Here is a 57,671-nt window from a genome sequence, read left to right on the forward strand (position 1 = left end):
AGGAATAAATCCTATTAATTTACTAGCTTTGGCTTCCAAAGCCACCTATGCGGATCAATTACACTAACAGAATCTTCGGTTTGGATATCGTGAGGGCCATTGCAATACTCCTCATATTGATCTCGCATACGTCACTGCTCATAGCTCCAGCGAATACAGGCCTCTTCACCACAGCAATCAAACTCGGTGGTGCTATCGGGGTAGATATATTTTTTGTGCTTAGCGGATATCTGATCGGAGGAATTTTACTGAGAAATATAATACAAGGAAAAGGTGGGTTTGGTCACTTTCTTTACTTCTGGATTCGTCGATGGTTTAGAACCTTACCAAACTACTATCTCATACTATTGGTCAATATCCTATTGGGTATTTTTGTTTTTAGCGATCTTGCAGAGGATTATCTCAGCTACTTTTTTTTCCTTCAAAATTTCAATGGTCCACAGAGCAACTTTTTTACAGAATCTTGGAGTTTATCAATCGAAGAATTCTCTTATGTTCTTGGCCCATTGTTATTATTTTTTCTCTTGAATGCTTTCGGACTGAGAAGGGGTAAATCGTGTTTCTTATTTACTACAGCTGTGGTGATCGTTCTTTTTATAGGCAGCAAGTTTTGGTATCACTTCAATATTCAAAATGTCGATTACTCTTTTTGGTCGGCCAATGTGCGTAAAACAGTTATTTACAGATTGGATAGCATCTATTATGGTTTTTTAGGAGCGTATGCCATTTCTTTCATTCCTTTTGTAAAAAAATATGCATCGTTATTATTCGCAGCAGGGATTGGATTGCTTATAGGAATACATGGCTTCATGTTTTTCAAATCCTTTACGGTGACTTCACATCCAATGTTCTACAATGTATTTTACCTGCCATCAATCTCCGTGGCTGTTCTATTGATGATGTTTAAGATGAATGCCGTTACCAAGGCACCCATGCCTATTGTAAGAACGGTAACATTCGTCAGTCTCACCTCCTATTCTATATATCTTTTGAATTATTCCATCGTCTTGTTACTCTTGCAAAAGTATCTGGCGACTCCTGAAACGCTTCTGGGAAAAATGATGCTCATCATCGTATTTTGGTCATTAACTATATCGTTTTCGTACATTTTATATGCTTTTTATGAAAAACCGATGATGAAACTCCGCGACCATCATTTTTTTGTAGGACTTTTTAAGTGATTAGATTTACCAATTTGATAATTTATGGGGGACGGAATTTGTCATTTATCAAAAAACATAGGATTTTTTCCTTAATAGATCAAAGAATATTCAATAGAAAGCTTCATACGCTGAAATCTTTAAAATCTGTCTAGATTTTCGTAATTTCGTCGGACTTTCGAACACATAAAACTTACTTTATAATGGCTTTCGATATTGAAATGATAAAAAAGGTGTACAGTCAAGTGGCCGAGCGCGTCGATGCAGCTCGCGAAGTGACTGGCAAACCTTTAACTTTAGCTGAAAAAATATTATACTCACATCTTTGGGATGGGAAACCTTCTACGGCCTACAGAAGGGGTAAAGACTATGTAGATTTCGCTCCAGATCGTATTGCTTGTCAAGATGCTACGGCGCAGATGGCCTTATTGCAGTTCATGCAGGCGGGCAAGAGCAAGGTGGCCGTCCCTACTACGGTTCATTGTGATCACTTGATCCAAGCTAAAGTAGGAGCAACGATCGATCTTCAAAGTGCCTTGAATACGAGTAACGAAGTCTTTAATTTTTTAGAGTCGGTCTCCAATAAATATGGTATCGGTTTTTGGAAACCAGGCGCCGGTATTATTCACCAAGTAGTTCTAGAAAACTATGCGTTTCCAGGAGGAATGATGATAGGGACGGATTCACATACAGTGAATGCAGGTGGTCTAGGAATGATCGCCATCGGTGTCGGTGGTGCGGATGCGGTAGATGTGATGGCAGGGATGCCTTGGGAATTGAAATTCCCTAAATTGATAGGAGTGCGATTGACAGGTAAACTTTCTGGTTGGACAGCTCCTAAAGACGTAATTTTAAAGGTAGCCGAGATCTTAACTGTAAAGGGAGGAACCGGAGCGATAGTAGAATACTTTGGCCCAGGCGCAACGGCAATGTCATGTACGGGTAAAGGGACCATTTGTAACATGGGCGCCGAAATCGGAGCAACAACTTCGACCTTCGGATACGATGAGTCTATGGAAAGATACCTGCGTGCCACAGATAGAGAAGACGTAGCCGATGCGGCCAATGAAGTGAAAGAATATTTGACTGCCGATCCTGAAGTATATGCCAATCCAGAACAGTACTTCGATCAGGTCATCGATATCAATTTGTCCGAATTAGGGCCATTGCTGAATGGACCATTCACCCCAGACCTTTCTACTACGGTGGGTAAAGAAATGACCGCAAAGGCCAAAAAGAATGATTGGCCGATCAAAGTGGAATGGGGATTGATCGGTTCTTGTACCAATTCTTCATACGAAGACCTTTCTAGGGCATCTTCTATCGCACAACAAGCCTTGGATAAAGGCCTTAAGACAAAAGCAGAGTTTGGTATCAATCCAGGATCTGAACAGGTTCGTTATACTGCAGAGCGTGACGGTATCCTTCAAGTGTTTGAAAAACTAGACGCAAAGATATTTACAAACGCATGCGGACCTTGTATTGGTCAGTGGGCGAGATATGAGGATCCAAAGAACGCACCAAAAAACAGTATAGTGCATTCCTTCAATAGAAATTTTGCCAAGCGTGCCGATGGAAACCCCAACACGCATGCCTTTGTTGCTTCACCTGAATTAACTGCAGCAATTGCAATCGCTGGGCGATTGGATTTTAATCCGCTTACCGATAAGCTGATCAACGAAAATGGTGAGGAAGTAATGTTGGATGAGCCTACAGGATGGGAACTACCTCCAAAAGGTTTTGAAGTAAAAGACAATGGCTATTTAGCTCCTGTTGAGGATGGAAGTGGTGTAAAGATCAATGTAAGTCCAACTTCAGAGAGACTACAGTTGCTCACACCTTTCGAGCCCATCGGAGACGAGATCAAAGGTGCTAAATTGTTGATCAAGGCCCATGGGAAATGTACTACCGACCATATTTCTATGGCCGGACCATGGTTGCGTTATCGAGGACATTTAGACAATATCTCCAATAACTGCCTGATCGGAGCTGTCAATGCCTATAATATGAAAACCAACTTCGTAAAGAACCAATTGACTGGAGAATATGGAGGAGTGCCAGACACGCAACGTGAATACAAGGCAAAAGGAATTCCGACCATTGTAGTAGGAGATCATAATTATGGCGAGGGCTCATCTAGAGAACATGCCGCCATGGAGCCGCGTCACCTTGGTGTCGTTGCCGTGTTGGTGAAGTCCTTTGCACGTATTCATGAGACCAATTTGAAAAAGCAAGGAATGTTAGGATTGACCTTTGCCAATGAAGCAGACTATGATAAGATCCAAGAAGATGATACTTTCAATTTCCTTGATCTTAACGAGTTTGCGCCAGACAAGCCATTGACGATCGAAGTGGTACATGCTGATGGAAGTAAAGATATCATTATGGCAAACCATACCTATAATGCAGCGCAGATCGAATGGTTTAAAGCTGGCTCTGCATTGAATTTGATCAAAGCGCAGAATGCTTGATCCTTAAAAAATAAATTTTTAAAGGCCACTGATTTCCAGTGGCCTTTTTTTGTCTATATCTTCAAAGAAGCCAAGAATGCCGATTGCAAAAGAATAAACGATATGAACACCGTTAGAAACCATTTAAACGTAAAATAAATAGTTGCTTTTCCGTAAGGAAACCCAATCGTTTTCGACCATCCAACCATCTAACAATCAAATCGTACTACAAGTCATGAACTCGCTATGGTATTTTGACGACGTCAACCTATTCAATGTGCTGTGTCCGCACAAATTCAAAAAATATAAAGCCGTGAACGATCACGAATTCGATTGCTATAAGAAGCAAGACTATATCTATTTTGAACAAGACAATGCCACTAAGGTATATTTAATAGATAAGGGAAAGGTGAAGATCGGCTATTATACCGAAGAAGGGGATGAAGTGGTGAAAGCCATCCTCTCCAGAGGAGAGATCTTCGGGGAAAAGGCCATTTTGGGAGTAGAAAAGCGAAATGAATTTGCGCAATCATTGGATAACAATACATCTATCTGTCCGGTCCCTGTAAATACCATGCACGAATTGATGCGAGACAATCAGACCTTTAGCTTAAAGATCTACAAATTCTTAGGTTTTAGAATAAAGAAGCTGGAAAGAAGATTGCAATTGTTGCTATTTAAAGACACAAAAACCAGATTGGTAGAATTTCTCAACGAGCTTTGCGAGGAATTCGGCTATGATTGCGAAAAAACAGGAGATAAAGTGATCCACCATCCATACACTCAAAAAGATATTGCTTCCCTCATTGGAACATCTCGTCCAACCCTTAACATTCTAATGAACGAACTTAAGGAGCAAAACATCATCGAATTTAACAGGAAGGAAATTCGATTGCTGGAAAAAATTGCCTAAAAAAAGTGGAGTGTTAGCTAGCTAACATTTTATAAGCCTAGTCATTCCTAGCTTTGGATCAAAATTAACTTCTAAACCAAAGTTAGCAATGATAAGAAAAATGTTTTTAGGAGCGATCGCAATCGGAATGTTTGCAGCTTCTTGTAGTAACGATGATGATGGACCAGCTCCAATTGTGGCCGAAGCAGGTACACTCACAGGTGGTCCTTTTACATTTGTGGTGGATGGGACACCAGATAACGTAAGTGGTATCACGACCGATCCCGCTGCCGTAGGTGCAAATAGTACGTTTGTAATTACGGATGACCAGAACAATATTCTAGGATTACCACCTAATATCGAGGCGCTCGAAGCCGTAGATTTCGATGACGCCGGCGCTGGTGTTTGTCTTATTTGGTATCTACGCTATGAAGGTACCATTAGCGGAGCTGAGATGGGTATGAATGCCGGTGACCTAGAAGGCAACTTCGATCTGTCCAATTCCATAACGGTCACTCGACAAGGGCAGGCCAATGCAGGAACAATTGCTGGAGGCCCTTTTACCTTCACAGTTGATGGTACCGCCGATAATGTAAGCGGGATCACACAGGACCTCACCAATGCCAGTGGTTCTAGTAGCACTTGGGTGATCACGGATGATACTGGTAATATTTTAGGTCTTCCACCTACGCTAGCAGATGTAGAAGGTGTAAACTTCGATGACGCCGGAGCAGGCGTGTGCCTTATATGGTACTTACGATATGAAGGAGAAATTACAGGAGCCGCAATGGGCATGAATGCAAACAATATCCAAGGTAACTTTGACCTTTCCAACTCGATCACAGTGACAAGGAATTTACCCGCCGAGGCAGGAACTATCTCGGGAGGTCCTTTCACCTTCGTGGTAGATGGAACGGTAGATAATGTTAGTGGAATCACACAGGATTTGAGTAATGCCAGCGGCTCCAATAGTACATGGGTCATCACTGATGATGCGGGTAACATCTTAGGATTACCACCAACATTGGCCGATGTTGAAGGCGTCAACTTCGATGATGCAGGTGCAGGCGTATGTCTAATCTGGTACCTGCGTTATGAGGGAGAGATCACCGGGGCGGAGATGGGCATGAACGCCAGCGGTATTCAAGGTAACTTTGATCTTTCCAATGCTATCACCGTCACAAGAAATGTAGCTGCCAACGCCGGAACTATCGCTGGTGGACCCTTCACTTTCACAGTCGATGGTACCGTAGATAACGTAAGCGGGATCACACAGGACCTTACCAACGCTAGCGGTTCTAGCAGTACTTGGGTGATCACGGATGATGCGGGGAATATATTAGGATTGCCTCCAACCTTGGCAGCGGTAGAAGGTGTTGACTTTGACGGAGCTGGGGTAGGTGTATGTCTTATCTGGTACCTACGATATGAGGGAGAGATCACGGGCGCCGAGATGGGCATGAACGCCAGTGGTATTCAAGGCAATTTTGACCTATCGAATTCAATTACAGTGACAAGAAATGCCATGGCCGAGGCAGGTACGATTTCGGGAGGTCCTTTTACCTTTACCGTAGACGGCACTCCTGATAACGTAAGCGGGATCACACAAGACCTTACCAACGCTAGCGGTTCTAGCAGTACTTGGGTGATCACGGATGATGCGGGGAATATATTAGGATTGCCTCCAACCTTGGCAGCGGTAGAAGGCGTGGATTTCGACGCTGCAGGAGCAGGTGTATGTCTAATCTGGCACCTTCGATACGAGGGAGAGATCATGGGCGCCGAGATGGGCATGAACGCCAGTGGTATTCAAGGCAATTTTGACCTATCGAATTCAATTACAGTGACCCGAAATTAATCGACAGAACTGGAATATGACTTTCATATTTCAGTTCTTCAGCATTTATGTTTAGTTATTTGTTGTTAGATTAGGAGCGCAATTCCGACTTATGGGTTGCGCTTCTTTTATTTATCGCTCTTATGAAACTAAAAAGACCCTCTCTAATAAATCTCGTTTTTGTAGCATTCATAGTCCTCATGATCATCCCGCAAACACGAATGCCAATACAGGTGTTCTTCAACAAAGCTATTGGACTGTTCGCCCCTAGTATCAATGATGCGGGGAGTAGAGAAAAGCTTGCTAACTACGATTTCATGATGGCCAGCCGAGAGGGGAGACAAGTAAATCTCAAAGATTTCTCAGGCAAGGTGGTGTTGGTCAACTTTTGGGCGACATGGTGCCCTCCTTGTATTGCAGAGATGCCTAGCCTTCAGAAGTTATATGATGACTATAAGGGGAAGGTGGCCTTTGTCCTTGTCACATCGGATGATGAAGCGACGGTAGTAAATTTCATGGAAAAAAACGGGTATACTATGCCATTTTACTTTCAACGGTCTTTGGCGCCAAAAGAGATTCGCTCTTCAGGAATCCCTGCAACATACCTTATCGATCTCAACGGAGAGATCGTTATCGACAAGGTGGGTGCTGCCAACTGGAATAGCGATACGGTAAGGGCAACCATCGATATGCTACTTACTCAGTAAAAAATCCTTTACATCCATCGCACTTTTTCTAGGAATTTCTTCCATAGGTACATGTCCTACCTCGTCGTAGATCTTCAAATTCGAATTAGGAAGGTCCTCGTGAAATCTTTTGGCATTCTCAACGGGAATCCAAATATCCTCCTTCCCCCAGAGGATCAAGGTCGGATTTTGAATTTCTCCGATGCGAACATATGAACCACCGCCCTTGGTACGAGCTCGATCGATGAACGCTTGTCTATTCCCTTGTCGTAATTGAAGATCATAATACCTTTCTAAAAGTGGCGTCGTGACCAGGTCATCGTTGTGATACACTTCTCTCAAACTTTTTCTAACGAGTGATTTTGGAGTAAAATGTCTTACGATGGTCGAGCCTATATCATTTTTCGCCAGTTTGAATGCTAATGAGATTTCTTTGTTTGTAGGATATCCCGAAGCGTTGAGTAAGATCAGTTTGTTTACTTTCATCGGAAACTTCAGCGCATAGTTCCATGCGATGTTTCCGCCTAGGGAGTTTCCGCCCAAATGAAAATTTTGAAGATTCAAACGCTTCAAGAAACGATCTAAAAATGATACATAATAATCGATGGAGTAATCGCCAGTGTCATTTGGGCCAGTAAGCCCAAAAGCGGGCAGGTCCAAACTGATGATCGTAAAACTATTTGATAGTTCCTTGGTCCATGCCTCCCAAGCATGTAAAGAGGCCGCTGTGCCATGTAACAGGACCAGCGCAGGACCACGGCCATTGATCCGATAATGAACCGGCATTTCGTCTATCGTCATAAATTGAGAATCTTCATAGGCGTAGCGATGCCTTAATTCGTTTACATCAACATCAGGAGCGTAGCTCACAAAGCATATAGCCGCGATTAGTATAACAACACTGATAAGAAAATATTTATGGAGTGATCTAAATTTCATAGGAAAAAGTTACAAATAATCTAATTCATATATCGACGATAGAATGACCTTTGCGATAGGGACTCTCACCCACGTTATAGGTGCCAAAAGAAAAAGTAAACAAAGAATGCCAATTGTGAAGCATAGAGGTGCTGAGCAAAAATAGGGTGAATGGATATTTTGGCCCGAAGCAATACCAGATGAAGAAAAACCGCCACAAAGAACCAGCCAACGTAATTTTGCAATGGGGCAACTTGTCCGTCAAAGGCCCAAAAATCAAATATTGGGGCACTTACTTCCATAAATAGATCTAGAAAAACCATCAGGGCTGCGCCGATAACCGCTCTGACCCAATAATTGAGACTGATCTTTTTGGAGATCTCGGAGGTGATAAATACTAGAATTGCCCAGTTCACACCGATCAGATAGGGAACACCATCTAGTTTTGGTCCGAAATTCTGCCCATAGCTATAATCACCAAAAATTAATCCGTAATGAACGCCCAACCATTCAACAAAAATACCAAAGGCACCTATGAAAAGGAATAGCCCCCATTTTTTTGAAGTGTTCAGAGGAAATACAAGGACGGATGTGATAAGGATCAAGATCATGTTCAGCGGAGTCTTATCTGTGAACCATTCGCTTTGTCCCATGCTAATTCCGATAACTGCAGTTATATTGAACAGCCAAATCAAAAAAATGGATAGATGTCGTATGCGGGTCTTGTCTTTTGTCATCATTTTTTTGCATTTGATACTAAGTCACTGGTGATCTTGGCGGATAGCAAACATAGCGGAATTCCACCCCCAGGATGCACAGAACCCCCACAAAAATACAAATGCTTTATGCTTCGACTAAAATTTGGATGCCTCAAAAATGCAGCGAATCGATCATTGCTCGCCGCTCCGTATAGCGCGCCGCGATAGCTACTGGTGTCTGACTCTATGCCGATCGGGTCCCACACCTGTTCGGTAACTATATACTGCTCGATATCTGTTCCAAGGACACGATCGATCTTTTCGATGATCGATCTTCTTGCTTTCAATTTCAATGCTTCCCAGTCCTGACCGTAATTCCCTGGGGTATTGATCATCACAAACCAATTCTCGCAACCTTTAGGGGCGTCTGTGGCTTCCTCCTTAGCGCTGATATTTATATATACCGTCGGGTCTTCGGATAGGTCTTTTTCTGAGAATAAGGAATTAAATTCGGCCTCATAATCATCACTGAACAAGATATTGTGAAGGTCTAACTTCGGAAAGGTTTTTTTGATACCCCAATAAAAGATCAATGCCGAGCTGGACCGCTCCTGATGCAAGGTCCTTTCTGGCGCATCGACTTCATGGAGTAGTTTTCGATAGGTGGGATGAACGTCCATATTGGATACGATGATATCACCAAATGATCGTTGATCGGTAGTTTCGACCCCTACTGCTTTTTGGCCCTTAAGAATGATCTTTGTCACGGCTTTTTCAAAGTGAAACACCACACCCTGTTCCTTGGCAAGCTCAAATAAACTTTGACTTATGCGATGCATGCCTCCTTTTGGGAAGAACGTGCCATAATACATTTCCAGATGTGGGATCATGGACATGATGCCAGGGGTTTTATAAGGTGAGGAGCCATTGTACGTAGCGTATCGATCAAAGAGTTGAATGAGCTTTTTGTTGCCAAATGCTTTCTCGTTCGTTCGATGCAAGGTGTTCATTAGATCGAGGCGATATATCTGTAGAATGGCTTCAAATGTTTCTTTAGTTAGATAAGAACGCATCTTATGAAGCGAATTTTCCAAGAACAACTTGGCCGTCAGGTCATATTTGAGTTGGTTCTTTTTGAGGTATTTTGATATGGTCGATGCTTGCTCGTCGAATTTTGAAGCAGCCTCATTTACAAACGTATCTAATGAAGCTTTTGCAGAAAAACGGGTGCCATCTTCCCAAAAGTAGTTACAAATGACATCTTTTTTTTTGTAGACAAAGTATTTTTTGGGGTCGTTCTCGAATAGTTCAAAAAGCTCATCGATGAGATGAGGCATCGTTAAGAGTGATGGGCCCGTATCAAAACGAAAGCCATCTTTTTCTATGACATGAAGTTTACCTCCAGGATATGAATTTGCCTCAAAGACCTCTACATCATAGCCTTTTTTTTTGAGTCGTAGGGCAGTGGCCAAACCAGCAATGCCGGCTCCAATGATAATTGCTTTGGCCATAACTCAGAAAGAGGCTATTTCTTAAAATATTTGAAGGGGACAAACAACATTCCAAAGCATTCACCTTTGTCTTTACCCAAATGTTTATGGTGGATTTTGTGAGCACGACGTATACCGCGTGCATACCAGTTATTGGCATTTCTAAACAGTTTGAAGCGCTGATGAATAAAAATGTCATGAACTAGAAAATAAGTGGCTCCATAGGCCATAATTCCTATACCGATAGGCCAGCCGTACCAGAAAGAGGTGTTGACGGCGATCATAATAAAGCTCATGCTCACCACCGCATAGAATATGAAAAATGCATCATTACGCTCAAACCACGAATCGTGATCTTTGCGGTGATGGTCTTTGTGCAAAGACCAAAGGAAGCCATGCATAATGTATTTGTGGGTAAACCATGCCATGAATTCCATGATACCAAAGGTGCCAAGAAAGATAATGATCCAAATAGCTATTTTCATTCTGATTAAATGTGCGTTTCGTTATAACAAATTTAGTCGATAATTTACATACGAGGAAGCCAAAAGTCCTACCTTTTGGTAGTTTGGAACTCGTATTCTGGTGGTTTTGATCTTTAAAGAGGGAGTCCGTTTCAATTTGAACAACAATTTGCGATAATATTTGTAGGCCGTATATACGCCAAACTTCGCTTCGACCGGCAATTGCGTAATTCCTGCATAGCCGATAGCGAAATCTTGTTCGATCTCTGAGATGATCTTCCTTTTATCCTCTTCATTCAAATGCTGAAGATCGGTATCTGGGAAGTAAGTACGACCTAGATCGTCATGGTCGGCTTTAAGATCCCGTAAAAAGTTCACCTTTTGAAATGCCGAACCTAGAGCCATCGCGGAGGTTCTTAGCTCGCTGTATTTATCCATGTCGCCTTTGACGAATACGGTGAGACACATTAGGCCGACCACATCAGCGGAGCCATAGATATATTCTTGATATTCTTCATGCGTTGTATATACCTTCTTTTCTAGGTCCTGTCGCATGCTTTTCATAAATGCATCGATCAACTCTTTTCCTATACCATACGTATTCACCGTATGTTGAAATGAATTGAGAATGGGATTCATGCTTATGCCATTTTTCAAGGCAAGCTCCAGATCCTTCTCGAATTTCTCAAAAAGTTCTTCTTTATTGTAATCATGAAAAGTATCTACGATCTCGTCTGCAAATCGGACAAAGCCATAGATATTGTAGATATCTTGTCTTATAGAGGGAGCCAACATTTTTGTGGCCAATGAGAATGAGGTGCTATAGGACTCGGTTACTAATTTGCTGCAACCAGCAGATACATTGTCAAAAATTACTTTCATTGAATTGGGTGATGTTGGTTAATAAGTTCTGCCGCCAATTTCCCTGAGATCAAAGATGGTGGTACACCTGGGCCAGGAACAGTAAGCTGCCCAGTAAAAAACAAGTTCTTCACTTTTTTACTTTTCAGCTTGGGTCTTAAAAATGCCGTTTGCATCAGTGTATTGGCCATACCGTATGCATTTCCTTTGTACGAATTGTAATCTTTTACAAAGTCGTTTACACAAAAGGACTCTTTAAATATAATGTTTTTTGTGATGTCTTGGTCGGTAAGGCGTTGAAACCGCTCCATAATAATGTCAAAATACTGTTCTCTTACCTCTGGAGTGTCCTCGATTCCTGGGGCTAGCGGTATGAGAAAAATTCCCGCTTCTTTTCCCTCAGGGGCGGCGCTGGCATCGGTCTTAGAAGGAAAACTGGCATAAAATAGAGGTTCTTTTGGCCATTTGGGATCATCGTAGATGGCCTCGGCATGTACGTCAAAATCGACATCGAAGAATAGCGTATGATGTACCACATTCTCTAATTTCTTTGAAAAGCCTACATAAAAAAGAAGGGAAGAGGGCGCAAATGTTTTCTTTTTCCAGTAGGATTCCGAATATTGCCGGTCCTTTTTGTCCAACAGGGTTTCTGAATGATGATAGTCCGCACCGCTAAGAACGATATCCGATTCAATGGTCTTACCATTGACCACGATACCAGTGGCCTTTCCATTTTTCGTGATTATTTTTTCTACCGGACTCTCCGTGTGGATCTTCACATTGAGCTCTTGCGCAAGTTTGGCCATACCTTCGATGACGCTGTACATGCCATTTTTGGGATGCCAGGTACCGAGTCCGAAATCAGCAAAATTCATGAAGTTGTAAAATGCAGGGGTATCGCTAGGCTTCGCACCAAGAAAAAGTACTGGAAACTCCAGGATCTGTGCCAGTCGTTTGTTCTTGAACTCGCTGCGCACCATCTTTTTGATGTTGCTCATGAATAAGCCTAATTTTTTGATGGTCTTGGGTGTCACGAGTTCTAATGGTGAAACACCAGGTCTGTACACGAGATCCTTGATGGCAATATCATAGTTCTCCTGTGCACTGGCGATAAAGGAGCGCAATTTTGCGCCACTTCCTGCTTCTTCCTTTTCAAAGGTCGCACAGATCTTTTCTAGCGAGTCCTCGATGGAAATATAGTCGAGCTCGCCGAAGTAAACGTTGTAAGCAGGATTTAGTTTTTCAATGGAATAATAGTCGGAAGGTTTCTTATCGAAGTCGCCGAAGAAGCGCTCGAAGATATCAGGCATCCAATACCATGTGGGTCCAATGTCAAAAGTGAACCCTTCTTTCTTTAATTGCCTGGCCCTACCGCCGATCGTAGCATTCTTTTCATAGATGGTAACATCGTAGTGGGCCTTGGCCAAATAGCAGGATGCCGCGAGGGCTGAAAATCCCGAACCGATAATCGAAACTGATTTCTTCATGTTTAACAAATATAGATAAAAGTTAAACAAATCATCAGTAGGGATTGTAATTTTACAATTCTTTAACGACTTCGGTTATCGAGCCGAAAATTTTGATGTTCGGTTGAAGTGACGCTTGATCGATGTATTGCGTCTGATGTCCTAAGATCCACAGATGATTGTCCTTGTTGCTCCCGATAAGGTCGATAAACTCTTTCAAGTAGCCATCTAATCTATCTTTGGTAGGAGTAACAGTGAAGTAAGATACAAAATTTAGGCTATCATAATATTTAAGCAGATCGGACAAGGACTCCAAAGGAACCGTTTGTCCGAGGTAAATGGATTGGTAGCCATGTAGGATCACCTCATAATTTAAATATAACAGACCGATCTCGTGAATTTCGTTATCCGGCAAATACAACACAAATACCTTCGATCGATTACTCGGCTCTGCCATCTGCAACTTCTCGGTATTGATCAGAATCTTCTGTTTGATGAGGCCTGTGATGAAATGTTCGTGCGCCGGGCTTATCGTATCGGTCTGCCATAGCAATCCAAGCTCGTTGAGCAATGGAATAAATATTTCATAGAAGATCTCTCTAAATGATTTTTCAGCCAAAAGACTGTTGTAGGTAGAGTAGAAGAGCGACTGATCAAAATTGATCATAGAAAGCTTGAACGCATTGATCGACTGATTTTTTACACTATTCTCGGAAACGATCTCTCGTACGATAATAGGTATTCGCTCTTCTGGAATCTTGGCAATCTTGGAGATCTTATACCCGTTATTATACAAAAGCGTGATATTAAGCAACTTTTGGAGGTTCTTAAGATCGTAGTTCCGAATGTTGGTGTCGGTGCGCTCTGGGGTCAGCAAATTGTAACGCTTTTCCCAAATACGAATGGTGTGAGCCTTGATTCCTGAAAGATTTTCCAAGTCTTTGATACTGAAGGACTTCTTTACCGAATTCATATTTGTTTAATATTTTTTTTAAAAGACTAAACTAAATTAATGATAATTACCGAATATAAAGGGTTTTTGTGATAAATTAACATTATTCTGTTGAGGATGGAGCCCGATATTGCTTACTTTTTTTTATTGGTTTGACCCTATTTTTAGAGATGATTCTTGTAGTACGACATTGAGCGACCAGCGATCGGTTGAAGTGAGGTACGGTATATATACGATCCTGAGGGTTTGGGAATTATAGATGGGATGCGGAGCAAGTCATATCAAAATAAAGAAGGTGGTTTAAGTACAAAAGAAAATATTGATTAACTTTAGAGGACTGGACTAGGGTTTTTCATAGGAGCCGTTGTTGTACGCTGGTTACTTTAATTTTACTATTCGCAATCTTATCGTAAATACTACTTTCTCCTTTTGAAATAACTATACTGACGAGATAGATCACTATAATTATTTGAGGCAGTATCAGTAAAATCCAAACCCAAATGGGCACATCATTTTCATATTTCGAGTAGAAGACTATCCAATGGACTCCAGTATGTGCAATTTCCCAAGGCAAAAATTTTAAAATATTCCTTTGAAGAATTCTCGGTTTTGCGCTATCTGACTCAGAAAAAACGGAAATATTCATTATTCTTTTTCCTATAGTTGCTCTACGACTGCCTTTTTCGGATAAGAAAAAGTAAAGAAAAACAGGTAAGGTTAATGTAATGAAACCTAAGAATTGCCCACTAATTGGAGTCAATGCCAACTCTTTTAAATTCAGAATTACTGTTAGTCCAAATAATAGTAGAGCGTATATTACAATAATGATGTAGTCAAGACTATAGGCTATCAACCTTCTGAAAATCAGTTTTTCCATTTTTTATACTTGTATACAACGGTCTTGTATATGAAAAGTAGCGGATTTTTAAGCACTTACTTTTCCGTTTGTTACTGTCTTTTGATTTGTAAAATTCATTTTCGTTTTAGCGATTAAACCGCTATTTTTTATACACGTCTTAATTAAGCGGTAGGCTTTTATTTCTCGGGTATAAATCCATTCTTTCTACTATACTTAATATGATTTATTTTGTCTTTTATATCAATTGGTGGTTCCTCGTTCTCAATTATTATTATCTGGTCTAATTCGTTATTAGAGGTCACATATCTATAAAAATCCATTGCTAAATCATCACTTATTGTAACCTCTCCTTCATTTTCAGGTTTACGATATGTGACTAACGGCGAGTCCAAAATAGGCACACCTATTGAATAATCTTTTTGAGATATTAACTCTTGTAAAGCCACAATAAATGCGGAATAAATAATTGCTCTATAGCCCTTACCAGATAGATTTCTATTCTCTCCAGATATTACAAAATCATTCTGTTCCTCACTATAGCTAACATCTGTTAAGTTGGGATAATTATAACCTTCAAGTACTGATTTCAAGGCTTTTGAAAGTGGTGTTAATGATGCAGTTGTGATATATTCAAAAGATTCTTTAGAATTGGAACTAGGTATTGAATTTTCTAATTTTTCTTTTTCTTTTTTAAATTTCTCTAATTGTTCAAATTTATACAATGCACCAAGAACAATACTTTTCTTTTCATTTTCTCGATTAATTTGTTCAATGATAAAACCCATTTCTAACCCAACACCTTTATCAAGTTCTAAAGTATATTCGTCTATATTTTTTTCTAAACTAAAAACAGCCTTGGAGATATCATTAAACTCTTCCTTAAGAACTTTTTCTGATTCAATTAGTTCTTGAAGTAATGTTTCAATTTTCTCTATTTCTGTGCTACAAGAATCGATTATTTTCTTAATGTCAGCAATTGAACATTCTTGCTTAATTTCTCCATTACAAAGTGGACAATTGCCGTTTGCAGAGTGATTCTCTTCGTTTAATAATACACTTGTTTCTATGGTTGATTTCAAACGGGCAATATCTGAGTGATAATGTGCCTTTAAGAGGTCTGTTCTTTTATACAATTCTTCAATTACTCTCCTTCTTGATTGCCTTATGTAAAGTACTTCTAAGGCTTCCATTCTTTTGCTCTCTATTTCGTTATATTTATTTTGTAGGCTAGAGTGTTTTTTACTTAATTTTTCTATTACAGAATTAGTTTCTGCGAGAATTAAAGAAGGGTCAACTTTATAGGTTTTAAGTTCTTTTTCATTTTCAATTATAAATTCTTTAAGTATTTCTAATTTCCCTTTTCTATTTGCTAGTTGGTTTTGAGATAGAGATTCAATAACGGTGCTATCATCTCTGCCTGTTGCAATTAATTTCAAAACATTAGACTCTTCCGTTGCTTTGGTATAATGACTAATTATTAAAGAATCCTCCGTTGTTATTTGAGTTTCATTAACCATAGAGAATTTGACTATATCTCTATATGAAATTTGTCTGGTTTTGCCTTTTTGATTTGTTCTGATTCTTTTACCAGCTAGGTTATTTAATTTTAACAAAAAAGCAGAAACAGTTTTCTCGCTAGACGGATTGTGTTTTCTATCAAGTATTTCAAATTCTTCAGATTCTTTAATGTTATCAATACTTGAATTATAGAGTTGGAAATTTCCACCTTTTAAATCACTTAATAAAGTATAGTGGTCATTTTGGGAATCTATAATTTCTAAATATATAAAATCATAGGATCTTGCTTGCTTAATAGACTTTGGAGGTTTTGAACCGCCAAACATATAGTTTAAGCATTGAAATATAAAAGTCTTGCCTACATTAGAAGGTCCAGTAATGATGTTAACACCTTTTTCAAAAACTACACTTGCTTTTTCAACAGAATTCCCTGTTAGTCTTAACTCTTTTAGAATGAACCCTGTTTTCATTATTGTAAAATTTCAATATTAAACTCATTGTCTATCTCTGATAGCTTTGGAGTCATAATGTTTTTTAGTTCTTGTTTAGTGTGCTTTGAGAATTTATCAATTGCCCATTTTGCTCTATTTTGAAGTTCAATTGAATATTTTTCTTCAAGTGACTCGAGAAATGGCATGGCATTCTCTGTGGCCTTATATTCTATTCCATTTATATTATATTGTTTTTCGATTAAATTCTTTGCGACAAAAAGGTTCAGCCCTTTCTCGATAATTGAACCTCTAACCATTATTTCACCTGCCCGATAGGGTACCGCAGGATGAAGGCTTTTTGTCGTTTTGTCAATATCTGCTGAATGAATAGTTAGATAATCTAGATATACAAGATTTTGTAAATCACAAGATTTAGGAAAAGCTTCATTCAAAATAGTTAAGATTCTAAGACCAGCTTCAACACTATTATTGAATGGATTTATATTTTTAGTGTTTTCCATTATATCCATTTAATTTTTTTATCATTAACTAATTGATGGCAAACTCCGCTTCGGTCATTAATAATACTAACATCCTTTAAGGGATTCGAAGAGATTACAATTTTGCGAGCCTCCTTTTCTGCTTCTTTTACTTTTATAAAACTATTAGAGTATTCGTCCTCGACAATATCAATAATACCACCTAATATTTCGTTTTGAAAGTCTTCAAAAGTGTCAATAGGTAAACTATCTCTAGAGAAGTTTCTTAATTGTTCAGCGTGATGAAAGCTGATTCTTGCCCTATTAAAATGATTTTTATAATGCATTTTTGAATCTAGTTCTTCTACCTTTTTATAATTTTCATTGCTTTCAGAAGCATAAGCAGATAGTAATTGATTTACATATGTCGTTTCAGAATTTTGAATCGAGCTAGGAATTGTGCTCGTATCTAATTTTTCACGTTCTGGTAATCCTCCACCAAACCTTATCAGATGATTTGGATGATTAATGTGTTCTTTTAAAATGTTTTTGGTGTGAATTTTTTCAAAAATTGAAAAATCAAAATTATTTACCCATTTCAGTAATTCACCTTCTAATATAATTTGTTTGTTAGATATATGATTTTCACAATACTTCACCCAATTTTTTTTGATAGCTTTCTTTAATTCACTGGGGTTCTGTAATAATTTGGAGAGAGAAGTTCCGCAACCTTTAGGCGAAACGAAATAGAATTTTCTAGGTTTGGGATATTCTTTATGAAACGTGTGAAATAAAATCTTTCCAAATTCTTTATATACTTGAGTAGGAGTTAATGCACTATCGTAATGTTTGCATTGATAACAATCCCATATATAGTTGGCTTTGTTCTTGTCAGAAACATATCCAACTACGTCTCTTCCTTTGTCACCAGCACCTCCAAACCTTTCCGTTTCTACATATTCACTTTTTTTTATTACAATCCATTCTTCAATAAATTCTTCCCAGTCATCAAATGACATATGTTCAATCATCTTAAGAGGTATTATTCTCTTACCGTAATTGACTTGATGTGATGTTTTGTAGTATGTCATTTTTTTTCAGCTTACCGCTAACTTGTATATAAACGCAATGGCGTTTATTATCTATTTATTTTATTCGATCATGCAGTTTATTCCTCCATATTGGTCGGCCAAACGCCACTGCGACTAGATGTTCAAGTAAAAATAAGAAGTTTCCAGTAGCTAACATTACGGTTTTCCCGTAAAACCATAAGTACTGCCTAATAGGGAATAACGTCCAAGTCCTCGGGGATTACACATAAGATGCGGAGCAAATTAGATCAAAATAAAAAAAAGGTGGTCTAAAGCAAGAGGAAAATAGCAACTAACTTCAGAGAACTGGACTAGGGCTTTTCAAAGGGGGCTTGGTGATGCTTTATTATTTTCCCGTTCCTTTCAACATTCACTGTACATCAGAACTTACATTAAGCATCAAATTTTAAATCAAATTAGAAATGATGCGTCAGCTTTTTATCTCATTAGTGTTTGATTATCTGATGATTAACATCCCTTGATGCTTGCTCACTACATGTCGGAATTGTTCTAGTATTTCTCGGAATTATTACAGGCGATACGTGTAAAAGCCTCTAGTTTTATCAAAAACTTTTAGAAACGATACACACCTCATTATGAATGATTCACAAACGGAATTAAAGGGCGCGCTTCAATTTGCGAAAGCAATTGAACAAGCACGGGAAATCATGTTAACAGCACCTTGGTATGTTTTTAGTCCAACTCCCGAACAAGAACTTGCTGCGGCAGAAAAGCAACTTAAACACCAAATAGCCGCCGCGCTGGACGAAGGTTTTGTTGTTCACGATCCGCTTCATCCTGAATTTAGGGTGATGAGCCAGCATAATCAGTACGGTCTATACAATCCCGATAATAAGTATTTTGCTGCTACGATCTCGTCAGATGGCGTATATGTGATCCGCGGTAAACGAGGTACAAGTGCATCTCTTGAAATACAGGTCGGTGCGGGTGATCCTGGTTATAATGAAAATTTAACGAGCCCTATCACCGTAGATCAAATTACGGGAGAAGATTTAAATCTTAGGAGCGACGATACATTTGAAATTATTATAAGCGATACCAAACCGGAAGGAGCCGAAAATTGGTTGCAAAATTATAAAGGTGATTATCAAGCAAACAGCATTCTTATTCGAGAAGGTTTTATGGATTGGGAAAAAGAAAAAGGTGGCACCTGGTATATTGAGCGCATGGATACAAGCGGTCAACCCAATTCCAACCCCAGCCCTAAAGTGGTAAACGATCAATACGCACGAGCCTCTGAATATTTAATTAACGCTACCAAAGGTTGGGTGAAGTTTGTGGATCGCCTAAGAGCAAACTTGGCCAGTGGTCACCTAAGTCAACCGCGCCCCACCCAAGACGGCAGTGGTTTGCCTGGACAATGGAATGCAGCCGGATTTTTTCCAATGGCACCTGATGATGCGCTCATTATTACAGTGTCAAGATCGAACGCTAAATATCAATCCATTCAGGTAGGGGATTTTTGGTTCAATGCTCTTGATTTTTACCAACGTCAAACAAGTTTAACTACAGCGCAAGCACAGATAAATGACGAAGAATACCGATTCGTAATTAGCGCCAAGGATCCCGGTGTGGCAAATTGGCTTGATACAGCAGGTACACAGAAAATCTTTGTTTTTATGCGATGGCAAGGAATGCCGGAATGCGAGGAGCCATCTGCCGTTCGTGCAAAAATGGTCAAGTTCAAAGAGCTTCGTAAGTGCCTTTCGGATGAGCCGTTTTTTGGACCAAAGAAAAGGCAAGCGCAGCTTGCTGCACGTAAAGCCGCAGCATTGACCAAACCCAGAGGGTTTTAGGAAATAACAACAAGTGAATCACTTAACGCAACATGTCTCTTATTTTAGATTTAAGTTCTTGAGTTTAGTGTGGTTTCGGCTATGAGTAGTTGCGCCTGCCGGCAGGCAGGCAGGCAACCCCCCAGAACGATGCCGTTGGGCTGGTCACACAAAGCCATTGTCGGCGGTTCGGTTTTTTATTTAATATTTTCTTTCAAATGATGTTCCATTGAAGATATATACACCACTTGCGCTTGCTCCTCCGAACCATAACTCTCCATTATTCGCTCGGTAAATAGTCCAAATTTGATTGCTTTCAAGACCGTTCTCTTTTGAGAAATTGACGAAAGTACTTCCGTCATATTTCCAGACACCTGATTCGGCAGTTCCGAACCAAATGTTTCCTGAATCGTCTTCACTGATTGCAAATACCCGCTCAAGGGAATTCCCATTGGTATTTTTTTGTTTTAGTTCGTTTAGTTCCGTAAAGTTTATCAATTCCGTTCCGTCATATTTGAAAACACCAATTCCATTATTCCCAATCCAAATGTTTCCTTTGCTGTCTTCCATTAAACTACGAATATGCAAAAAGCCTGTTTCCTCATTAAGTCCGAGAAGCTCATTGTCGATAATTTTGAAATCAGAACCTTTGTATGCTATTGCTGCACCATAAGTCCCGAACCAAATATTTCCATTTTTGCTTTTGACGAATGGTGTAGTGATTGAATAGTAGTTTTCTTCTCCTTCTTTAGGCCTTATAGGAAAAGCTCTATACGATATTTCTTTTCCATCATATTGATAAACACCAGGTTTTTCCTCGAATTCATTATAACCAGTAGCTTTGTCTCCTTTAAACCAAAGGCTTTTTTTAATTAGGTTCCAATTACCCTTTGAATTAAAATTTCTTTTTGCTCGCTCGGTAATTTTGGTTCCATCATAGCTACTGAGTCCTTCGCCACCTTCAAACCAAATCTCACCATTCTCATATTCGTAAATTGACCTAATTTGCATATCAGACAATCCTTCATTTTTGGTGTAGTAAGTGAAGTGATTACCATCAAATTTAGCTACTCCTTCCTGATGACTTCCGAACCAGATATTGCCTTTGCTGTCTTCTAATATTGAACGAATGCCAGAAGTAAATTTCAGTTTAATGATGTCATTTTCAGCTTTTTTTTTCGATTGGTTTTCAGTAGCGATTTGCTCTTGCTCTTTGGACTGCTTTCTATTGGTGCAAGAGTTGAAAAAGATAATCAGAACTGATAGCAATATTATTTTATTAAATCTTCCGTTTTTCATTGATTTTGTTGACTTGTGCGAGTTTATTCTACATGACGCACAACTTATATAAAAACGCAATGGCGTATATTTTTCTATACACCCAATTCTTATGGAGGATATACCAACATATAGGTCGGCTAAACGCCATTGTACTGTATACTCTAGTAAAAATAAGAAGTTTCCGGTAGCTGGCGTTGCTGTTTTCCTGTAAAACAATAAGTTCCACAGGTTGTGATTTCTTTGGAGATGTTTTTGGAAAGTGCGCACGACCCCGAGTCCTCGAGGGAACTTCCACGGGACATGTTTTCTTTGGAGATGTTTTCTTGGGAATGTTTTCTTTGGGAAAGTGCGCACGACCCCGAGTCCTCGGGGGAACTTCCACGGGATGTGTTTTCTTTGGGAATGTTTTCTTTGGAATGTGTTCTTTGGGAAAGTGCGCACGACCCCGAGTCCTCGGGGGAACCTCCACGGGATATGTTTTTGTTGGAGATGTTTTCTTGGGAATGTTTTCTTTGGAAAGTGCGCACGAGAAGACTCGAACTTCCACGGGATTTAACTCCCACTAGGCCCTCAACCTAGCGCGTCTACCAATTCCGCCACGTGCGCTTCAATAAATGAGCTGCAAATATAAATATTTTGTGAAGTTAATATAACTTCCATGGTAATATTTATTCAGCAGAAGATATCAAACCCGTAGAATAGTCTCCATAGTAGGCAAAGGATCCATCGGACAAGCGACGAAACTATATATCGTTAATGCAGCTATCAGTAGTAAAGGCTGCTCGATCTCCAGCGCGTAAAATAAAAAGACCAAGATCTAAGAAGAACTTGGTCTTTTGGCTATAAAAATAATTTAAACTAATCCTCTGAATATTGTTGCCTAGCAATATCCTTTACTTACACTGTAAAGTTATGATTGTCCTATTCAATTATGTACTACGGATGTAGCAAATGATGATACAGATGTTGTATGGAAGTAATGATCGTTTCATTTGTGATCTGTCTCGTCCGTTGCTGTGGGCTATAATCAGCAAATTTAAGGCAGGTCCTTGTTCTTTTCAGATGGAAGGAATGATGTGTCCCAGCTTTATGTTTGGCAACATCTTTAAGTCGCCTTTGGTAAAGAGTCAAGTTTATTTCATAAAAAAAACCCTGACAATTTTGTCAGGGTTTCCATAGTTTTTAGTGACCTGGCTGGGGCTCGAACCCAGGACCCTCTCCTTAAAAGGGAGATGCTCTACCAACTGAGCTACCAGGTCGCTTATATTTAAAAATGGTGACTCGGCTGGGGGTTCCCTTAACTGCCCTTGGGACATGCTTTTCGCCAAATCTGGATATTGATCATTTGTGGATGTTCCATTGATACAAATATCCTTTTATGTGACTCGGCTGGGGCTCGAACCCAGGACCCTCTCCTTAAAAGGGAGATGCTCTACCAACTGAGCTACCGAGTCGGTTGCATTTCTGCAATGCGGGTGCAAATATACTATCTATAATTTATTTTTCAAGTCATTTGTGGCATAATTTTGGTTTTTTTTTGAGGGGTATTTCAATGCTAAAGAATGAAGAGTTTTACTATATTTCGAATATGATAATTTTGATTGGATACATGGGTAGCGGAAAGTCTTCCGTAGGAAAAGTTCTTGCTCAAAAGATACAAAGGGACTTTGTGGATTTAGACGCATATATCGAAGAAAAGGAGCAGAGGACCATTTCAGAGATCTTTGAAACGGATGGGGAGATCAAATTTCGTATGTTGGAGCATCGCTATCTCAAAGAACTGCTAGAGGCCATTCCAAATTGCGTATTATCGCTGGGAGGCGGCACGCCATGTTATGCTGGCAACATGGAGTTGATAGCACACTACGGTGTACCAACGTTTTATTTGAAGGCTAGCATCCCTAATTTGACCGATCGTCTTTGGGGTGAGCGCAAATCACGTCCTCTGATCAAGTATCAAGAAAGCAAGGAGCAGCTTATGGAATTTATAGGAAAGCATCTTTTTGAGCGTCATCCCTACTATTCAAAAGCCGGTGTAACGATCCTTGTGGACGGAAGATCGATAGAGGAGATCGCTACAGAGATCGCCGAGATAACTCTTGCCTAGCTCAAATAGGCGAGATCGTTTTTTTCGGAAAATTCAACTTCGACATGCTCGTGCAATGAAGTGGAAAGTGATATTCCTTTAAAATCAGCTTTGATAGGATATTTTTTGTGATTTCTATTCACCAGAACAGCAGTTTTAAATCGCTTAAGCGGAACCTCTAAGAAATGTTTTACCCCATACACTAAGGTCGTGCCAGAATTGAGCACATCATCTACCAAGACGACCGCTTTGTTTTTGTAGTCGACAGCATCCATGGAAGTGGTGATGGCATTCAATGGATCCTTCTTGTCGATATGGACCTCGCACAGCGATATCTTCGCGTCGCAGATGCCCATCAGCACTGCTTGTATTTTTTTGGCAAAAGTAAAACCTCCTCCAGCAATTCCGGCGATGACAATTTCGGACTCATCAGAATTGGTCTCATAAATCTGGTAGGCGATCCTTCTTATTTTATGTTGGATCTCCTCGTTGGTAAGGATGATGTTCTTGGTGGCGCTCATTCAAATACTTTTCTTCAAAGATAGAAAACAGTTGCTTGTCCTTTCCAGGTTTTGTCCATTTATTAATACCGACCAGCGGCTTTAGGGTCAATCATCTTCTTCGAGAGGATGGTCTTTAAAACCATCGATATCTCTCCGGTCTTTTTTGGTCGGCCGGCCGGTGCCTTTCTTTCGATAGTGATCTTTCGCCAATTTTAAGAGCTCGGTATGTTCAAAAGCCTCTTTTGGGGTGGTATCTGTCCGATAGATATCAACGAGTTTGGCACCTACACGACTCGGGGGAATGTCCAGTACCGTAAGTTGGTAATCGATTTGATTCTTTCGTAGAACGATCTTATCCATTGGATATACCTCTCTCGAAGGTTTCACCACCTGGTCATTTACCCTTATATGACCCTTCTTGGCAGCAGTCGTGGCCATGTTTCGGGTCTTATAATAGCGCACACACCAAAGATATTTGTCAATTCGCATCATTATCGGTCAAAAAACTACGTTAAAGCAGTAAGCAAAAATAGGAGAAAATTGTATCTTGCGCACTTGATTTTTCAACCTAATGAATACAATGTGTATAGGTGCGAAGCAACGTTGTTTAGAAAAATGCATCTATATATTGTATCAAACTTAATGAATATCTATGTTAAAGATTTTTAAGGTCCTTTCTTTAGGCCTGTTGCTTTCCTTGTTTTTCAGCTCGTGCGGAAATGACGACGGACCAACCTCCATTCCAGTGAGAGATGTGAGTGAAGTGGCGGAGGAAGACGAACAAAGCTTGCAAAACTTTTTGTCTACGCATTTCTATAACTATGAAGAATTTCAGACACCTCCTGCCGATTTTGACTTTAAAGTGATCATAGACACCATCGAAGGAGTCAATGCCAATAAAACCCCATTGATCGATCAGGTGCTCTCTAAAGATATAGAATTTGGTGATGTAGACCATAAACTATATTATCTCGTTGCTCGTGAAGGTGCTGGCATGCAGCCCAAGTTTGCGGATTCCGTTTTTGTAAGTTATACAGGAAGTAGAGTAGAAGATAAGGTGCAGTTCGATATTAATACACAGCCAATCTGGTTCGATCTTGTTGGGAATCCCCTTATCAATTTACCGGGTGCGATTTCAGGTTTTAGAGAGGCATTGACAGAGTTCAGGGCAGCTGAGAGCTTTGAGGACTCAGATAATGACGGCGTTTTCGAATTTCAAAATTTCGGTTCGGGAGCGATCTTTATGCCCTCGGGCTTGGCCTACTTCTCTGGTGGGCAGCCAGGACAGGTGTATGCGCCTATCATGTTTACTTTTAATTTGATGCTGGCCAACGAGTCGGATCACGATAACGATGGTGTCCCTTCCTATCTTGAGGACCTTGATGGAGATGGCAATTTGTTCAGTGACGATACGGACGGAGACCGCTTCCCGGATTACATCGATACAGATGATGATGGAGACGGCGTAGCGACAGTTAATGAAGATCTAGAGCCGGATACCGATCTAAATGTGGATAGCAATGGAGATGGTATCCTTACGAATGATATAGGCGATGGTGACCCTACGAATGACGATACTGATGGTGATGGTATTCCAAATTACTTGGACAGAGATGATAATGGGTCTAAGTTGAACGATGCAGACCAAGACGGGATTCCCGACTATATTGATAACGACTAAAATTAAAACGGCGTCCTATTGGACGCCGTTTTTTTGTACAGGCTCGACCTTTATAAATTCAAGGATAGACTAAAGATGATCTGTGACGGTCTAGAATCTATGGTCCCCAAGGTGTCTCCGATCAAGGAGGCCTCATTATTGGAAAATCCACGTTCGTAGCGCGCATCCAGTCCAATGTTCCCAATTTGTACTGCAGCACCGACATTAAGACCGACCGACACATCATTTTTAACATCACCTAAGGTAACATCATCGAGGTCATTATCTAGAATGTATTGAAAAGATGGACCAGCAAAGACACTTAATGGACCGATCAATTTGTATCCCAATAGAATGGGGACATCAATTTTGCTTAGGTCGTAATCGGTTTTACCGAGCTGGCTTTCATAGCTACTTTTGGTTTTGGTATAGACCAATTCTGGACGCAGATAGAAGCTAGCGAGACCTATTCTTGCAAATCCACCGAGATGGAAACCTACTTTGCCGTCAGAACCTTCGACAATGTTTTGGGCTGCATCACCGATCTGACTGATCCTTAGCTTACCATTTTGACTATAATTAAGCCCTGCTTTTACGCCAAAATCAATTTGGGCAAAAAGCATCGTGGATGCAAACATACTTGCTAATAGAATGTAATTTTTCATGGTTATTGCTTTTAATGAGTTATATATCCAAACGATCTTGTTTGATGATTATTTTGAATGGTTTGCTGGTTGTTATAGCTGAAGAGTACATTGAAAACAAAAAAATCCCGCTCAAATGGCGGGATTCGTATTGATTCTATGCTTGAGGTGTCTATTTTCTCGCAATCACCTTTTTTGCAGCTGCTTCTATGGCATCGGCATTCAATCCATACTTTTCCATAAGCTGGGCTGGGGTCCCAGACTCTCCAAAGGTATCGTTCGTAGCGATAAATTCTTGAGGAGTCGGGTACTGTTGCGCCAGTACTCTGGCAACACTTTCTCCCAAACCGCCGAGATGGTTATGCTCTTCTGCGGTAACGATGCAGCCGGTTTTCTTCACAGAATCCAGAATCGCTTTCGCATCTAGTGGCTTTATAGTATGAATATTGATCACCTCTGCCGAGATTCCTTGTTCTTCAAGTGCTTCAGCAGCCAAAAGCGCCTCCCATACCAAATGGCCCGTGGCCACGATGGTAACATTGGTTCCCTCGTTAAGCATTACAGCTTTCCCAATTTCAAATTTCTGATCTTCCGCAGTGAAATTCGCTACTTTCGGACGTCCAAATCGAAGATAGACGGGCCCGTGGTGATCGGCGATCGCCATGGTTGCCGCTTTGGTCTGATTATAATCGCAGGTGTTGATGACCGTCATTCCGGGAAGCATTTTCATCAACCCGATGTCTTCCAGGATCTGGTGTGTGGCACCGTCTTCTCCCAAAGTTAAACCTGCATGTGATGCACAGATCTTTACGTTCTTATGAGAATAGGCAATGGATTGACGGATCTGGTCATAGACCCGACCCGTAGAAAAGTTGGCAAAGGTTCCCGTGAATGGGATCTTACCACCGATGGTCATTCCTGCGGCGAGCCCCATCATATTGGCTTCGGCGATTCCTACTTGAAAGAAACGCTCTGGATGATTCTTTTTGAATTCATCCATCTTAAGAGAACCGATGAGGTCTGCACACAAGGCAACAACATTCGCATTGGTCTTGCCCAGTTCGGTAAGTCCGGCGCCAAAGCCTGAACGCGTGTCTTTTTTCCCCGTATCTATATATTTTTTCATGATCTTTCTTTTGAATTTAACTAGCTTTAGTAATCTCCTATGGTTTCCGGATTCTGTGACAAAGCGACCTCTAATTGCTCGTCATTTGGTGCCTTCCCATGCCAGGCGTGTGTGTGCATCATAAAGTCTACGCCATTTCCCATAACGGTGTGCAGTAGCACACATACTGGCTTTCCTTTTCCGGTGCGGCCTTTTGCGCTTTTCATTCCTGAAATCACAGCTTCTAGGTCATTTCCTTCCTTAATTTCCATTACATCCCAGCCAAATGCTTCAAATTTTGCTCTTAGGTCACCTAAAGGCAATACGTCTTCGGTAGCGCCATCTATCTGTTGTCCATTGAGATCTATCGTTGCAACGAGATTATCCACATTGTTTCCTGCGGCATACATGATCGCTTCCCAATTTTGGCCTTCCTGCAATTCGCCATCGCCGTGAAGGCTATAGACAAGCTTGTCGTCGCCATTCAGTTTTTTGGTCTGTGCAGCACCTAGGGCAACAGACATTCCTTGACCCAGAGAGCCCGAAGCGACTCTAATCCCGGGAAGCCCCTCGTGCGTGGTGGGATGCCCTTGTAAGCGCGAGTCGATCAATCTAAAGGTGTTCAATTCGTCAACTGGGAAATAACCTCTTCGCGATAATACGCTGTAGAATACTGGAGAGATATGTCCATTGGATAGGAAAAAGAGGTCCTCTCCGATACCATCCATATCGAAGCCTTCATTGAGTTCCATGATTTCATTGTACATCGCCACGAAGAATTCTGTACATCCTAAAGAACCTCCCGGATGACCCGAATTCACCTTGTGAACCATGCGCAAAATATCTCTACGCACTTGTACGACCAAATCGTCTAGTTGTTGTGTGTTTGGCATTGTGTAGCTCGTTAAATTAAGGGTCAAAAGTAAGTCTTTCTCGGTCGTTAACAAAGGGAGGTTCGAAGCATTTTTCAACCATTTATTGTGAATAGCAGAAATTTATATTTTCCTTGGCAAGGAAACAGTTAGAGATGGTTATCTTTGCGGCTTGATGATTTTTTTATATGCAATTTGAACTTAAAGCCAAAGACCTGGAAAGTAAGGCTAGAGCGGGTGTGGTGACCACTGATCACGGGCAGATAGAAACTCCTATATTCATGCCTGTGGGGACCGTTGCTACCGTAAAAGGGGTGCATCAACGAGAGCTTAAAGAAGAGATCGATCCCGACATTATATTGGGAAACACCTATCACTTGTATCTTAGGCCCCAGATAGACATATTAGAGAAGGCTGGCGGTCTGCATAAGTTCATGAATTGGGACCGTAGCATTCTCACCGACAGTGGAGGCTATCAGGTATATTCTCTTTCCGCAAATAGGAAGATCAAGGAAGAAGGGGTGAAGTTCAAAAGTCATATCGACGGCTCCTATCATTTTTTCACGCCTGAGAATGTCATGGAAATACAGCGTAGTATTGGCGCTGACATTATCATGGCCTTTGATGAGTGCACTCCTTATCCGTGTGATTATCATTATGCCAAGCGCTCGATGCACATGACCCACAGATGGCTCGACCGCTGCATAGCTCATCTTGAAAAAACACCTTATAAATACGACTATACGCAAACGCTATTTCCTATTGTACAGGGAAGTACCTACAAAGACTTGCGAAAACAATCTGCCGAATACATTGCCAATGCCGGAGCCGCAGGGAATGCGATCGGAGGCTTATCCGTTGGTGAACCCGCCGAGGAAATGTACGCCATGACCGAAGTGGTCACTGAAATACTTCCGGAAGATAAACCGCGCTATCTTATGGGGGTTGGAACACCGATCAATATTTTAGAGAACATCGCTTTAGGGGTGGATATGTTCGATTGTGTTATGCCAACCAGAAATGCACGTAATGGGATGCTATTTACAGCACATGGTACCATCAATATAAAGAACAAGAAGTGGGCAGATGATTTTTCACCAATAGATGAGATGGGGATCACCTATGTAGACACCTATTACACAAAGGCTTATTTACGCCACCTTTTTGCATCTAACGAGCTATTGGGCAAGCAGATCGCTTCCATCCACAACCTCGGTTTCTACCTTTGGTTGGTTCGCGAAGCCAGAAAACATATCTTAGCAGGCGACTTTAAGACTTGGAAGAATATGATGGTAAAACAAATGGATAAACGTTTATAAAGTGAAGATCTTAGATTGGTATATATTGAAGCGCTACTTGCAAACATTCTTTGTGATGCTTTTGCTCTTTGTGCCAATCGCCATTATGGTGCATGTCTCAGAGAAGATAGACAAATTCAAAGACAACGATGTGCCATTGGACGCGATTCTCCCTTTTTATTTGGACTACACCATCTATATTGGCTTCCTGCTTTTTTCGATATTTCTATTCATTTCGGTTATTTGGTTCACTTCAAAATTGGCGAATAATACCGAGGTCATTGCGATGCTCAGCTCGGGTATTTCCTTTTACAGATACCTTCGACCCTATATGATCGGAGCCACCATCATCGCGTTCATCGCTTTGGTAGGAGGGATGTTTGTGCTACCTGCGGCCAGCAAGGGATACAACGAATTCAATTTTAAATATTTCAAAGGAGGCCTGCAAAAGGCGCAACAAACCTCGGCACTGTACAAACAAGTGAATGATAATGACTATATCTATGTAAGCAGTTACGACCCTGCCAAAAAAATGGCATACAACTTTTCTTATGAGCATTTTGATGGCAATAGACTGGTGTACAAGATCAATGCCCGAAATATTCGTTGGATAGAGGAAGACACCTTATATCGTCTTTCGGGTTATAAGAAAAGGGTCATCGAAGAGACCAATGATTCTATACAAGAAATGAGAAGGGTGGATGCTAAATTTCCCTTCAATATCGAGGATCTTTCTGTGGTGAATTATATGGCCGAAACGCTGAATTACAATGAACTGAATGACTTCATAGAAAAGGAAAGACAAAGTGGCTCGTCATTGGTCAATAATCATTTACTGGTGAAATATAAAAGAATCAGTTTACCCGTATCGGTGTTCATACTCACCATCATTGCTGTGGCCGTCGCTTCATTTAAGCGTCGTGGCGGAATGGGCGTCAACCTTGCCTTTGGCATCCTTATCGCCTTTACCTTCGTATTTTTCGATAAGATATTTGGTGTCATGGCACAGAAATCCGACTTTTCACCGATGCTTGCCGCTTGGTTGCCCAACATCGTTTTCGGAATTTTTGCAGTTTATCTCTTGAACAATGCCAAACGTTAAACTCAAAAATTATCTCCATTTACATTTTATTGTCTTCATTTGGGGTTTTACTGCCGTCCTTGGCGCCCTGATCACTATCGACGCCATACCCTTGGTCTGGTATCGGATGTTGATGGCCTCAGGTTTTATTTTCATATTTATTTATATTAGGAAGATTCCGTTGAAGATTCCCAAGAGAGTGCTGTTTGGCTTTCTTTTTGCAGGTTTGCTCATTGCGTTGCACTGGCTCACCTTCTTTAAGGCGATCAAGGTCTCCAATGTTTCCATCACCTTGGCGATGATGTCTACAGGAGCTTTTTTCACAGCGATCATGGAACCTTTCTTTTACAAGAGAAAAGTAATATGGTACGAGCTATTCTTTGGGCTGGTCGTCATTTTTGGATTGTTGATCATTTTCAATATCGAGGCCGATCATACCTTAGGCATCATCTACGGTTTGATTTCGGCCTTTCTATCCGCAGTTTTTTCGATCATCAACGGCAAGTTTGCCAAAGAGCATAATGCTTCTGTCATCTCCTTTTATGAGTTGCTCGGTGGTATGGGCTTCATTTCTATCTATCTGGCATTGAATGGTGATTTTTCCATTGATCTTTTCAAGTTACCTGCCATGGATTGGGTTTGGCTGGTGATGCTAGCATCTGTTTGTACCGCTTATGCCTTTATCGCTTCCGTGGCGGTGATGAAATATTTAAGTCCGTATACCGTAATGTTAACTATCAATTTAGAGCCCGTCTACGGAATTTTACTGGCATTTGTGGTGTTTGGTGAAAAAGAACAAATGAGCCATGAGTTCTATTTGGGAGCAGTTATTATTCTATTGACAGTCATAGCCAATGGCATCGTTAAGAATTCCAAAAGACTAAAAAGCACTTTATCCTAAGCCAACACAACGAAAGTTTTTATATTTGTATGCTAACTAACAACAATAAATAACCTCATGGAGTATTTAGAGTTTGAGCTCCCCATCAAAGAACTGGAAGAACAATTGGACAAGTGTCAGGTCATCGGTAAAGAGAGTGACATTGATGTTTCGGATACCTGTAAGCAAATAGAGAAGAAATTAGCGGCCACGAAAAAGGAGATCTACGGAAATTTGACGGCATGGCAACGTGTTCAGATGTCCAGACATCCCTCAAGGCCTTACACCTTAGATTATATCAATGCGATCTGTGGTGAAAGTTTCCTTGAGTTACATGGTGATAGAACCGTGAAGGATGACAAAGCCATGATCGGTGGTCTCGGAAAGATCGGAGATCAATCGTACATGTTTGTTGGCCAACAAAAGGGATATAACACAAAGACGAGGCAATATAGAAATTTCGGGATGGCCAATCCCGAAGGATATCGCAAAGCACTGCGATTGATGAAGTCTGCCGAGAAATTCGGTATACCTGTAGTGACCTTGATAGATACTCCGGGCGCATACCCAGGATTGGAAGCCGAAGAGCGCGGTCAGGGCGAGGCCATCGCCAGAAATATATTTGAAATGACCCGTCTCAAAGTACCCATCATTACCGTTATCATAGGTGAAGGTGCTTCGGGTGGCGCTCTGGGAATTGGGGTTGGTGATACGGTACTGATGCTAGAAAATACGTGGTATTCAGTGATTTCTCCAGAATCGTGTTCTTCAATATTATGGAGGAGTTGGGAGTATAAAGAACAGGCAGCAGAGGCCTTGAAACTGACCGCTAGCGACATGAAAAAGTTGAAGATCATCGATAAGATCGTCAAAGAACCCATAGGGGGCGCTCATTCGGATAGAGAGGCGACCTTTGCGACCGTTAGAGATGAGATCGCGAAGGCATATAAGGCTTTGGAAAAGTTATCCCCAAAAGAACTGGTGGATCAGCGTATGGAAAAGTATGATGCCATGGGAGTCTTTAAAGGTTAAAACGAACGAAATAACAGATATATTGAAATCCGAAGTGTTGGCTTCGGATTTTTTTACCCTTATCAACAATATTTTTTATTTATCAACAGTTCAATTGTTAACGAGTAGTGAAGATTAGAACTGATAAAAAGTCAGTCTCAACTTAACAATTTGTTTACATTCGCAACCATGGAAAACCTAAACCCAATAACTGGATATAAAGTAGACAAGAGCAAACTGATCAGCCTGGAGAAGGGGAAGATACCACCCCAGGCGCTCGATCTAGAGGAAGTGGTGCTTGGAGCGATGATGATCGATAAGAAAGGCGTGGACGAGATCATTGATATCTTGCATCCCGACGCTTTTTACAAAGATGCGCACAAATACATTTTTGAGGCCATTTTCAAACTATTTGAAAACTCAGAACCGATAGATCTACTCACCGTATCTGCTCAATTAAAAAAAGATGCCAAGCTAGAAACCGTCGGAGGGGATTTCTATCTGATCTCGTTGACACAGAAAGTATCTTCATCGGCGCATATAGAGTTTCATGCGCGAATTATTTTGCAAAAGTTCATTCAGCGGAGCCTCATCAAGATCTCTAGCGAGATCATCGAAGATTCCTATGACGAGACCAAAGATGTCTTTACACTATTGGACGAAGCCGAAGCTAAATTGTATGAGGTCACGCAAGGAAACATCAAAAAGTCTTCAGAGACCGCGCAAAGTTTGGTGATCCAGGCAAAAAAGAAGATCGAGGAAATTTCTAACAAAGAAGGACTTTCTGGTATTGCGACCGGCTTTACAAAATTGGATCAGCTGACCTCTGGTTGGCAGCCAAGTGATCTGATCATCGTGGCGGCACGACCTGGTATGGGTAAGACCGCTCTCACGCTGTCCATGGCCAGAAATATATCCGTAGATAGTAATATTCCCGTAGCGTTCTTTTCGCTAGAAATGTCCTCGGTACAGTTGATAACACGTTTGATCTCTTCAGAGACGGGGCTTTCTTCCGAGAAGCTAAGAACGGGTAAATTGGAAAAGCACGAGTGGGAGCAACTCAATGTAAAAGTAAAAAGCTTAGAAAAGGCACCGCTTTTTATCGATGATACTCCTTCACTCTCTATCTTCGATCTAAGAGCAAAAGCGCGTCGTCTGGCCTCACAACATGGCATTAAATTGATCATGATCGATTATTTGCAACTGATGACCGCTGGCGGCAGTCAAAAAGGTGGGAATCGAGAACAGGAAATATCGATGATCTCTAGAAATCTAAAAGCCTTGGCAAAGGAATTGAATGTGCCTGTGATAGCATTGTCACAGCTATCGCGTGCCGTAGAGACCCGTGGTGGTAGCAAGCGGCCTTTGCTCTCTGATCTTCGTGAATCTGGGGCTATCGAGCAAGATGCCGATATCGTATCATTCATCTATCGTCCGGAATACTATAAGATCGAGGAGTGGGATGATGAAGAGCGTACGCCAACCGCAGGACAAGGAGAATTTATCGTTGCGAAACATCGTAATGGTGGTTTAGATAATATTAGGTTAAAGTTTATTGGACATCTGGGTAAATTTGATAACTTGGATGACTTTGATACTCCTTTCGAGTTTCAATCAAAGATGAACAAGGATGAGGATAATCCATTCATCACCAAAGGATTGCCTAGTGCGGATGAAGCCTTTGGGAGCTCAATGAACGATGATTTTAACCCAGATGATAACGAAGTTCCTTTCTAAAATTAATACAATAAATAATCGCAAATTAATTCCCCTCCTTGTCAAGGAGGCCTGCTTGCCGGCAAGACAGGTGTGCCCGAAGGGCGGGATGGTTGAAGATTCACGAGTCTCAATAGGGAAATTATCTTTTTTATCGCCTCTAGCAAGCCTTCTTATTTGCTTGTTGTTCTTCCTTTTTACTACCTATTCGGCATTCGCCTCCTACCTGCTTATACCTATGGACGCCGAGGGCCAAGAAAATCATCTCAAAGCCTATGGCATTACCTATTGGAGCTTGGAAAGGAAAGTAAAGGTCAAATGGTTACTCAATTATCGAGGTGGCTCTTTCTTGCTACCCAATTCTGAAGAAATAAAAAAGGAATGCCAGATCCGCGGTGTTTCTTTTGAGGTCCTTTCTACTTCCAAAGCTGAAAGCATTCTCGCCGAAATTAGCAGTCCGGCAAAGAATCAAGAGGCGGTGGTTTTAGAAAAAGCACCGAAGATCGCTGTGTATTCTCCCAAAGGCAATCAGCCGTGGGATGATGCGGTAACCATGGTGTTGACCTATGCCGAGATTCCGTACACGATCGTCTATGACGAAGAGGTGCTAAGTGATGAGTTGTTACTTTACGATTGGCTGCATCTTCACCATGAAGATTTTACTGGGCAATACGGAAAGTTTTACGGGGCTTACCGAGCTGCGCCATGGTATATTCAACAAAAGAAAGAAGCAGAAGCGTTGGCGGCCAAGTTGGGCTTTAGCAAAGTCTCTGAGGAGAAGCAGGCCGTCGCGTTAAAGATCAGAGATTATGTTGTGGGTGGCGGATTTATGTTTGCCATGTGTTCGGCTACCGATAGTTTTGACATTGCCCTGGCAGCCGAAAATGTGGATATCTGTGAGCCGATGTTCGACGGTGACCCTTCCGACCCAAATTATCAATCGCGTATCGATTACAGAAAAACATTCGCCTTTACCAATTTTACTTTGGAAAGAAGACCCGATCGTTATGAGTTCTCATCGATAGATATGACCAATAAGCGAAGGATCTCTCAAGAGACCGATTATTTCACCTTGATGGATTTCTCCGCAAAGTGGGACCCCATCCCAACGATGCTCTGTCAAAACCATACCGCTTTGGTAAAAGGTTTTATGGGGCAGACCACTTCTTTTGATCGCAACGAGATCAAAGCCAACGTGCTGGTGATGGGAGAGAATAGAAGTAATGGAGAAGCAAGATATATCCACGGCATCAAGGGCAAGGGATTCTTTACTTTCTACGGCGGACACGACCCTGAGGATTATCGCCATAGGGTTGGTGACCCTAAGACAGAATTGGACCTGCATCCAACTTCACCCGGCTATCGTTTGATATTGAACAATGTCCTTTTTCCCGCCGCGCGCAAGAAAAAGCAGAAAACCTAATTATCTATTTCGAACATTTGTGAGGAATCGCTCCATGGATATAATCGAAATACAACCCAAAGCATAAGCCAATATATCCATCCAATCAAAGGTGTTGCCCAAAACGATCGATGCTACCTTATTGTCTTCAATACCTAAAATTTTGGGCAGGTCAAACAACTGAAGCCCTTCAATAGTACAGGCAAAAACAAATATTCCTAAAATGAGTAGCAAGACATTCTTTGATTCAAGAAAACTTCGAATTGCCGCGTATATCAAAATTACCACCAGTACATCGCCAATAAAATGACGTAGAAATCCAGAACCATAACGTGCGATCAATACTTCTACCAAAAATAGCACGACAGTAAGAAGAATATATTTAATGGAAAGTCTGAATTTCATGCTGTTTTATTCAAAAGCTAAAATACAACTTTGCATCATAGGCCAAACCATTAAAAATTGTACTTTTGCAGCCCGAAAACATTCGAGATATGCGCACTAAATCCTTAAAAAAGAATAAAATAAATGTGGTCACCTTAGGTTGCTCTAAGAATGTCTACGATTCTGAGGTCTTGATGGGACAATTACGTGCTAACAAGAAGGAAGTGGTCCATGAAGAGGAAGGCAATATCGTAGTGATCAACACTTGCGGCTTTATCAACAACGCCAAGGAAGAGTCTGTGAACACGATCTTGGAATATGTGCAGAAGAAGCAAGAAGGTGCCGTGGACAAAGTGTTTGTCACCGGATGTTTGAGTGAGCGCTACAAACCAGACTTGCAGGAAGAGATTCCAGATGTAGACCAGTATTTTGGGACGACAGAATTACCTGGTCTATTAAAGGCGCTTGGTGCTGATTATAAGCACGAACTCATCGGTGAACGCTTGACCACCACGCCAAAGAATTATGCCTATTTGAAGATCGCCGAAGGATGTGACCGCCCCTGTTCCTTTTGTGCGATTCCCTTGATGAGAGGTACGCACAGATCCACTCCAATAGAGGATTTGGTAACTGAAGCTGAAAAACTTGCGGCCAACGGGGTCAAAGAATTAATTTTGATCGCGCAAGACCTCACCTATTACGGTCTTGATTTATATAAGAAAAGGCGTCTGGCGGATCTGCTCAGAGCCTTGGTGGAAGTCGATGGTATCGAATGGATACGTTTGCATTATGCCTTTCCAACTGGTTTTCCGATGGATGTACTGGAGGTAATGAATGAAGAGCCAAAAGTTTGTAACTATCTCGATATTCCACTTCAACATATATCGGATGCTATATTGAAAAGCATGCGTCGAGGTACCACGCAAGAGAAGACGACCAAACTGCTGAAGGAATTCCGTACGGCAGTGCCCGATATGACCATCAGAACGACGTTGATCGTAGGGTATCCAGGAGAGACCGAAGAAGATTTTGAAACCCTCAAAAATTGGGTCGAGGAAATGCGTTTTGAACGTTTGGGATGTTTCACCTATTCGCACGAGGAGAACACTCATGCCTACAATTTGGGGGATGATGTTCCTGAAGAAGTGAAGCAACAACGCGCTGCCGAGATCATGGAAATTCAGTCACAGATATCCTGGGAGTTGAATCAAGAGAAGATTGGGAAGACCTTTAAGGTGATCATCGACCGTAAGGAAGGGAACCATTTTGTAGGTCGTACCGAATTTGACTCGCCCGATGTGGACAACGAGGTATTGATCGATGCTACAAAACACTATGTAAAGCAAGGTGACTTTGTGGAGGTGACCATCACCGAAGCTGCCGACTTCGATCTGTATGCCGAACCTGTTTAACTCTCAACCTAAATAGTTCGGCGGGTTGAGCTTTGCGAGGAACTCGTTTAAGCCCCTTTCATCTTCATCAAAAACTCGCCCATCTTTTGGTGAACGATGTTTACCGCTTTTAGTGGGCGTACCATCACCTTGATGTCTTGCAGCTTCCCTTCATCATTGAAGGTGATCATGTCAATACCTTCAACGGTGATACCATCAATTTCGGTCTTGAATTCAAGAAAGGCGTTGTTGCCTTCGCACACTTCTCTCACGCATTGGAAATGGTCATTAGCGATAATGTTTCCTGCAGCGATGAGGTACATGCTCACGATCTTCTTTCCCTTTTGAGGCGTCCAGACCACCGGAGAATGCATTACCGCATCTTCAGCTATTAATTCATCTAGCTTAGAAAAGTCCCTATCACTCAAGAATTGATGCCATAAGGCAAGTCCTGTCTTACTCATGATGTTGATTGTAAATAGTTTTTAAGGTCTTCTGGGGTGAATTTGCTTTTAAAGCTGAAGGCATAAGGTGTTTCGCCATGTTGTCTCAGATACTTGAGTCGCTTCTTAGCCTCTTCAGGAGATGGGACATGTCCTTCCTCAACAAACCAAAGGGCCATGTGCATCTCTTTCATGTTGCTGAACCACTCTTTTTTTCGTCTAAATACCTCCACATGATCGGAGGCATAGACATACTCAAATAAGGCATTTCTATCCTTCCAAACCGACATGTTGATGATCAAAAAGTCATCTTCAAAAACTCTTATCGCCGTGGCGTTTTCACTTTCACCCTTTAGACGCCAAACAAAGCCATCGCTCTTATCTGCCAAAGCGTTTATACGGTCTAGATTATCCACAAAATCTTTCATCACTAGACTATCTATTGGAGCCAACATTCTGGCGATATTCAATTGTGCTAAATTCACTTTCTATCGATTTTAAGGTTGAATATATTGTGCGTCCCAACTGTCTTCTTGGATGGTATAGCATTCTCTAAGATGAAATCTACTTTCTTTGAACTCCATAAACTCTATCCGGGTAGGAGCAATGCTAAAACCACCCCAATCTTTTGGTCTAGCTATTTTTTCGTTTTCAAGTTCTTTTAACTTGTTAAAAAATATCGCTTTTAATTGATCGATCTCTTTGATCTCCATTCCTTGTTCACTGATCAGACTCACTACTTTGGAAGCCTGGTTGCGCTCATCAAAGTACACAGATGCCAAATCGGAAGAAATTTCCGAAGCGATGCCCTGAACACGGATCTGTCGTAGGGTAGCTTCCCACCAAAAGGTAAGGGCCACTTCTGGCTTGGCCTTTATTTCTTTACCTTTTAAGGATCCCAACGGACCGGTAATGATAAAGTTCCCATGCCGCACCTCCTTTAGCGAAAGGAAACGTGCATTGGGAAAGCCGTCCAGACCAAGGGTCGAAAGGCAGCAAGCAGAGGGTATGCTAGCTTTGCTTTTTACCAACTCCTCTTTGTACCATTGGTTGAATTTCTCTATCGGATGGGTCATCATACACAATTGATCTAAGAGGCTTCGGTAAATTGATTTCTGGGCTGCTTCGAAATGTAGTCTTTTGGTAAATGTTTCAGCAAACTTTTTCTGAATAAGCCATAATCTACGGTGATGGTATGTCTTGGAGTGGCGATTTGCTTATAATGAGGGTGGGTCACCTCGCGTTCACATAAGGCTTTAATATTCTTTGGGCGTTGCCATTTTCCGGCGAGTTCTCGGGCCATGATCTTACTTTGTAACTCAGCACCAGGCCAAATGCAACCCAAGGGTTGGAACATACCGATAAAGTAGAGGTTTTGGTATTCTGGATGGAACATTTTCAAATACAATGGGACATCCCCTTCACTATAATCGATAAACTCTTTATCGAAAAAGGGATGTGTCAGCACAAAGCCAGTACAAGCAACCACCGAATCAAACGCTTCTTTTGACCCGTCCCTAAAATGCACCATTTCTCCTTCAAAACGTTCGATATCACCTTTTGGGTGCACTTTGCCATGACGTAATTTGTATAACAACTCATCATTGATCGTTGGGTGGGTCTCTCCAATTTTAGTCTCTGGCTTTGGTAAGCCATAGAGTTCATTTTTTCCCAGAAGGAGATTCATCATTCTATCATTTAGAAACTGACGTAGCTTTAAGGGGAGCCAGTTGGTGCGAGATGCAAATACATCTGTGGGGAGTCCAAAGATGAATTTTGGAATGATGCGATACCCTCTTCTCCACGAAATCACGGTCTTTTTACTCACCCTGCTCGTTTCTACAGCGACGTCGCAGGCAGAGTTTCCGCCACCGATAACGAGCACCCGTTTACCTTTAAAAGGAGCGGCCTTCTTATAGTGATGCGAATGTAAATATTGGCCAGTAAAGGTCCCTGGGTACGATGGCCAGCGTGGTTGCCAGTGGTGACCGTTGCAAACGACGAGGTCGGTAAAGATTTCTGTATGAGAAATTCCGTCTTTCTCGGTGGTCACCTCCCAGGAATTATCATCGATTCGTTCGCAATGTTTTACCAGCGTGCCGAACTGGATATATTGGTGGAGATCGAAATGTTTGGCGTAGGCCTGAAAATATCTTCTTAACTCGTCATGTGATGGATAATCGGCAACGCTCCTATCAAAATCGTCAAAGGTAAAATCATCATACTGGGATAGCGTCTTGGAACTTATGATATGCGTGGTCTCAAAAACGCTGCTATGACTTTCTTCTTCGGAGTATATCCAGTTACCCCCAACCTCATGATTGCGATCATAGGCAATGACCTCAATGTTCTGATCCACTAAGTTTTTTATAGCCGTGATGCCTGAAGGGCCGGCACCAATAACACATGCTTTTCTAGAATTATTCATCCCCTAAAGATAGGAGTTGTGCGTGATTTTTAAAAGAACTGTGGCAACAGCTCAGTTTTTTATTTAAAATGCAGTTTCATGCCTTCATGGGAGGGTCTAAAGCCTAAGCCTTCATAGAACTTGATCGCCTCGGGTCTTTTTTTGTCCGTGGTAAGTTGTAATACATGAGCGTCGCGTTCTTTTGCACGTGCAATGGCCCATTCGAACATTTTCTTGCCAAGACCAAGTCCCCGATGGTCTTTCCTGACTCTTACGGCTTCGATCTGTGCTCTGATACCTCCTTGATAGGTGAGATATTGAATAAAGGATAATTGTAGTGTTCCTATGATTTCTTGATGCTCGCTTTCAAGCACGATCAACTCCTGATTGGGATCATTGCTGATCTTCTCAAAAGCTTGCCTGTATGCTTTCGGGAGTGGAACTTTAAAATTTTCACGCTGGCTACCCAACTTATCGTCGGTGATCATTTTCACGATCGAGATGATATCGTCTGCTATTGCCTGTCGGAATTTCATATAATGAATGACCTTGCGCTCAACTTTTATATCCTAAATTTATTATTATTGGTAAAAAAGATGGCATTGGCCAAAAAGAGCTTTCCATTCTCCCAAAAACTTCTAAACAGCGGATTATCTACCATATAGATCATACTGCCGCTTCCTATGCGCTCCTCACCGAATAAAAGGGAATTCTCTTGTTTTTTTACCACATTGGACCCTGCAAATCCTGAAACCGGACGCGCATTATCTCCTAAATAACCGACATTGTAACCGCTGTTCAAAAATTGGTAGGCGCTGCCGTGTAGTTTTAAGGTGAAATAGTGATCCTCATATCCAAAGGCTAAGGGATGCGTGGTGTCGATCTTCGCCTTAAAGACACTTCCGGTGATGAGTTCCTTGATATAGTCGCGCTCTTGTTGCGCATAGGATAATAATTGATTGGTTTCGCTTTCATCATTGTCACCATTCTTTTTCTTAAGTTGGAAACCCTCCTTATCCGCAAAACTCTTTAAGGCATTCCCGATTGCGATGAGTTTGCCGCCATTTCTAACCCATGATTTCAGACCATTGAGCTGGTCTTTTTCAAGAAAATCTCCATACCAGCCATTGGGCATGATCAATACATCAAATTGGCTTAGATCAATGCGGCTAGCATAGCTTGTATCCAGAATCGTTAATGGGTAGTGCAGTTGTGTTTCAAAGAAGTGCCAGATCTCACCAAAACTCAGCGAAGAAACGCCATCACCACTTAAGATGGCCACACGATTGTTGTTCACTAATTTAACGTTGGGCGATCCAAAATCGGCGCCTTTATCTACAAAGCCAGATTTCACCGGTGTTATAGAACGGTCAAGGTCGTTGGCGATATCAATAACGACCTTGTCGAAACCTCCGAGATGCTTGTTGTCTCCACGCACGATTATCAATGAACCGCGGTCATAGTCCGCTCCCTCTGCAGTGAATGGAACTTCAGTGAATCGCACTTTGATGCCTTGTTGTAAGAGTTGCCCAAGAAATTCCGCATCTTTTACGCTATTCCATTTGGACACATAGGCATAACTATTGGGGGCAGCAATATCTTTTTTAGCTGTGACCTGCTTTTTCTGGGCATTGACTTGACCCTGCGAGGCGATCGCCTGCAATCCATAGGCATACGGCAATCCCCAGGCAGTGATGTCATAAGTTAAGGAATCAACGAGCTTGGATTGTGGCTCAAATAATACCTTTACCATTTGCCCTTTTGGTTGATTGGTAGATACAACCAGATCATTCGAGGTGGTATTCATGCTTCCAGTCGTGTTTTTGATATAATCGAAACCGCTGACTCTGCCACCATTGGCATAACCGTATTGTATTTCGTGTTTGTCCAGCAACTCTTTAACCGAGGCGAGTCTATCGTTATTTCCACGAAGCACATAGCTTTTATATCTCGCATTTCTAGTGGCGAAGAACTTTCTAAACTCCGTATTGAGTTTTGCAGCGTTCTTGGACGAGATCTCTACCGTAGACAATCCGGTAGTGGTGTGATGCGCTATACGATCGATCAATGTCAACTCAATGCCCTCGTCATTGATGATGCCCAATCCTGCTCTTCCGTGACCTGCCTGTTCATAGGTCATTCCAATAGCTCCAAGATAGGTTGGATAGGTATCTCCATAGCTTGGATAGAATAGATCGAAGCGTTCACGAGTAAAATAAAGCCAGCCTTCCTTATCGAAATATTTGGCGTGATTCTTCCCGATCTGTGTTTGAAAATCGCGTTGCCAATTGGTGATCACCTCATGAAAGGGCTCCGCTGCTGGTGCGAAGTAATAAGGTTCATTGATGCCTTGTTCATGAAAATCTACATGGATGTGAGGCAACCACTTATTATAAATTTTCAAGCGTTGTTGCGTCTCTACTTGTGTTGCCCATGCCCAATCGCGATTCAAGTCAAAAAGGTAATGGTTGGGTCTTCCACCAGGCCAAGGCTCATGATGTTCTTTTGCGGCCTGAGTGGAATTATAAGGTCGGCTTCGTACCTGCTTATACCAATTAACGTAGCGGTCGCGTCCATCTGGATTGATGCAGGGGTCGATGATCACCAGCGTATTGGCTAGCCAAGCTTGTTTTTTGGAGACCAGCTCGTACAATGTTTTCATGGAGGCTTCTGTACTACTGCTCTCATTTCCATGAACATTATAGCTCAACCAGACGATAGCGATATCATCATTTTTTGGACCATTTTCAATACCTGCATTGCTGAGATTGGCCTTTCTGATCGTTTCAAGGCGATCTATGTTTTGTTGAGAAGAAACATAGGCCACTTGCAGCAGTCTACCTTCATTGGTCTTTCCATATTCCTCTAAGGTCACGTTATCCAATTGCGAAGCAACATAGCGATAGTAATCTACTACCTGATGGTGACGAGTGAATTGGGTACCGAGGGGATAGCCTAAAAATTCATCTGGCGATTTTACCGATTGTGCGACCGTTGCCACAGTTAATAACAAGGAAAGAAATAGTAATGAAATGCTTCTCATGATCTGTTTTATTGTAACTCAAATCTAAGGATTTCTTAACAGGAAAAGGCATCTTAACGAATTTTTGGGAATTGGAATTTGCTAGAAATGTATCTTTACATGAAATTTGAACGACTAGCTATGCCAAGTGACTGTATTCCGTTTAAAGAAACAGGATATTTTTCTGCACTCATCTGTGATTATTTAGACCAAAAGGAGACACTACGGCCTTTTTATGATCGGTTTCCCAAGATTGAAAATTTTGAAGGGCAGATCGCAGAAAAGCAGGCTTCTTTCGCTACCGAAACCAGAGAAGTTTTGGTCACGGCACTGCTGAAACAGCACAAATCTGTAAAAAATAATTCCCCACAGAGCCTTGAAAATATCAAGTTGCTTAAAGACTCCAACGCATTTACCGTAACCACCGGACATCAGCTGAATTTGTTCACCGGACCGTTGTATTTTCTGTATAAGATCATCGCTACCATCAACCTTACGAAGGAGTTGAAAAAAGCATACCCTGATCAGCATTTTGTGCCTGTATATTGGATGGCCACAGAGGATCACGACTTTGAGGAGATCAATAACTTCAATTTCAAGGGAAAGAAATTTCAGTGGAACCGAAGTTCCAAAGGGGCGGTCGGGAGGTTGACTACCGAGGGTCTTGATGAGGTCTTTGCCCTATTCTCGCAAGACTTGGGAATCGGAGACAATGCAGAAAGGCTAAAGGAGCTTTTTGAGAATAGCTATCTGGCGCATGATGATTTGGCCGCTGCCACAAGATATTTGGCCAATGAATTTTTTGGAGAACACGGACTCGTCATTGTCGATGGTGACGACGCTGATTTAAAACAGCTGTTCGTTCCTTATGTCAAGGCAGAACTTACAAGAAAGGTGTCTTTTGAGGAAACTTCTAAAACTGTTGATCGACTCAACCAACTTCCAGATGACTATAAAGTTCAAGTGAATCCTCGCGAGATCAACCTGTTCTATTTGGAAGCGGGACTTCGCGAGCGGATCATTGAGAACGAGGGTGATTTTGTAGTGAATGACACAGCTATTCGATTTACAAAACAGGAACTATTGAAAACGGTCAAAGACCATCCCGAGCGATTTTCGCCCAATGTGATCCTAAGACCACTATTTCAAGAGGTGATCCTGCCAAACCTATGTTATATTGGTGGTGGCGGAGAGTTGGCCTATTGGTTAGAATTAAAGGCGATGTTCGAGGCTTTCAAAGTACCCCTCCCCATGTTATTGCTGCGGAATAGCGCACTCATCGCATCCAAAAAGCAGGTAAAAAAGCTTCAAAAACTGAACTTGCCCATAGAACGTTTATTTTTAGATCGTCATTCCTTCATCAACCGCAGAGTGAGAGAGATCAGTGATATCGAAATCGATTTTTCTAGGCAAAAGGAACATTTACAGCAGCAATTCGAGGAGATGTACCGTTTGGCGGAACAAACGGATAAATCGTTCATAGGGGCTGTAAAGGCCCAAGAAGTGAAGCAATTAAAGGGATTGGATGCTTTAGAGAAGCGATTGTTGAAGGCTCAGAAGCGGAAATTAAAGGACGAAATTACCCGAGCGACCGATCTACAAGAGCAACTGTTTCCCTTTCAAAGTCTACAAGAGCGCAACGTCAACTTTTCAGAAATGTATTTGGAATATGGCGATGGTCTTTTCGACGCTCTGTTTGAGGAGTTGAGACCACTGGAAGGAATGTTTCGGGTCATCACCCTTTAAGGAGCAATATAATTTCCTTTCCAAGTATTATCGTCGGTCTTCCTAAATTCCACGCGGATGTGATTGGGATTTTTCAGATGCAGATATTCTATTTTTTCGGGACGTATCTTAATGACGGAGAAATAACTGATCGTGTCTAAATAATCCACTTCATCTGGATTTTTGATCTCCTGTCCTGGGGATACCGAAGTCGTATAGTCCTTTCTAGCTTTTTTAGGTATCTTTTTCCAAAGTAGGGATAGTTCTTGGTCATCCCTAACCAAATGAGCTGTCGCCTTCACACTTACCTGAAGCGATTTTTCCGGGTTGAAGAACAGAAGGCTCACTTTATTGTTCTCAGTGATGTGGGTGATCTTTTTTGACCTACGGTCGGTATAAATGAACATATTCATATCTTCGTCCATATCCCTGAGAACGACCGTACGTAATCGTGGGGTATTGTTGAATCCAACGGTTGCCAATGTAAAGTATCTATAGGGATGCGACTTGTCTTTAAGCGCAATTTTCAGGTCTTTGATAATGGAAGCGAATATAACATCCATGGTTATTAGAAGTTGTTGGTTGCTGTATAAAGTTACGGATTTTTAAACTTTAATAATAGGCTATTGTCCGACATCTTTTAGATATTCTTTAAGCGTTTCTGTTGTGGCTTTATATTCTTGCAAGTTGAACTTTATATCATTGGCCATCATGATTTTTTCGTTGGTGGCTGCGATATTTCGATTCAATCGTATGATCAAGGTGTCTCTCGCAATGCTATCTCCCAATTGATATCTTATCACACTGGTAATAAGCCCCTTCTGAATGTTGTCGAAAGTCACATATTGATTCACATTATCCTCAAGAGTGGCTTCTTGTCCATAGACCACCGAGGAGCCGCCGTAAAAAGCAGAATGCGCTACGAGGAGTAAAAAGACAGCCTTAAGATTATCGTTTATCTGATTCCAACCTTTGGGTGTTATGTAGAGCAAGAGCGCAGCCACCAGAATCGAGCAGATCATCAACATGGTGACGGTCATGTATCGAAATCTAAAAGTATTCAAAGCTATTTCTTCGTGATGCTTTTTGTGACCATCAGCGATGGCAAGTACTTCTAAGGTCTTGGCACGTTGTATTTCGGGGAGGTTTCCCTTCTCAACGATGGCCGAGTAGAGGGTCGCATTATCTTCATAGGGTTGGAAAGAAGTGGCAGCGATGTCTTTGGCCAAATTTCTAAAATATCCAGCTAGCAGTTGTAATGAAATAAAAATAAGGACAAAAAGCAATAAGGTGATGCGATACTTTTTTAAGGATTCAAGGATGGTCATGGTTGAAGTGATTGGTGTTGAATATTACAAAATTACTGAAAAAGAGGCGTTTATAGGACTTGTTCAAAATATATTCGTTAGGCCGATTTCGTTTGATGATAATTGGTAATACCTTTGTTAAAAAGGACAAGAGCATGCATGCAGTAGATATAGATCTGGTAGAAATGACATTGGATGTGATGAAATATGCCATAAATAGGATCACACACCGAACTCCAGAATTAGGAAAACCGAAGAAATATGAGGAGTTAAGGGCATTGGTGGGCGATACGATCACTTCCAACGGCATTGGGGGCGAACGTGCTTTCGAATTATTTCGGGATGTTTTGGCAAAGGCGACGGTTCCCATCGATCATCCGAGACATTTGGCCTTTGTGCCAGCAGCACCTACGCGCGCGGCGATCATGTTCGATCTGGTGACTTCGGCCAGTAGTGTTCACGGTGCTTATTGGATGGAAGGCGCCGGCGGCATTTTCGCAGAAAATGAAGCCATGCAATGGCTTGTATCCCTGACAGGGCTACCCGCCGGCGCCTTCGGCGTTTTCACTAGCGGCGGTACCGCTGCCAACCTATCGGCAATGGTCACCGCACGTGAGCACTGGCGTGCCAAAGACGAAAGTAATATTGGAGAAAAAGCACTGATGATCACTTCGATAGGAGCACATTCTTCCATAAAGGCCATGGCTAAAGTTATCGATGCCGATGTGCTTCTTATAGATTCCGAAGAAGAACTAAAAGGCAACGAGCTGCAAGAGGCCATCAAGGGGTTATCTCCACAAGAGCGAAAGCGCCTGTTTGCTGTAGTGGCCACTGGAGGAACGACCAATGCCGGTATTATCGATGACCTCGAGGGAATAGCGGCTGTTTGTAACAAAGAGGCCATTTGGTTTCATGTAGATGCCGCCTATGGAGGCGGAGCACTGGCTGCACCATCGGTAAGAGCGCAGTTCAACGGAATCGAACAAGCAGACAGCATCACCATCGATCCACACAAATGGTTGTTCTCCCCCTATGATTGTGGAGCCATTATCTATAGAAATCCTGAGCTTGCAAAGAAAGCACACGAGCAAGAAGGATCTTATTTAGAGATCTTTAAAGATGAGGGCGCTAAAGGATTTAATCCTGCAGACTATCAAATTCAGCTAACAAGAAGGGTGCGTGGCTTACCTTTATGGTTCTCATTGGCCATGCATGGTACCGAAAAATATAGTTGGGCAGTAGAAAAGGGAATCGAGTTGGCTCAGTTGGCAGGAAAGATGATTCAGGCAGATGATCATGTCGAATTGGTTCGAGATCCTAGTCTTTCCTGTGTGCTTTTCAGAAGATTGGGCTGGGAGCCCGAAGATTATCGCAACTGGACCTACAAGAATCACAAAGAAGGCATCGCCTTGGTCACACCTACTAAATGGCGTACAAGGGATGGCTTTGAAACGGTCGCACGCTTTTGTTTTATCAATCCGCATACCACGGACAATGATATTCGTTTGATCTTGGATACCATGAAGTAGCACGAAGTTTTGAGGACTATATGATCCTTTTTGAATTTTTATAGCGTATATCAATAAACTATATTGCTATGAAAATCAAACTTCTTCTTTTGTTAATGGCCCTTTCCAACCTTTGTTTCGCGCAATACAGGGTCTTAGTGTATCATGAAACCAACGGGTTTAGGCATGGGTCCATCAATGCTGGGATTCAAATGTTCGAAGACTTAGGCGCCATAGACAATCGCTGGACGGTAGATAATTCGCAAAACTCCAATGTGTTCAATGCTACCAATCTAGCGCAATACGACGTGGTGGTCTGGTGCAATACCTCTGGGAACAATTTACTTAATGCAAGCGAACGTACGGCGTTCGAAAACTATATCACCAGCGGAGGCGGTTTTGTCGGGATCCATGCAGCGACCGACACTTATCGGGATGGCTCTTGGCCTTTCTATAACGAACTTGTCGGGGCTATTGTGCAAACAAGCCCCAATCATACCAGCAACAATTTCAATGCTACCATGGATGTCGAAGATACGACGCATCCAACGGTTTCGCATTTAGGTACAACTTGGAATAAAAATGAGGAATATTATTATTGGGAACTCAATGGAGGTCAACTTAGCACAGACAACAACGTTCTTCTGCGCGTTCGAAGTACAGGCTCCAACTCGTACGATGCTCCCAGACCTATCACCTGGTACAAAACCTCCATGGTCGTCAATGGAACTTCTATCAGTGGTTTTAGGGCCTTTTATACGGCCTTAGGTCATAATAGTGGTGATTATAATGGAAATAGTGATTTTCGAACGATGATGGAAAATGCCGTACTATGGGCGGCGAACGACACGACCTTGTCAGTAGAAGGATTTCTTCCAGATGAAAAAGTAAGTGTATATCCAAATCCCGTAAAGGACATGCTGAGCATTTCTTTTGAAAATGAATTTGTTTTTGAACAGATCCAGTTCTATGACACGGCTGGTAAAAAAGTGAATGCCAGGATCGTTCATGAGTTAGATGATAGTATTCACTTTGACATCGGTACTTGGTCCGCTGGAGTCTATTTTTATCAGGTGAGGAACAAAGACCAAGTAATTTCAGGAAAGTTGATAAAGGAATAGAATAAAGAAAAAAGTAAGCCGAGACAGCGACAACTGTTTCGACTTACCCCTTGGTGATTGGACTGTTAGCAATTCAAATAACGATCAATCCCATTGTTTTTGTGTGGTGCTTAATCCCTGATATAGGAATAACACGGTCGCATTCACAGTAAGCGGCAAAGTGTTGGCGTTTTCATTGGCATATCGATAAGGACCTCCAGTCGTATTCCACGAGATGCCGCCAGCTGAATAGATGGCAAGATAACCAGTATCTGTGGTGGGGGTATCACTTCCTTTTAATACAAAATGATTGATGCCTCCAGAATGGGTTGGCAAGCTGCCGCCAAGGTCCGTATACCCATCTGCAATATCGGTGCTGGATTGTTTTATCTGTGTGCCATCGATATCAGTAGTACTATTTACACGATATTTAATGGCGAATACATAACTAGCATTGGGAATATTAACGCCATCATCATTCGCCCAAGTATAGCCAAGCGAGGTATTTCTTACACTGCTAGTTGTAGAATTGTAGTCGGCATCTGTAGTAGCACATTTGGATACCTCGTTCAGGCTGTTGGCCAAAGCGTCATACTCCTCTTGGGTGACTGCGATCCACTCTCCTGGGGTTGCATTTACATAAGAAGCTCTAGAAGCTGTTAGAAAGAAGGCGATATCGTCGATATTTCTTAGATCGATCTGTACGCTAGCGGTTGCGGTTTCTGAGGCATTGGCGACAGAAATATTGGCCTCAACCGTTGTAGTGCTTTCGAAATCAAATCTTGATGCATCAGCCACAGTCAGTTCTCCGCTGTCAGTGTCAATAGCCAGCGCCCCAGTGGGCGTCTGTGATGTGATGGTAAATACTAAACTTCCTGAGAGGTTGGTGCCGATCGTACCTAGAACGGTTCCGTTGGTTGGATTCTCATCGATGGTGATATTTAAGTCGGAAGCCGAAGGGCCTACGGGTCCTTCATCTTTGCTACATGACGAAAGAATGAAGATCGAGGTCAACAATAAAATTCCAGTGATTCTTTTTAGCGTTTTCATTTGTTATGGTTTTGTGGTTTATACTATGTGTGGTTTTGCGCGACTTGCCCTTAAAAGGTCTGCAGCCCTTAGGCGAGCAAGCCTCCACAAAACGGTTGGTCAACTAAATGACGAGACAAACATAAAACCCTGAAAATGAGAAATAAAAAAAGGAATGTGGACAAACAGTGGACGCCTTTTCGAGAAACAAGGACAAAAGGTGGACATCGCTCTAAAGCCTTGTTTTCAAAGGCTTAGCACAATGTCTTGAAGAGATTCATCAGTGGTGATATTCAGTTTTTTTCGAAGACGATAGCGCGCTTTTTTAATACCTTCTTGCGAAATATTGAGGATATTGGCGATTTCTTTAGAGGAAAGATTCATCTTTAACAAGGCCATCAAACGCAATTCATTTGAGGTGATACCGGGGAAATTCTTTTTAGCATTCGAACTAAAATCTTTGTGGACCTGCTCAAAATATCGAGCGAAATTCTCCCAGTTGTTATCGTCTTTAAGATCAAAATTGATGGTTCGTATCAATTGATGATAGCCACTTTCACCAATGGAAGATGCCTTGAGCGCTTCCGCTTGCTGCTTTAGCCCTTCGAGCACCTCGTTCTTCTTCGCCAAATGTAAGGCATGGGTGGTCAATTCCTTTCGTTTGAAGGCAAGTTCGCTATCTACCTTTTCCTTTTCCAGCTGATTGCGTTTTAGTTTTTGACGAAGACCGTATAAAAGAGACCCCGACAGCAATAACAATCCAGCGATGAGTATAATGAGTAAGATTCGTTCGCTCTTGGCCGCGCGTTGCTTTTGTTCCAATAACTCGATCTCTTTGTTCTTCAGTGCTAATTCTTGTTCTTTCTTGTCGGTCTCATAGATAGTTCGAAGCTCTTGGACTCGGTTTTGCTGTTCCTGACTATTGATAGAATCGTTGAGCACATGATGCTTTTTATAGAGATTCAAAGCTTCGTCACTCCTGCCTTGATGCTCTGCAATCGAGGCCAATGTCAAAGTAACTTCTGATTCCTGTTCGATATTCGCTATTTCTTTTGCTAGGTTCAATGCAATATTGGCGTGTTTTTTAGCCAGACCTAGTTGGTTCAGGGCATTGTGGGTCTTAGCCAAATAGTTGTGAGCTCTGATCTTCTCTTTGGTATACCCTTCCTCTGACTGATTTGCGATAGCCTTGGTCAATAATTCGTAGGATTTCGGGTATTCTTTCATTTTATAATAGGTCATCCCCATCATTGTTTGGGTGTGCGCCAAGCCCTTTTTATTGGATAGTGCCTTACGATAGTTAAGGGACCTCTCTAAATTGGATAAGGCCTCTTGATAGCGTTTCAATTGGATAAGACAAAATCCTTTGTCATGTAACATGCTGCTCAATACATATTTATCGCCATCTCTTTCTACGGCAGGAATGGATTTTTCGATATACTCCAACGCCTTCTCGTAGTCTTTCTGTCTTATTAGAATGGAGCTCATGCGATAATAGCCTCGCTCGATACCTTTTTGAAAATTAAGACGATCATATAATCGGATAGCTTCGAAAAGATGCTCTGCCGCCCGCTGCCGATGTCCCATTCTACTATAGACAAAGCCGATATTCTCGATGGACTTTGTATAGGCGATAGAATCTCCTAAGGATAGAAAGATGGCACCTGCATCTTTATACGTTTGTATGGCATCATAATAGTTGTCTTGTAAGCTTTGGATCACTCCGATCTGATTCAGGGCCGAAGCCTGCCCCCAAGCATGTTGGAGCTCTAAATTGATCTCATAGGCTTTCTCGAAACTGATCCTCGCAGAATCCAATTCCTTTTGATAGTAATAGACGATTCCCAAACAATTATAGGCACCAGCCACGCCTCGTGGACGATCGGTCTCTTCTGCCAACGCCATAGCTTTCCTAATGTACGATTTGGCTACCGTTGGGTCTGAAGGGCCGTATTGTATTCCTAGATCGTTATAAGCCTTGATCTTGGTAGTATCTTGGGTCTGTTCACTTCTTACCAGTGTCAATAGGCTGTCTACAATTTTATCGTTTTGCCCTTTTAGGAATAAAGAAATTAAAAGGAATATGAATGTGAGGGTACCTTTTTTCACCGTTGGAATTAGTTGTTGGTCAACTAAAGATACCAAAATTATCGAGATTCCCTCTCGTGAAAGACGCAGATGCAGAATACCACAGAAATCTCTAGGTTCATTCATTAGTTCTAGCAGAAAGCATAGGTGGTCGAATAGTTCTATGGCATTGCTTAGTTTTTTATATTTTAGTGAAGGTCAAAGACCAGTATCTCAAAACCGCCATATTATGAAACGAATGTTGACATCTTTGCTGATCCTCACTACCATATTTCTTCAAGCTCAAAACCTGTCCAAATCTCCCTGGCATATTCAGGCTGCGGATATCGACCCAACAAATTATTATGGGATTACCGTTGCGAATGGTATGGTTGGAATGGTATCATCTCCGCAGCCCTTAAAAGTTGATGAAGTCATTCTAAATGGAGTTTATGATTATTACCAACGAGGTCGTGTGAGCAATATTCTAAAGACCTTCAGTCATATGAACATGCATTTGGAAGTCGACGGACGAAGGATAGGACCAAAGGATATCTCTGGCTATGCTCAAACATTGGACATGAAAAAAGCCAAGCTCATCACTACTTTTGAAGTGGGGAACAATGTTTCGGTGAAACATGAATTGATGTCGTTGCGCAACCTTCCTTACACCGCTATGAGTATCATCGAGATAACCGCAAAGAGAAATGTCACGGTCATTCCCATCAATTATATCGAGGCACCTAATCATCTTTCTGATGTACGTAATTTGTATTCAGAGATCGATCGCCCACACGTGCTGATCCCATTGATGAGTTCAGTGGCGTTCAGTCCCGGCATGAAGAAAGTTGCCGCTTCAACCTCCTTTATATTCCCAGAAAAACATGGACAAGAGCCCAATATCATCCATGAGGACTGGGACTATAATATGCATTTGATGAAGTTTAAAAAGCAGCTGAAGGCCGGAGAGACCTATCGATTTGCTCTCGTTGGTTCTACGATCTCTTCGGTACATAATAATGATCCGCATAATGAGGCAGAACGTCTTACCATCTACGCCAAACTGGAAGGTATACAGCGTTTAGAATCGGGCCATATCAACGCATGGAATGACCTTTGGCAAAGCGACGTTCAGATAGAAGGAGATATCGAATCGCAACGAGCAGTGCGCTCGGCCTTATATCACCTATATTCCTTTGCAAGAAAAGGAACAGCCTATTCGCTTTCACCTATGGGTTTGTCTGGTTTAGGGTACAACGGACATGTTTTTTGGGATACCGAACTATGGATGTACCCTCCGCTTCTTGTTTTACAACCCGAGATCGCAAGATCTTTGCTGGAATATCGCTATGAACGTTTGGGTGCGGCCAAGGAAAATGCCTTTGCACACGGCTATGATGGTGCCATGTTTCCTTGGGAATCTGCCGAAGATGGTTCGGAAGATACGCCTGTTTGGGCCTTGACGGGCCCCTTTCAACAACACATTTCTGCCACTGTTGGCTGGGCCTTTTGGAAATATTATGAAGTGACCAATGATAAAGAGTGGCTTGCAACGCGTGGATATCCAGTTCTTAAAGAGGTAGCCGATTTTTGGAGCAGTAGGGTGGAACGTAAGGGAGCGGGACGCTATGAGATCAATAATGTGATCGGCGCAAATGAGTGGGAAGAGAATATCAATAACAACGCCTTTACCAACGGAATGGTCAAGACCGTTCTAGAATATGCCTCCTTAGCGGCCGAGCGATTAGGGAAAACTCCAAATCCCGATTGGCGCCATGTAGCGAAGAATATCCCAATTCTAAAGTTTCCAGACGGTACGACCAAGGAGAACGAAACCTATGATGGGGTGACCATAAAACAGGCGGATGTCAATCTTTTGGCATATCCTTTAAAAGTGGTGACCAAAGAGGAAGATATCCTAAAAGACTTAAAATATTACGAACCTCGCTTGGCTGTGGACGGTCCGGCAATGGGAGGCGCCATCCTTTCGGTCTTATATGCACGTTTGGGAAATGCGAAAAAGTCCTTTGAGATGTTCGTAAAAAGCTACAAACCAAACGAATTACCACCCTTTGGTGTGCTCGCCGAAACTGCAGGTGGCACCAATCCGTATTTTGCCACTGGTGCTGGCGGCACATTGCAAGCTGTAATTTTTGGCATAGGAGGCATAGAGATCACCGAGAGTGGCATTATGCAATTGGACACCAAACTTCCAAAAAAATGGAAATCCTTGACGATTACGGGGGTTGGTAAGGAAGAAAAAACCTTCACGAAAAATTAGGTTTTTGTTTCATTGCATAATCTGCGTTTAATGTTATTTTTGCGCATGCAACATGACAACGTACTCATTTTAGATTTTGGTTCGCAATACACCCAGTTGATTGCACGCCGCGTTAGAGAGCTGAATATCTACAGCGAAATAAAACCCTATAACCATCTCCCTGAAGATCTGGACCAATACAAAGCGGTCATTCTTTCTGGCTCGCCAGTATCCGTTAGAAATGAGGATGCCCTGCATCCGGACCTTTCCGGGATCAGAGGAAAAAAGCCATTGTTGGCAGTATGCTATGGAGCGCAATATCTTGCTCATTTCGGTGGTGGTAACGTGGCTCCTTCCAATACTAGAGAGTACGGTCGCGCCAACCTGTCCACCATTGCCAATGGAAATGTCCTTTTTCAAGGAATAGATGAAGGTTCTCAAGTATGGATGAGCCATAGCGACACCATCAAAGAACTCCCAACAGGTGCCATAAGACTGGCGAGTACGCACGATGTCGAAAATGCTGCGTTCATGATCAAAGGTGAAGATACCTATGGGATCCAGTTTCATCCAGAAGTGTACCACTCGAAAGATGGCAAGCGGTTATTGGAGAATTTCTTGGTAAGAGTTGCCAAGATCGAACAAGATTGGACTCCGGCTCATTTTGTAGAAGAGACCGTTGAAGAATTAAGGGAGAAGATCGCCTCGGAAAAGGTGGTTCTGGGACTAAGCGGAGGCGTGGACTCTACCGTTGCTGCGGTACTGTTAAATAAGGCCATCGGCAATCAACTACATTGTATTTTTGTAAATAATGGCCTGCTTAGGAAGAATGAGTTTCAAAATGTGTTGAAACAATATGAGGGGATGGGCCTCAATGTGAAAGGTGTAGATGCTTCGGCACGCTTTTTGGAAGCCTTAAAAGGAATTGAAGACCCAGAGAAAAAACGTAAAGCTATTGGAAATGCCTTTATCGAGGTCTTCGATGATGAGGCACATAAAATTGAAGATGCGAAATGGTTGGCACAGGGCACGATATATCCAGATGTGATAGAATCGGTCTCGGCTACTGGCGGTCCTTCGGCCACCATTAAAAGTCATCATAATGTAGGCGGTCTGCCAGATTTTATGAAATTGAAAGTGGTGGAGCCATTGCGCTCCTTGTTTAAGGACGAAGTTCGTCGGGTTGGGGCCTCTATGGGATTGCACCCCGAACTGTTAGGAAGACATCCTTTTCCTGGACCAGGACTCGGAATTCGTATCTTGGGTGATATCACTGCCGAAAAAGTGCGTATGCTGCAAGAGGTCGACCATATCTTTGTGCAGGGCCTCAAAGATTGGGGACTTTACGATAAGGTATGGCAAGCAGGAGCAATGCTCCTGCCAGTTCAATCCGTCGGTGTGATGGGAGATGAACGTACCTATGAAAAATGTGTAGCTTTAAGGGCTGTAGAAAGTACGGATGGAATGACGGCTGATTGGGTGAATTTGCCATACGAATTCCTTCAAAAAGTGTCCAATGAAATAATAAATAAAGTAAAAGGCGTTAATAGAGTAGTATATGACATCAGCTCAAAGCCGCCTGCGACCATTGAGTGGGAATAACCAAATTTTAGAATGAAAAAGATCTTATTTCTGTTAACGATGTGTCTGCTGTCCTTTTCTATTCAGGCGCAGACCGATTATAAAAGTCATACCGTAAAGGAAGGGGAGACGCTTATCTCTATTGCGCGTCTCTATAAATTGACACCGGCAGATATCTTGGAGCTCAATCCAGACCTTAAAGGGAAAGAGCTTTATCCAGGGGCCTATCTCATTATTCCTATAAACAAGGCCAAGGAGGTAGAACCGCCCCAAGAAGGAACGCCCGAGATTGAAAGGCCAATAGAAAAACCAATGCCAAAACCGCAGGAGGTGCAAGAACAGGAAAAGGTAGTTGAGCGCTTCATAAAGCATAAGGTGCGAAGAAAAGAGACGCTCTTTGGTTTGGCGCAGCGCTATGGGATCACTCAAGATGAGATAAAGAGATACAATCCTATTCTATATAAAGAACCGCTTAAAAAGCGCATGAAGCTACAAATTCCGCGTTTCAAAGAAGTCGAGGTCATAGAGGAGGTCACGGTGATCGATGGGGATACGCTTGCGATCACGGATCTTATGGATTATAGGGTGAAAGCAAAGGAGACCAAATGGAGTATCGCAAATAAAAATGGTATTACCATTGCCGAATTGGAGGCCTTAAATCCTGATATGGGACCGATATTACAGAAAGATTTTGTGTTGAAACTTCCAAAACCAAAGGATACATTGCCTATAGTTGACACCTTAGCTATTGATACGCCAAAGTTTATCGAATATATTGTGCCAAAGAAGCAGACCATGTATTCTTTGACGCGAGAGTACAAGATCACCCCTGCCAGATTGCTTGAGCTCAACCCGGAACTAAAGGATGGTTTAAAAGAGGGCATGGTGCTTCGAATTCCTTCCAAGCCAGCGAGTATTCAAGTTCCAATGCAAGTAAATGCAGAGAATTTCGTGTTCTATCATGTGCAGCCGAAAGACGGTTATTTTGCAATTGAACGCAAGACCGGTTTTAACGAGGAGAAGATCAAAGAATTTAATCCAGAACTGAATGAAAAAGGACTACATCCAGGGATGGTGCTAAAGATCCCGATCAATAGAGCTCAGGCTTTGGATGTGAAGAATTCCCTCGTCATGGTGCCATTCAATATTTTAGATAGCGTCCACGTAGGCAGCAAGACAAAGATCGCCTTTATGATTCCATTTAGGTTGAAGGATATGCGAATGGATTCCATAAAATTGGTCAAGGAAAAACTGTCGGGTTCCAGAAATCTATATACCGTTTCCTTGGACTTTTATTCTGGAGCTAAAATGGCGATGGAATATGCAAAAACATTGGGTATCTCTGTAGAAGCGCAGGTATTTGACACAGAAAGTAAGAGATCTACAGTTAACCAGATCTTGTCATCGGCCAATTTTGAAGGAACACAGGCGGTCATAGGGCCTTTGGTACCGGCAAATGTAGCTTTGGTAGCTAAACAACTGAGAGGACAAAATATCCCTATCATCTCACCCATCTCCAATAAAGAGATCCGGTCTGATGGTAATTTGTTTCTGTCCATGCCCACAGAATATGAGGTGAGAAGAAAAATGATCGCTTATATACAAGCACACAAAGAAGACAGAAAACTGTTGGTCATTTGTGATAAAGAACACGAGGCGATCAAAAAGATGCTGAAGGAAAAATTTCCCGAGGCAGAGTTTGTCGATGCTCGTGAAGGAGGATATATAAAACCAGAGGATGTAGAAGAGTTGATCAAGGAGAAAGAAGAAACATGGGTGATCTTAGAAACGAAGAATTTAGGTTTGATCACCAGTGCCGTCTCTGTTTTGAACTCTCAAAATGCAAATAAAGAGCTCGAA

General features: G+C 41.8%; 50 protein-coding genes and 3 tRNA genes (2 of these 53 only partly in view). 22 read left to right on the forward strand and 31 right to left on the reverse strand.

The genetic code is table 11. The features are described from left to right. The 6 genes from ACFQ1M_RS03250 to ACFQ1M_RS03275 form a co-directional block, all read left to right on the forward strand. Nucleotides 1-18: the 3' end of a hypothetical protein gene (locus tag ACFQ1M_RS03250; RefSeq protein WP_386403803.1), read on the forward strand. The gene continues 189 nt to the left of window position 1, outside the view; 18 of the gene's 207 nt are visible here — the last part of the coding sequence; its start codon lies beyond the left edge, outside the window; the stop codon is at nt 16-18. Between the two features lie 29 nt (nt 19-47). Then, nucleotides 48-1,181, forward strand: a complete 1,134-nt coding sequence (locus tag ACFQ1M_RS03255) for an acyltransferase family protein (protein WP_386403805.1) — start codon at nt 48-50, stop codon at nt 1,179-1,181. Nucleotides 1,182-1,363: 182 nt separating this feature from the next. Next, complete coding sequence (locus ACFQ1M_RS03260) at nt 1,364-3,631, forward strand: aconitate hydratase (RefSeq protein ID WP_386403808.1); 2,268 nt, start codon at nt 1,364-1,366, stop codon at nt 3,629-3,631. Nucleotides 3,632-3,845: 214 nt separating this feature from the next. Next, nucleotides 3,846-4,523 (forward strand): Crp/Fnr family transcriptional regulator, encoded by a 678-nt coding sequence (locus ACFQ1M_RS03265; protein ID WP_386403811.1) that lies wholly within the window; start codon nt 3,846-3,848, stop codon nt 4,521-4,523. 88 nt (nt 4,524-4,611) lie between these two features. After that, nucleotides 4,612-6,360, forward strand: coding sequence for a hypothetical protein (locus ACFQ1M_RS03270; RefSeq protein ID WP_386403814.1), 1,749 nt, complete (start codon nt 4,612-4,614; stop codon nt 6,358-6,360). A 179-nt stretch (nt 6,361-6,539) separates the two neighbouring features. Then, a complete protein-coding gene (locus ACFQ1M_RS03275; RefSeq protein ID WP_386403817.1) occupies nt 6,540-7,046 on the forward strand; it encodes a TlpA family protein disulfide reductase in 507 nt (168 codons plus the stop codon). On the opposite strand, the gene ACFQ1M_RS03280 is transcribed toward ACFQ1M_RS03275, so the two are convergent. The 11 genes from ACFQ1M_RS03280 to ACFQ1M_RS03330 form a co-directional block, all read right to left on the reverse strand. Further along, on the reverse strand, nt 7,032-7,964 hold the full coding sequence (locus ACFQ1M_RS03280) for an alpha/beta fold hydrolase (RefSeq protein WP_386403820.1): 933 nt from the start codon (nt 7,962-7,964) through the stop codon (nt 7,032-7,034). The genes ACFQ1M_RS03275 and ACFQ1M_RS03280 overlap by 15 nt on opposite strands. Before the next feature lie 74 nt (nt 7,965-8,038). Then, complete coding sequence (locus tag ACFQ1M_RS03285) at nt 8,039-8,683, reverse strand: carotenoid biosynthesis protein (protein WP_386403823.1); 645 nt, start codon at nt 8,681-8,683, stop codon at nt 8,039-8,041. Further along, entirely contained in the window at nt 8,680-10,152 is a 1,473-nt protein-coding gene (crtD, locus tag ACFQ1M_RS03290) for a 1-hydroxycarotenoid 3,4-desaturase CrtD (RefSeq protein WP_386403826.1), read from the reverse strand. The genes ACFQ1M_RS03285 and crtD overlap by 4 nt, the downstream gene beginning before the upstream one ends. 14 nt (nt 10,153-10,166) lie before the next feature. After that, nucleotides 10,167-10,616 carry a sterol desaturase family protein gene (locus ACFQ1M_RS03295; RefSeq protein WP_386403829.1) on the reverse strand — a complete coding sequence of 150 codons (450 nt, stop codon included), beginning with the start codon at nt 10,614-10,616 and terminating at the stop codon, nt 10,167-10,169. Nucleotides 10,617-10,637: 21 nt separating this feature from the next. After that, a complete protein-coding gene (locus ACFQ1M_RS03300) occupies nt 10,638-11,477 on the reverse strand; it encodes a phytoene/squalene synthase family protein (protein ID WP_386403832.1) in 840 nt (279 codons plus the stop codon). Next, complete coding sequence (locus ACFQ1M_RS03305) at nt 11,474-12,943, reverse strand: phytoene desaturase family protein (protein WP_386403835.1); 1,470 nt, start codon at nt 12,941-12,943, stop codon at nt 11,474-11,476. Before ACFQ1M_RS03305 ends, ACFQ1M_RS03300 begins: the two co-directional genes overlap by 4 nt. A 52-nt stretch (nt 12,944-12,995) precedes the next feature. Then, nucleotides 12,996-13,895: a MerR family transcriptional regulator gene (locus tag ACFQ1M_RS03310; RefSeq protein WP_386403838.1), complete on the reverse strand. Its 900-nt coding sequence runs from the start codon at nt 13,893-13,895 to the stop codon at nt 12,996-12,998. A gap of 331 nt (nt 13,896-14,226) precedes the next feature. Then, the gene (locus ACFQ1M_RS03315) at nt 14,227-14,751 is read right to left on the reverse strand and encodes an RDD family protein (protein WP_386403841.1); all 525 of its coding nucleotides are present in this window, start codon (nt 14,749-14,751) and stop codon (nt 14,227-14,229) included. A 158-nt stretch (nt 14,752-14,909) separates the two neighbouring features. Then, nucleotides 14,910-16,721 carry an AAA family ATPase gene (locus ACFQ1M_RS03320; RefSeq protein ID WP_386403844.1) on the reverse strand — a complete coding sequence of 604 codons (1,812 nt, stop codon included), beginning with the start codon at nt 16,719-16,721 and terminating at the stop codon, nt 14,910-14,912. Further along, nucleotides 16,721-17,203, reverse strand: a complete 483-nt coding sequence (locus ACFQ1M_RS03325) for an ABC-three component system middle component 2 (RefSeq protein ID WP_386403847.1) — start codon at nt 17,201-17,203, stop codon at nt 16,721-16,723. The genes ACFQ1M_RS03320 and ACFQ1M_RS03325 overlap by 1 nt, the downstream gene beginning before the upstream one ends. Further along, nucleotides 17,203-18,252 (reverse strand): ABC-three component system protein, encoded by a 1,050-nt coding sequence (locus ACFQ1M_RS03330; protein ID WP_386403850.1) that lies wholly within the window; start codon nt 18,250-18,252, stop codon nt 17,203-17,205. The genes ACFQ1M_RS03325 and ACFQ1M_RS03330 overlap by 1 nt, the downstream gene beginning before the upstream one ends. Before the next feature lie 596 nt (nt 18,253-18,848). Here ACFQ1M_RS03330 and ACFQ1M_RS03335 point away from each other — a divergent pair. After that, a complete protein-coding gene (locus ACFQ1M_RS03335; RefSeq protein ID WP_386403853.1) occupies nt 18,849-20,069 on the forward strand; it encodes a hypothetical protein in 1,221 nt (406 codons plus the stop codon). A gap of 180 nt (nt 20,070-20,249) precedes the next feature. Here the strand turns inward: ACFQ1M_RS03335 and ACFQ1M_RS03340 are convergent, their stop codons facing one another. The 4 genes from ACFQ1M_RS03340 to ACFQ1M_RS03355 all read right to left on the reverse strand — a co-directional run bounded on the left by ACFQ1M_RS03340 (nt 20,250) and on the right by ACFQ1M_RS03355 (nt 22,783). Next, the gene (locus ACFQ1M_RS03340; protein WP_386403856.1) at nt 20,250-21,347 is read right to left on the reverse strand and encodes a ligand-binding sensor domain-containing protein; all 1,098 of its coding nucleotides are present in this window, start codon (nt 21,345-21,347) and stop codon (nt 20,250-20,252) included. A gap of 502 nt (nt 21,348-21,849) precedes the next feature. Next, nucleotides 21,850-21,935: transfer RNA gene (locus ACFQ1M_RS03345), tRNA-Leu, on the reverse strand. A 580-nt stretch (nt 21,936-22,515) separates the two neighbouring features. Continuing rightward, nucleotides 22,516-22,588, reverse strand: a tRNA-Lys gene (locus ACFQ1M_RS03350). Nucleotides 22,589-22,710: 122 nt separating this feature from the next. Continuing rightward, nucleotides 22,711-22,783 (reverse strand) — tRNA-Lys (locus ACFQ1M_RS03355). Nucleotides 22,784-22,917: 134 nt separating this feature from the next. Between ACFQ1M_RS03355 and ACFQ1M_RS03360 the strand changes: the two genes are divergently transcribed. Beyond that, nucleotides 22,918-23,436, forward strand: coding sequence for a shikimate kinase (locus tag ACFQ1M_RS03360; protein ID WP_386403858.1), 519 nt, complete (start codon nt 22,918-22,920; stop codon nt 23,434-23,436). Here ACFQ1M_RS03360 and ACFQ1M_RS03365 read toward each other — a convergent pair. Next, on the reverse strand, nt 23,433-23,936 hold the full coding sequence (locus ACFQ1M_RS03365; RefSeq protein WP_386403861.1) for a phosphoribosyltransferase family protein: 504 nt from the start codon (nt 23,934-23,936) through the stop codon (nt 23,433-23,435). The genes ACFQ1M_RS03360 and ACFQ1M_RS03365 overlap by 4 nt on opposite strands. A gap of 87 nt (nt 23,937-24,023) precedes the next feature. After that, nucleotides 24,024-24,407 (reverse strand): RNA-binding S4 domain-containing protein, encoded by a 384-nt coding sequence (locus ACFQ1M_RS03370; protein ID WP_386407047.1) that lies wholly within the window; start codon nt 24,405-24,407, stop codon nt 24,024-24,026. 163 nt (nt 24,408-24,570) lie between these two features. On the opposite strand from ACFQ1M_RS03370, the gene ACFQ1M_RS03375 reads away from it, so the two are divergent. Next, nucleotides 24,571-25,599, forward strand: a complete 1,029-nt coding sequence (locus tag ACFQ1M_RS03375) for an FKBP-type peptidyl-prolyl cis-trans isomerase (protein WP_386403864.1) — start codon at nt 24,571-24,573, stop codon at nt 25,597-25,599. Nucleotides 25,600-25,649: 50 nt separating this feature from the next. Here the strand turns inward: ACFQ1M_RS03375 and ACFQ1M_RS03380 are convergent, their stop codons facing one another. The 3 genes from ACFQ1M_RS03380 to ACFQ1M_RS03390 all read right to left on the reverse strand — a co-directional run bounded on the left by ACFQ1M_RS03380 (nt 25,650) and on the right by ACFQ1M_RS03390 (nt 28,220). Further along, nucleotides 25,650-26,243: an outer membrane beta-barrel protein gene (locus ACFQ1M_RS03380; RefSeq protein ID WP_386403867.1), complete on the reverse strand. Its 594-nt coding sequence runs from the start codon at nt 26,241-26,243 to the stop codon at nt 25,650-25,652. 151 nt (nt 26,244-26,394) lie between these two features. Further along, complete coding sequence (locus ACFQ1M_RS03385) at nt 26,395-27,348, reverse strand: transketolase family protein (RefSeq protein WP_386403870.1); 954 nt, start codon at nt 27,346-27,348, stop codon at nt 26,395-26,397. A 26-nt stretch (nt 27,349-27,374) separates the two neighbouring features. Further along, nucleotides 27,375-28,220 (reverse strand): transketolase, encoded by an 846-nt coding sequence (locus ACFQ1M_RS03390; RefSeq protein ID WP_386403873.1) that lies wholly within the window; start codon nt 28,218-28,220, stop codon nt 27,375-27,377. 167 nt (nt 28,221-28,387) lie between these two features. On the opposite strand from ACFQ1M_RS03390, the gene tgt reads away from it, so the two are divergent. The 6 genes from tgt (at nt 28,388) to ACFQ1M_RS03420 (ending at nt 35,608) form a co-directional block, all read left to right on the forward strand. After that, nucleotides 28,388-29,518, forward strand: a complete 1,131-nt coding sequence (gene tgt / locus ACFQ1M_RS03395; RefSeq protein ID WP_386403876.1) for a tRNA guanosine(34) transglycosylase Tgt — start codon at nt 28,388-28,390, stop codon at nt 29,516-29,518. 1 nt (nt 29,519) lies between these two features. Then, nucleotides 29,520-30,599: an LptF/LptG family permease gene (locus ACFQ1M_RS03400; RefSeq protein ID WP_386403879.1), complete on the forward strand. Its 1,080-nt coding sequence runs from the start codon at nt 29,520-29,522 to the stop codon at nt 30,597-30,599. Next, nucleotides 30,586-31,479 (forward strand): DMT family transporter, encoded by an 894-nt coding sequence (locus ACFQ1M_RS03405; RefSeq protein ID WP_386403882.1) that lies wholly within the window; start codon nt 30,586-30,588, stop codon nt 31,477-31,479. Before ACFQ1M_RS03400 ends, ACFQ1M_RS03405 begins: the two co-directional genes overlap by 14 nt. A 57-nt stretch (nt 31,480-31,536) precedes the next feature. After that, nucleotides 31,537-32,490 carry an acetyl-CoA carboxylase carboxyltransferase subunit alpha gene (locus tag ACFQ1M_RS03410; RefSeq protein WP_386403885.1) on the forward strand — a complete coding sequence of 318 codons (954 nt, stop codon included), beginning with the start codon at nt 31,537-31,539 and terminating at the stop codon, nt 32,488-32,490. Between the two features lie 168 nt (nt 32,491-32,658). Next, nucleotides 32,659-34,206 (forward strand): replicative DNA helicase, encoded by a 1,548-nt coding sequence (dnaB, locus tag ACFQ1M_RS03415; RefSeq protein WP_386403888.1) that lies wholly within the window; start codon nt 32,659-32,661, stop codon nt 34,204-34,206. A gap of 217 nt (nt 34,207-34,423) precedes the next feature. After that, entirely contained in the window at nt 34,424-35,608 is a 1,185-nt protein-coding gene (locus ACFQ1M_RS03420; protein WP_386403891.1) for an asparagine synthetase B, read from the forward strand. Here ACFQ1M_RS03420 and ACFQ1M_RS03425 read toward each other — a convergent pair whose 3' ends face one another. After that, nucleotides 35,609-35,992: a ribosomal maturation YjgA family protein gene (locus ACFQ1M_RS03425; protein WP_386403894.1), complete on the reverse strand. Its 384-nt coding sequence runs from the start codon at nt 35,990-35,992 to the stop codon at nt 35,609-35,611. A gap of 89 nt (nt 35,993-36,081) precedes the next feature. Between ACFQ1M_RS03425 and rimO the strand changes: the two genes are divergently transcribed. Continuing rightward, nucleotides 36,082-37,383 carry a 30S ribosomal protein S12 methylthiotransferase RimO gene (gene rimO / locus ACFQ1M_RS03430; protein ID WP_386403897.1) on the forward strand — a complete coding sequence of 434 codons (1,302 nt, stop codon included), beginning with the start codon at nt 36,082-36,084 and terminating at the stop codon, nt 37,381-37,383. 47 nt (nt 37,384-37,430) lie between these two features. Here rimO and ACFQ1M_RS03435 read toward each other — a convergent pair whose 3' ends face one another. The 6 genes from ACFQ1M_RS03435 to ACFQ1M_RS03460 are packed head-to-tail and all read right to left on the reverse strand — an operon-like array spanning nt 37,431 to nt 43,255. Beyond that, nucleotides 37,431-37,826, reverse strand: a complete 396-nt coding sequence (locus tag ACFQ1M_RS03435) for a nuclear transport factor 2 family protein (protein WP_386403900.1) — start codon at nt 37,824-37,826, stop codon at nt 37,431-37,433. After that, nucleotides 37,823-38,290: a DUF3291 domain-containing protein gene (locus ACFQ1M_RS03440; RefSeq protein ID WP_386403903.1), complete on the reverse strand. Its 468-nt coding sequence runs from the start codon at nt 38,288-38,290 to the stop codon at nt 37,823-37,825. Before ACFQ1M_RS03440 ends, ACFQ1M_RS03435 begins: the two co-directional genes overlap by 4 nt. 12 nt (nt 38,291-38,302) lie before the next feature. After that, on the reverse strand, nt 38,303-38,884 hold the full coding sequence (locus ACFQ1M_RS03445; protein ID WP_386403906.1) for a pyridoxine/pyridoxamine 5'-phosphate oxidase: 582 nt from the start codon (nt 38,882-38,884) through the stop codon (nt 38,303-38,305). Nucleotides 38,885-38,895: 11 nt separating this feature from the next. Continuing rightward, nucleotides 38,896-40,233, reverse strand: coding sequence for a flavin-containing monooxygenase (locus tag ACFQ1M_RS03450; RefSeq protein ID WP_386403909.1), 1,338 nt, complete (start codon nt 40,231-40,233; stop codon nt 38,896-38,898). 59 nt (nt 40,234-40,292) lie between these two features. Continuing rightward, nucleotides 40,293-40,748 carry a GNAT family N-acetyltransferase gene (locus tag ACFQ1M_RS03455; protein ID WP_386403912.1) on the reverse strand — a complete coding sequence of 152 codons (456 nt, stop codon included), beginning with the start codon at nt 40,746-40,748 and terminating at the stop codon, nt 40,293-40,295. 26 nt (nt 40,749-40,774) lie between these two features. After that, complete coding sequence (locus ACFQ1M_RS03460; RefSeq protein WP_386403915.1) at nt 40,775-43,255, reverse strand: M14 family metallopeptidase; 2,481 nt, start codon at nt 43,253-43,255, stop codon at nt 40,775-40,777. A 120-nt stretch (nt 43,256-43,375) separates the two neighbouring features. Here ACFQ1M_RS03460 and bshC point away from each other — a divergent pair, with 120 nt between their 5' ends. Next, nucleotides 43,376-44,980, forward strand: a complete 1,605-nt coding sequence (gene bshC / locus ACFQ1M_RS03465) for a bacillithiol biosynthesis cysteine-adding enzyme BshC (RefSeq protein WP_386407050.1) — start codon at nt 43,376-43,378, stop codon at nt 44,978-44,980. Here the strand turns inward: bshC and ACFQ1M_RS03470 are convergent. Then, nucleotides 44,977-45,522, reverse strand: coding sequence for a pyridoxamine 5'-phosphate oxidase family protein (locus ACFQ1M_RS03470; protein ID WP_386403918.1), 546 nt, complete (start codon nt 45,520-45,522; stop codon nt 44,977-44,979). The genes bshC and ACFQ1M_RS03470 overlap by 4 nt on opposite strands. A gap of 60 nt (nt 45,523-45,582) precedes the next feature. Further along, nucleotides 45,583-46,287, reverse strand: coding sequence for a hypothetical protein (locus ACFQ1M_RS03475; protein ID WP_386403921.1), 705 nt, complete (start codon nt 46,285-46,287; stop codon nt 45,583-45,585). A 134-nt stretch (nt 46,288-46,421) separates the two neighbouring features. On the opposite strand from ACFQ1M_RS03475, the gene ACFQ1M_RS03480 reads away from it, so the two are divergent. Together ACFQ1M_RS03480 and ACFQ1M_RS03485 are read left to right on the forward strand one after the other, a co-directional pair. Further along, complete coding sequence (locus ACFQ1M_RS03480; protein WP_386403924.1) at nt 46,422-47,795, forward strand: pyridoxal phosphate-dependent decarboxylase family protein; 1,374 nt, start codon at nt 46,422-46,424, stop codon at nt 47,793-47,795. 68 nt (nt 47,796-47,863) lie between these two features. Further along, nucleotides 47,864-48,895 (forward strand): ThuA domain-containing protein, encoded by a 1,032-nt coding sequence (locus tag ACFQ1M_RS03485; RefSeq protein WP_386403926.1) that lies wholly within the window; start codon nt 47,864-47,866, stop codon nt 48,893-48,895. Nucleotides 48,896-48,979: 84 nt separating this feature from the next. Here the strand turns inward: ACFQ1M_RS03485 and ACFQ1M_RS03490 are convergent, their stop codons facing one another. Beyond that, nucleotides 48,980-49,924, reverse strand: a complete 945-nt coding sequence (locus ACFQ1M_RS03490; RefSeq protein WP_386403929.1) for a cadherin repeat domain-containing protein — start codon at nt 49,922-49,924, stop codon at nt 48,980-48,982. A 225-nt stretch (nt 49,925-50,149) separates the two neighbouring features. Beyond that, nucleotides 50,150-52,117 (reverse strand): tetratricopeptide repeat protein, encoded by a 1,968-nt coding sequence (locus ACFQ1M_RS03495; RefSeq protein WP_386403932.1) that lies wholly within the window; start codon nt 52,115-52,117, stop codon nt 50,150-50,152. A gap of 103 nt (nt 52,118-52,220) precedes the next feature. On the opposite strand from ACFQ1M_RS03495, the gene ACFQ1M_RS03500 reads away from it, so the two are divergent. The 3 genes in view from ACFQ1M_RS03500 to ACFQ1M_RS03510 are tightly spaced (at most 45 nt apart) and all read left to right on the forward strand, a layout consistent with a single transcriptional unit that may run on beyond the window. Beyond that, nucleotides 52,221-54,251 carry a glycosyl hydrolase family 95 catalytic domain-containing protein gene (locus ACFQ1M_RS03500; protein WP_386403935.1) on the forward strand — a complete coding sequence of 677 codons (2,031 nt, stop codon included), beginning with the start codon at nt 52,221-52,223 and terminating at the stop codon, nt 54,249-54,251. A 45-nt stretch (nt 54,252-54,296) separates the two neighbouring features. Further along, entirely contained in the window at nt 54,297-55,832 is a 1,536-nt protein-coding gene (guaA, locus tag ACFQ1M_RS03505; protein WP_386407053.1) for a glutamine-hydrolyzing GMP synthase, read from the forward strand. 12 nt (nt 55,833-55,844) lie between these two features. Next, nucleotides 55,845-57,671: the 5' portion of a LysM peptidoglycan-binding domain-containing protein gene (locus ACFQ1M_RS03510; protein WP_386403938.1), read on the forward strand. Its footprint extends 387 nt past the window's final position; only the first 1,827 of its 2,214 coding nucleotides appear in the window; the start codon lies at nt 55,845-55,847; the stop codon falls past the right edge of the window.

The sequence above is a fragment of the Sungkyunkwania multivorans genome, assembly GCF_042675645.1.
In the GTDB taxonomy this organism is placed as follows: Bacteria; Bacteroidota; Bacteroidia; order Flavobacteriales; family Flavobacteriaceae; genus Sungkyunkwania; species Sungkyunkwania multivorans.

Excerpts from the sequence above, each read along its gene's own strand:
- ACFQ1M_RS03255 (WP_386403805.1), top strand. The coding sequence starts at position 48 with ATGCGGATCAATTACACTAACAGAATCTTCGGTTTGGATATCGTGAGG.
- ACFQ1M_RS03260 (WP_386403808.1), top strand. The coding sequence starts at position 1,364 with ATGGCTTTCGATATTGAAATGATAAAAAAGGTGTACAGTCAAGTGGCC.
- ACFQ1M_RS03265 (WP_386403811.1), top strand. The coding sequence starts at position 3,846 with ATGAACTCGCTATGGTATTTTGACGACGTCAACCTATTCAATGTGCTG.
- ACFQ1M_RS03270 (WP_386403814.1), top strand. The coding sequence starts at position 4,612 with ATGATAAGAAAAATGTTTTTAGGAGCGATCGCAATCGGAATGTTTGCA.
- ACFQ1M_RS03275 (WP_386403817.1), top strand. The coding sequence starts at position 6,540 with ATGATCATCCCGCAAACACGAATGCCAATACAGGTGTTCTTCAACAAA.
- ACFQ1M_RS03280 (WP_386403820.1), bottom strand. The coding sequence starts at position 7,964 with ATGAAATTTAGATCACTCCATAAATATTTTCTTATCAGTGTTGTTATA.
- ACFQ1M_RS03285 (WP_386403823.1), bottom strand. The coding sequence starts at position 8,683 with ATGATGACAAAAGACAAGACCCGCATACGACATCTATCCATTTTTTTG.
- crtD (WP_386403826.1), bottom strand. The coding sequence starts at position 10,152 with ATGGCCAAAGCAATTATCATTGGAGCCGGCATTGCTGGTTTGGCCACT.
- ACFQ1M_RS03295 (WP_386403829.1), bottom strand. The coding sequence starts at position 10,616 with ATGAAAATAGCTATTTGGATCATTATCTTTCTTGGCACCTTTGGTATC.
- ACFQ1M_RS03300 (WP_386403832.1), bottom strand. The coding sequence starts at position 11,477 with ATGAAAGTAATTTTTGACAATGTATCTGCTGGTTGCAGCAAATTAGTA.
- ACFQ1M_RS03305 (WP_386403835.1), bottom strand. The coding sequence starts at position 12,943 with ATGAAGAAATCAGTTTCGATTATCGGTTCGGGATTTTCAGCCCTCGCG.
- ACFQ1M_RS03310 (WP_386403838.1), bottom strand. The coding sequence starts at position 13,895 with ATGAATTCGGTAAAGAAGTCCTTCAGTATCAAAGACTTGGAAAATCTT.
- ACFQ1M_RS03315 (WP_386403841.1), bottom strand. The coding sequence starts at position 14,751 with ATGGAAAAACTGATTTTCAGAAGGTTGATAGCCTATAGTCTTGACTAC.
- ACFQ1M_RS03320 (WP_386403844.1), bottom strand. The coding sequence starts at position 16,721 with ATGAAAACAGGGTTCATTCTAAAAGAGTTAAGACTAACAGGGAATTCT.
- ACFQ1M_RS03325 (WP_386403847.1), bottom strand. The coding sequence starts at position 17,203 with ATGGAAAACACTAAAAATATAAATCCATTCAATAATAGTGTTGAAGCT.
- ACFQ1M_RS03330 (WP_386403850.1), bottom strand. The coding sequence starts at position 18,252 with ATGACATACTACAAAACATCACATCAAGTCAATTACGGTAAGAGAATA.
- ACFQ1M_RS03335 (WP_386403853.1), top strand. The coding sequence starts at position 18,849 with ATGAATGATTCACAAACGGAATTAAAGGGCGCGCTTCAATTTGCGAAA.
- ACFQ1M_RS03340 (WP_386403856.1), bottom strand. The coding sequence starts at position 21,347 with ATGAAAAACGGAAGATTTAATAAAATAATATTGCTATCAGTTCTGATT.
- ACFQ1M_RS03360 (WP_386403858.1), top strand. The coding sequence starts at position 22,918 with ATGATAATTTTGATTGGATACATGGGTAGCGGAAAGTCTTCCGTAGGA.
- ACFQ1M_RS03365 (WP_386403861.1), bottom strand. The coding sequence starts at position 23,936 with ATGAGCGCCACCAAGAACATCATCCTTACCAACGAGGAGATCCAACAT.
- ACFQ1M_RS03370 (WP_386407047.1), bottom strand. The coding sequence starts at position 24,407 with ATGCGAATTGACAAATATCTTTGGTGTGTGCGCTATTATAAGACCCGA.
- ACFQ1M_RS03375 (WP_386403864.1), top strand. The coding sequence starts at position 24,571 with ATGTTAAAGATTTTTAAGGTCCTTTCTTTAGGCCTGTTGCTTTCCTTG.
- ACFQ1M_RS03380 (WP_386403867.1), bottom strand. The coding sequence starts at position 26,243 with ATGAAAAATTACATTCTATTAGCAAGTATGTTTGCATCCACGATGCTT.
- ACFQ1M_RS03385 (WP_386403870.1), bottom strand. The coding sequence starts at position 27,348 with ATGAAAAAATATATAGATACGGGGAAAAAAGACACGCGTTCAGGCTTT.
- ACFQ1M_RS03390 (WP_386403873.1), bottom strand. The coding sequence starts at position 28,220 with ATGCCAAACACACAACAACTAGACGATTTGGTCGTACAAGTGCGTAGA.
- tgt (WP_386403876.1), top strand. The coding sequence starts at position 28,388 with ATGCAATTTGAACTTAAAGCCAAAGACCTGGAAAGTAAGGCTAGAGCG.
- ACFQ1M_RS03405 (WP_386403882.1), top strand. The coding sequence starts at position 30,586 with ATGCCAAACGTTAAACTCAAAAATTATCTCCATTTACATTTTATTGTC.
- ACFQ1M_RS03410 (WP_386403885.1), top strand. The coding sequence starts at position 31,537 with ATGGAGTATTTAGAGTTTGAGCTCCCCATCAAAGAACTGGAAGAACAA.
- dnaB (WP_386403888.1), top strand. The coding sequence starts at position 32,659 with ATGGAAAACCTAAACCCAATAACTGGATATAAAGTAGACAAGAGCAAA.
- ACFQ1M_RS03420 (WP_386403891.1), top strand. The coding sequence starts at position 34,424 with ATGGACGCCGAGGGCCAAGAAAATCATCTCAAAGCCTATGGCATTACC.
- ACFQ1M_RS03425 (WP_386403894.1), bottom strand. The coding sequence starts at position 35,992 with ATGAAATTCAGACTTTCCATTAAATATATTCTTCTTACTGTCGTGCTA.
- rimO (WP_386403897.1), top strand. The coding sequence starts at position 36,082 with ATGCGCACTAAATCCTTAAAAAAGAATAAAATAAATGTGGTCACCTTA.
- ACFQ1M_RS03435 (WP_386403900.1), bottom strand. The coding sequence starts at position 37,826 with ATGAGTAAGACAGGACTTGCCTTATGGCATCAATTCTTGAGTGATAGG.
- ACFQ1M_RS03445 (WP_386403906.1), bottom strand. The coding sequence starts at position 38,884 with ATGATGACCCATCCGATAGAGAAATTCAACCAATGGTACAAAGAGGAG.
- ACFQ1M_RS03450 (WP_386403909.1), bottom strand. The coding sequence starts at position 40,233 with ATGAATAATTCTAGAAAAGCATGTGTTATTGGTGCCGGCCCTTCAGGC.
- ACFQ1M_RS03455 (WP_386403912.1), bottom strand. The coding sequence starts at position 40,748 with ATGAAATTCCGACAGGCAATAGCAGACGATATCATCTCGATCGTGAAA.
- ACFQ1M_RS03460 (WP_386403915.1), bottom strand. The coding sequence starts at position 43,255 with ATGAGAAGCATTTCATTACTATTTCTTTCCTTGTTATTAACTGTGGCA.
- bshC (WP_386407050.1), top strand. The coding sequence starts at position 43,376 with ATGCCAAGTGACTGTATTCCGTTTAAAGAAACAGGATATTTTTCTGCA.
- ACFQ1M_RS03470 (WP_386403918.1), bottom strand. The coding sequence starts at position 45,522 with ATGGATGTTATATTCGCTTCCATTATCAAAGACCTGAAAATTGCGCTT.
- ACFQ1M_RS03475 (WP_386403921.1), bottom strand. The coding sequence starts at position 46,287 with ATGACCATCCTTGAATCCTTAAAAAAGTATCGCATCACCTTATTGCTT.
- ACFQ1M_RS03480 (WP_386403924.1), top strand. The coding sequence starts at position 46,422 with ATGCATGCAGTAGATATAGATCTGGTAGAAATGACATTGGATGTGATG.
- ACFQ1M_RS03485 (WP_386403926.1), top strand. The coding sequence starts at position 47,864 with ATGAAAATCAAACTTCTTCTTTTGTTAATGGCCCTTTCCAACCTTTGT.
- ACFQ1M_RS03490 (WP_386403929.1), bottom strand. The coding sequence starts at position 49,924 with ATGAAAACGCTAAAAAGAATCACTGGAATTTTATTGTTGACCTCGATC.
- ACFQ1M_RS03495 (WP_386403932.1), bottom strand. The coding sequence starts at position 52,117 with ATGAATGAACCTAGAGATTTCTGTGGTATTCTGCATCTGCGTCTTTCA.
- ACFQ1M_RS03500 (WP_386403935.1), top strand. The coding sequence starts at position 52,221 with ATGAAACGAATGTTGACATCTTTGCTGATCCTCACTACCATATTTCTT.
- guaA (WP_386407053.1), top strand. The coding sequence starts at position 54,297 with ATGCAACATGACAACGTACTCATTTTAGATTTTGGTTCGCAATACACC.